Annotated in this window: 56 protein-coding genes, 1 pseudogene and 1 CRISPR repeat array; of the genes and pseudogenes, 11 read left to right on the top strand and 46 right to left on the bottom strand. The window is 68.0% G+C overall.

All coding sequences use genetic code 11. From position 1 onward, the window contains the following. Positions 1-3: 3 nt before the first annotated feature. The 7 genes from F4X11_07970 to F4X11_07940 all read right to left on the bottom strand — a co-directional run bounded on the left by F4X11_07970 (position 4) and on the right by F4X11_07940 (position 6,069). Positions 4-762: a hypothetical protein gene (locus tag F4X11_07970; protein ID MYN64949.1), complete on the bottom strand. Its 759-nt coding sequence runs from the start codon at positions 760-762 to the stop codon at positions 4-6. A 250-nt stretch (positions 763-1,012) separates the two neighbouring features. Then, entirely contained in the window at positions 1,013-1,870 is an 858-nt protein-coding gene (locus tag F4X11_07965; protein MYN64948.1) for a hypothetical protein, read from the bottom strand. Between the two features lie 154 nt (positions 1,871-2,024). Next, positions 2,025-2,990 (bottom strand): FRG domain-containing protein, encoded by a 966-nt coding sequence (locus tag F4X11_07960; GenBank protein MYN64947.1) that lies wholly within the window; start codon positions 2,988-2,990, stop codon positions 2,025-2,027. Between the two features lie 133 nt (positions 2,991-3,123). After that, complete coding sequence (locus F4X11_07955) at positions 3,124-4,170, bottom strand: hypothetical protein (GenBank protein MYN64946.1); 1,047 nt, start codon at positions 4,168-4,170, stop codon at positions 3,124-3,126. Then, positions 4,167-5,456: a DNA cytosine methyltransferase gene (locus tag F4X11_07950; GenBank protein MYN64945.1), complete on the bottom strand. Its 1,290-nt coding sequence runs from the start codon at positions 5,454-5,456 to the stop codon at positions 4,167-4,169. Before F4X11_07950 ends, F4X11_07955 begins: the two co-directional genes overlap by 4 nt. Continuing rightward, positions 5,450-5,881, bottom strand: coding sequence for a DNA mismatch endonuclease Vsr (gene vsr / locus F4X11_07945; protein ID MYN64944.1), 432 nt, complete (start codon positions 5,879-5,881; stop codon positions 5,450-5,452). The genes F4X11_07950 and vsr overlap by 7 nt, the downstream gene beginning before the upstream one ends. Beyond that, positions 5,878-6,069: a CopG family transcriptional regulator gene (locus F4X11_07940; GenBank protein MYN64943.1), complete on the bottom strand. Its 192-nt coding sequence runs from the start codon at positions 6,067-6,069 to the stop codon at positions 5,878-5,880. The genes vsr and F4X11_07940 overlap by 4 nt, the downstream gene beginning before the upstream one ends. 135 nt (positions 6,070-6,204) lie before the next feature. On the opposite strand from F4X11_07940, the gene F4X11_07935 reads away from it, so the two are divergent. Both F4X11_07935 and F4X11_07930 read left to right on the top strand, forming a co-directional pair. After that, positions 6,205-7,068 (top strand): HlyD family efflux transporter periplasmic adaptor subunit, encoded by an 864-nt coding sequence (locus F4X11_07935; protein ID MYN64942.1) that lies wholly within the window; start codon positions 6,205-6,207, stop codon positions 7,066-7,068. Next, a pseudogene (locus tag F4X11_07930) lies at positions 7,065-7,750 on the top strand (ABC transporter ATP-binding protein). Before F4X11_07935 ends, F4X11_07930 begins: the two are co-directional and overlap by 4 nt. A gap of 710 nt (positions 7,751-8,460) precedes the next feature. Here F4X11_07930 and F4X11_07925 read toward each other — a convergent pair. The 9 genes from F4X11_07925 to cas3 all read right to left on the bottom strand — a co-directional run bounded on the left by F4X11_07925 (position 8,461) and on the right by cas3 (position 22,478). Further along, positions 8,461-9,654: a sigma-54-dependent Fis family transcriptional regulator gene (locus tag F4X11_07925; protein ID MYN64941.1), complete on the bottom strand. Its 1,194-nt coding sequence runs from the start codon at positions 9,652-9,654 to the stop codon at positions 8,461-8,463. Positions 9,655-9,762: 108 nt separating this feature from the next. Continuing rightward, positions 9,763-11,469 (bottom strand): DUF1738 domain-containing protein, encoded by a 1,707-nt coding sequence (locus F4X11_07920; GenBank protein MYN64940.1) that lies wholly within the window; start codon positions 11,467-11,469, stop codon positions 9,763-9,765. A 330-nt stretch (positions 11,470-11,799) separates the two neighbouring features. Beyond that, positions 11,800-14,507: a CRISPR direct-repeat array (repeat unit 33 nt; unit sequence GTTTCAACCCACGCCCCCCGCGCGGGGAGCGAC). A gap of 183 nt (positions 14,508-14,690) precedes the next feature. Continuing rightward, positions 14,691-14,981 (bottom strand): CRISPR-associated endonuclease Cas2, encoded by a 291-nt coding sequence (gene cas2, locus F4X11_07915; GenBank protein MYN64939.1) that lies wholly within the window; start codon positions 14,979-14,981, stop codon positions 14,691-14,693. An 18-nt stretch (positions 14,982-14,999) separates the two neighbouring features. Next, on the bottom strand, positions 15,000-16,040 hold the full coding sequence (gene cas1c, locus F4X11_07910; GenBank protein ID MYN64938.1) for a type I-C CRISPR-associated endonuclease Cas1: 1,041 nt from the start codon (positions 16,038-16,040) through the stop codon (positions 15,000-15,002). Between the two features lie 9 nt (positions 16,041-16,049). Further along, positions 16,050-16,652: a CRISPR-associated protein Cas4 gene (gene cas4 / locus F4X11_07905; protein ID MYN64937.1), complete on the bottom strand. Its 603-nt coding sequence runs from the start codon at positions 16,650-16,652 to the stop codon at positions 16,050-16,052. A gap of 43 nt (positions 16,653-16,695) precedes the next feature. After that, positions 16,696-17,610, bottom strand: coding sequence for a type I-C CRISPR-associated protein Cas7/Csd2 (gene cas7c / locus F4X11_07900; protein ID MYN64936.1), 915 nt, complete (start codon positions 17,608-17,610; stop codon positions 16,696-16,698). 2 nt (positions 17,611-17,612) lie between these two features. Then, a complete protein-coding gene (gene cas8c, locus F4X11_07895) occupies positions 17,613-19,415 on the bottom strand; it encodes a type I-C CRISPR-associated protein Cas8c/Csd1 (protein MYN64935.1) in 1,803 nt (600 codons plus the stop codon). Continuing rightward, complete coding sequence (gene cas5c, locus F4X11_07890; protein MYN64934.1) at positions 19,412-20,083, bottom strand: type I-C CRISPR-associated protein Cas5; 672 nt, start codon at positions 20,081-20,083, stop codon at positions 19,412-19,414. The genes cas8c and cas5c overlap by 4 nt, the downstream gene beginning before the upstream one ends. A gap of 85 nt (positions 20,084-20,168) precedes the next feature. Beyond that, the gene (gene cas3 / locus F4X11_07885; protein ID MYN64933.1) at positions 20,169-22,478 is read right to left on the bottom strand and encodes a CRISPR-associated helicase Cas3'; all 2,310 of its coding nucleotides are present in this window, start codon (positions 22,476-22,478) and stop codon (positions 20,169-20,171) included. Between the two features lie 284 nt (positions 22,479-22,762). On the opposite strand from cas3, the gene F4X11_07880 reads away from it, so the two are divergent. Beyond that, positions 22,763-23,215 (top strand): hypothetical protein, encoded by a 453-nt coding sequence (locus F4X11_07880; GenBank protein MYN64932.1) that lies wholly within the window; start codon positions 22,763-22,765, stop codon positions 23,213-23,215. A 4-nt stretch (positions 23,216-23,219) separates the two neighbouring features. After that, positions 23,220-23,765: a nucleotidyl transferase gene (locus F4X11_07875; protein MYN64931.1), complete on the top strand. Its 546-nt coding sequence runs from the start codon at positions 23,220-23,222 to the stop codon at positions 23,763-23,765. 357 nt (positions 23,766-24,122) lie between these two features. Here the strand turns inward: F4X11_07875 and F4X11_07870 are convergent, their stop codons facing one another. Together F4X11_07870 and F4X11_07865 are read right to left on the bottom strand one after the other, a co-directional pair. Beyond that, complete coding sequence (locus F4X11_07870) at positions 24,123-24,377, bottom strand: hypothetical protein (protein MYN64930.1); 255 nt, start codon at positions 24,375-24,377, stop codon at positions 24,123-24,125. Positions 24,378-24,524: 147 nt separating this feature from the next. Beyond that, entirely contained in the window at positions 24,525-24,779 is a 255-nt protein-coding gene (locus tag F4X11_07865; GenBank protein ID MYN64929.1) for an integration host factor subunit beta, read from the bottom strand. A 515-nt stretch (positions 24,780-25,294) separates the two neighbouring features. Between F4X11_07865 and F4X11_07860 the strand changes: the two genes are divergently transcribed. Next, entirely contained in the window at positions 25,295-25,474 is a 180-nt protein-coding gene (locus F4X11_07860; GenBank protein ID MYN64928.1) for a hypothetical protein, read from the top strand. Here F4X11_07860 and F4X11_07855 read toward each other — a convergent pair. The 13 genes from F4X11_07855 to F4X11_07795 form a co-directional block, all read right to left on the bottom strand. Further along, a complete protein-coding gene (locus F4X11_07855; protein ID MYN64927.1) occupies positions 25,465-26,457 on the bottom strand; it encodes a hypothetical protein in 993 nt (330 codons plus the stop codon). The genes F4X11_07860 and F4X11_07855 overlap by 10 nt on opposite strands. After that, positions 26,441-27,664: a DUF4102 domain-containing protein gene (locus F4X11_07850; protein ID MYN64926.1), complete on the bottom strand. Its 1,224-nt coding sequence runs from the start codon at positions 27,662-27,664 to the stop codon at positions 26,441-26,443. Before F4X11_07850 ends, F4X11_07855 begins: the two co-directional genes overlap by 17 nt. Before the next feature lie 263 nt (positions 27,665-27,927). After that, positions 27,928-28,116 carry a hypothetical protein gene (locus tag F4X11_07845; protein MYN64925.1) on the bottom strand — a complete coding sequence of 63 codons (189 nt, stop codon included), beginning with the start codon at positions 28,114-28,116 and terminating at the stop codon, positions 27,928-27,930. Continuing rightward, positions 28,103-29,113 (bottom strand): CpaF family protein, encoded by a 1,011-nt coding sequence (locus F4X11_07840; GenBank protein MYN64924.1) that lies wholly within the window; start codon positions 29,111-29,113, stop codon positions 28,103-28,105. The genes F4X11_07845 and F4X11_07840 overlap by 14 nt, the downstream gene beginning before the upstream one ends. After that, positions 29,114-31,147: a type IV secretory system conjugative DNA transfer family protein gene (locus tag F4X11_07835; GenBank protein ID MYN64923.1), complete on the bottom strand. Its 2,034-nt coding sequence runs from the start codon at positions 31,145-31,147 to the stop codon at positions 29,114-29,116. Next, complete coding sequence (locus tag F4X11_07830; GenBank protein ID MYN64922.1) at positions 31,120-32,076, bottom strand: hypothetical protein; 957 nt, start codon at positions 32,074-32,076, stop codon at positions 31,120-31,122. Before F4X11_07830 ends, F4X11_07835 begins: the two co-directional genes overlap by 28 nt. Further along, entirely contained in the window at positions 32,073-32,726 is a 654-nt protein-coding gene (locus F4X11_07825) for a hypothetical protein (GenBank protein ID MYN64921.1), read from the bottom strand. The genes F4X11_07830 and F4X11_07825 overlap by 4 nt, the downstream gene beginning before the upstream one ends. A gap of 2 nt (positions 32,727-32,728) precedes the next feature. After that, the gene (locus tag F4X11_07820) at positions 32,729-33,613 is read right to left on the bottom strand and encodes a type IV secretion system protein (protein ID MYN64920.1); all 885 of its coding nucleotides are present in this window, start codon (positions 33,611-33,613) and stop codon (positions 32,729-32,731) included. Positions 33,614-33,749: 136 nt separating this feature from the next. Then, entirely contained in the window at positions 33,750-34,868 is a 1,119-nt protein-coding gene (locus F4X11_07815; protein MYN64919.1) for a hypothetical protein, read from the bottom strand. Continuing rightward, positions 34,868-36,172 carry a TrbI/VirB10 family protein gene (locus F4X11_07810; GenBank protein MYN64918.1) on the bottom strand — a complete coding sequence of 435 codons (1,305 nt, stop codon included), beginning with the start codon at positions 36,170-36,172 and terminating at the stop codon, positions 34,868-34,870. Before F4X11_07810 ends, F4X11_07815 begins: the two co-directional genes overlap by 1 nt. Continuing rightward, positions 36,172-36,984 (bottom strand): hypothetical protein, encoded by an 813-nt coding sequence (locus F4X11_07805; protein ID MYN64917.1) that lies wholly within the window; start codon positions 36,982-36,984, stop codon positions 36,172-36,174. Before F4X11_07805 ends, F4X11_07810 begins: the two co-directional genes overlap by 1 nt. Beyond that, positions 36,981-37,928: a hypothetical protein gene (locus tag F4X11_07800; protein ID MYN64916.1), complete on the bottom strand. Its 948-nt coding sequence runs from the start codon at positions 37,926-37,928 to the stop codon at positions 36,981-36,983. Before F4X11_07800 ends, F4X11_07805 begins: the two co-directional genes overlap by 4 nt. 14 nt (positions 37,929-37,942) lie before the next feature. Further along, on the bottom strand, positions 37,943-38,533 hold the full coding sequence (locus F4X11_07795) for a hypothetical protein (GenBank protein MYN64915.1): 591 nt from the start codon (positions 38,531-38,533) through the stop codon (positions 37,943-37,945). A gap of 599 nt (positions 38,534-39,132) precedes the next feature. On the opposite strand from F4X11_07795, the gene F4X11_07790 reads away from it, so the two are divergent. Further along, complete coding sequence (locus F4X11_07790; GenBank protein ID MYN64914.1) at positions 39,133-39,393, top strand: hypothetical protein; 261 nt, start codon at positions 39,133-39,135, stop codon at positions 39,391-39,393. 277 nt (positions 39,394-39,670) lie between these two features. On the opposite strand, the gene F4X11_07785 is transcribed toward F4X11_07790, so the two are convergent. Further along, on the bottom strand, positions 39,671-40,105 hold the full coding sequence (locus F4X11_07785) for a hypothetical protein (GenBank protein MYN64913.1): 435 nt from the start codon (positions 40,103-40,105) through the stop codon (positions 39,671-39,673). A 978-nt stretch (positions 40,106-41,083) separates the two neighbouring features. Between F4X11_07785 and F4X11_07780 the strand changes: the two genes are divergently transcribed. The 3 genes from F4X11_07780 to F4X11_07770 all read left to right on the top strand — a co-directional run bounded on the left by F4X11_07780 (position 41,084) and on the right by F4X11_07770 (position 43,098). After that, the gene (locus tag F4X11_07780) at positions 41,084-41,893 is read left to right on the top strand and encodes a site-specific DNA-methyltransferase (protein ID MYN64912.1); all 810 of its coding nucleotides are present in this window, start codon (positions 41,084-41,086) and stop codon (positions 41,891-41,893) included. Continuing rightward, on the top strand, positions 41,890-42,687 hold the full coding sequence (locus tag F4X11_07775) for a hypothetical protein (GenBank protein MYN64911.1): 798 nt from the start codon (positions 41,890-41,892) through the stop codon (positions 42,685-42,687). Before F4X11_07780 ends, F4X11_07775 begins: the two co-directional genes overlap by 4 nt. A 132-nt stretch (positions 42,688-42,819) precedes the next feature. Further along, on the top strand, positions 42,820-43,098 hold the full coding sequence (locus F4X11_07770) for a hypothetical protein (protein ID MYN64910.1): 279 nt from the start codon (positions 42,820-42,822) through the stop codon (positions 43,096-43,098). A gap of 180 nt (positions 43,099-43,278) precedes the next feature. Here the strand turns inward: F4X11_07770 and F4X11_07765 are convergent, their stop codons facing one another. The 14 genes from F4X11_07765 to F4X11_07700 form a co-directional block, all read right to left on the bottom strand. Continuing rightward, positions 43,279-45,645: an NACHT domain-containing protein gene (locus tag F4X11_07765; GenBank protein ID MYN64909.1), complete on the bottom strand. Its 2,367-nt coding sequence runs from the start codon at positions 45,643-45,645 to the stop codon at positions 43,279-43,281. Between the two features lie 71 nt (positions 45,646-45,716). Next, the gene (locus F4X11_07760) at positions 45,717-46,319 is read right to left on the bottom strand and encodes a hypothetical protein (protein ID MYN64908.1); all 603 of its coding nucleotides are present in this window, start codon (positions 46,317-46,319) and stop codon (positions 45,717-45,719) included. 519 nt (positions 46,320-46,838) lie between these two features. Beyond that, positions 46,839-47,828 (bottom strand): hypothetical protein, encoded by a 990-nt coding sequence (locus F4X11_07755; GenBank protein ID MYN64907.1) that lies wholly within the window; start codon positions 47,826-47,828, stop codon positions 46,839-46,841. Continuing rightward, entirely contained in the window at positions 47,812-49,047 is a 1,236-nt protein-coding gene (locus F4X11_07750; protein MYN64906.1) for a DUF4102 domain-containing protein, read from the bottom strand. The genes F4X11_07755 and F4X11_07750 overlap by 17 nt, the downstream gene beginning before the upstream one ends. Before the next feature lie 35 nt (positions 49,048-49,082). Further along, complete coding sequence (locus F4X11_07745) at positions 49,083-50,978, bottom strand: DUF87 domain-containing protein (GenBank protein ID MYN64905.1); 1,896 nt, start codon at positions 50,976-50,978, stop codon at positions 49,083-49,085. Further along, complete coding sequence (locus tag F4X11_07740; protein ID MYN64904.1) at positions 50,975-51,280, bottom strand: hypothetical protein; 306 nt, start codon at positions 51,278-51,280, stop codon at positions 50,975-50,977. The genes F4X11_07745 and F4X11_07740 overlap by 4 nt, the downstream gene beginning before the upstream one ends. After that, positions 51,280-51,564, bottom strand: a complete 285-nt coding sequence (locus F4X11_07735) for a TrbC/VirB2 family protein (protein ID MYN64903.1) — start codon at positions 51,562-51,564, stop codon at positions 51,280-51,282. Before F4X11_07735 ends, F4X11_07740 begins: the two co-directional genes overlap by 1 nt. 14 nt (positions 51,565-51,578) lie before the next feature. Further along, complete coding sequence (locus tag F4X11_07730) at positions 51,579-51,782, bottom strand: hypothetical protein (GenBank protein MYN64902.1); 204 nt, start codon at positions 51,780-51,782, stop codon at positions 51,579-51,581. Then, positions 51,779-52,969, bottom strand: coding sequence for a hypothetical protein (locus F4X11_07725; GenBank protein MYN64901.1), 1,191 nt, complete (start codon positions 52,967-52,969; stop codon positions 51,779-51,781). Before F4X11_07725 ends, F4X11_07730 begins: the two co-directional genes overlap by 4 nt. Next, complete coding sequence (locus F4X11_07720) at positions 52,966-53,697, bottom strand: hypothetical protein (GenBank protein MYN64900.1); 732 nt, start codon at positions 53,695-53,697, stop codon at positions 52,966-52,968. The genes F4X11_07725 and F4X11_07720 overlap by 4 nt, the downstream gene beginning before the upstream one ends. After that, positions 53,694-54,539, bottom strand: a complete 846-nt coding sequence (locus tag F4X11_07715) for a hypothetical protein (protein ID MYN64899.1) — start codon at positions 54,537-54,539, stop codon at positions 53,694-53,696. The genes F4X11_07720 and F4X11_07715 overlap by 4 nt, the downstream gene beginning before the upstream one ends. Positions 54,540-54,606: 67 nt before the next feature. Further along, positions 54,607-54,831 (bottom strand): hypothetical protein, encoded by a 225-nt coding sequence (locus tag F4X11_07710; GenBank protein MYN64898.1) that lies wholly within the window; start codon positions 54,829-54,831, stop codon positions 54,607-54,609. After that, positions 54,828-55,088 (bottom strand): helix-turn-helix domain-containing protein, encoded by a 261-nt coding sequence (locus F4X11_07705; GenBank protein ID MYN64897.1) that lies wholly within the window; start codon positions 55,086-55,088, stop codon positions 54,828-54,830. The genes F4X11_07710 and F4X11_07705 overlap by 4 nt, the downstream gene beginning before the upstream one ends. Continuing rightward, positions 55,085-55,324, bottom strand: a complete 240-nt coding sequence (locus F4X11_07700) for a hypothetical protein (GenBank protein MYN64896.1) — start codon at positions 55,322-55,324, stop codon at positions 55,085-55,087. The genes F4X11_07705 and F4X11_07700 overlap by 4 nt, the downstream gene beginning before the upstream one ends. 85 nt (positions 55,325-55,409) lie before the next feature. Between F4X11_07700 and F4X11_07695 the strand changes: the two genes are divergently transcribed. Then, complete coding sequence (locus F4X11_07695; protein ID MYN64895.1) at positions 55,410-56,123, top strand: LexA family transcriptional regulator; 714 nt, start codon at positions 55,410-55,412, stop codon at positions 56,121-56,123. Positions 56,124-56,308: 185 nt separating this feature from the next. Beyond that, positions 56,309-56,713 carry a hypothetical protein gene (locus F4X11_07690; GenBank protein MYN64894.1) on the top strand — a complete coding sequence of 135 codons (405 nt, stop codon included), beginning with the start codon at positions 56,309-56,311 and terminating at the stop codon, positions 56,711-56,713.

Below are 56,713 nucleotides of genomic sequence, written 5' to 3'. Positions count from 1 at the left end.
CCTTCACCGAATCTTGATTACCGGAAACTCGCCGGCGTAGAGATACCGCTCAAACGCCCAGACCACCGTCCTCACACCGTCGACAATTTGTTTCAAGGCCATCATTGCATTGTACTTTTCCAGCAATGCAACCTGGTGGTGGGTGCGCACTACGTACACCGTCACTCCATCTGATTGCGGGAACTGCCACCAGCCTTCGTACTTGCTCGCATTGGCTGTGCTGTCTACGACAACCTTGCTGCTGACGGAGTTCCGAAGCCTCAACAGGCCGCGATGCTTGGACTTGTTCGATGCTTCGCGTACAACTTGCAGGAACTCAAATCCGTGGTACGGCTGTAGCCCCTCGATGATACGCTTCTCGTCTTCCTTCAGATACTCCAAGCTCCTACGGCTGTCCCGTTTGAAGGACATCGGATCGTCGGCTATTATGAACGCCGGGGTCCTGCGGGTCAGTCTCTTGTGGTTCCGCTCGGACAAGTGAAAAACAACGTAGTCTAGAGCGCTTCTCAGATTCTCCGCCACCTGCCCGGCAAGAACGCGAGGTCGGCCCGACAGCTCTACTAGTTCCTTCGGGGTCAGGAGGCGCACTTCAGTCGTATCGGGCTCGTCCGGCGACTGCCGGATCATGCGCTGCCATTGCGAATGTACCGCCATGTCTATCTCGTCTAGGAATTCTCTGTACTCCTTGTCGGCGGCTGCGATCCTGTCCCACGAGTCGTGGAACTCCACAGGAGTCTTCGCGTCTCCGTCGTTATCCACCACCAGCCATCCTACACTACGACTCGCGACCACGTCGGCCATCTATTTCCCTGTCCATTCGTCCAACCACCCACTCTAGCCCCCACGCCTGGTCGGTCACGTCGCAACGGCGGCCTCTTGCCGACATTGACCCGTATGGCGTCGCGCAGGGCTCGACAAGAAGGGACTGACCGAACCGGAAAATTCTCAGCGACCCGCCGCGCCAACCATCGGCCGAAAAAACTATTCTTCCGAAAGAGGAGCACATCGACTCTCACCGGACCCGGTGCTCAGCTCGCGCCTTTCTTCTTGCAAAGACGTGCTTGTGCCTGAGTGTCGCAGCCCAATACTGAATCCCGCTATCCTTCGATCCTCTTGCACACCTCCGCAGCGCCGCACGTAGCACTCTATTGTCCTTTAGGTTCTCCCTGACTTCTAGTCGCGGGCGAACGGGTCCCCGATTCAACCACTCCGCTGCGTCCCAAGCCGGATCCCGTTTGCTCTCGGCCAGTATCGCCTTCCTTGCTTCTTCCTCGATGCGGTGGTTTATGTCCTTCGGGCGCCATCCAAATAAGAGCGACAATAGTGCACGTATAATCTCCATATAGACATGGCCGATCATTCCTCCGTCCGTGTTGTTAGCACCCTCGATACTTGCGTACCTAGTGGCCACAAATACTTCGGATTTGCCATGTTTCCGAAAATACTCCAAGATGTTCGTATTGTGTTTGATGGTTGTGACGCTTTCCAGATATTGGATAGTGCTGTCGAAACAACGCTCTAGTTCATTGAATGCCGCTGGGTTGTGTTGTTGAACATCCTCCAACAGTCGGTGTAGCTCGTGACTGCGAGAACGAACCCGTTTCTGTGTCAGGCCGCCGTCTAACAGAATCGCTTTTAGGCCCTTCTCGATTGCCTCGTGAGCATTCCTCGTATCCGCCCTTGTCTTAGCTCTTGAATATGCTAGGGAGAGTAGTCCAATCTGAAAGAGTCTATTAAAGAACTCCTCTTCAGTTTGTGCATCTAAGTGTGCTGCATCAGTCAAGCTGCTGTGTATATCGCGGGGAGGGCTGTCCAGTTCATCGAGGGCATACCTTAGGTCTGCCCATACGTCTTCCTTGTTTAGCGACACTACAATGCCTGCCTTTCAACGCACACCGAAGAGGCTATATGCCAATTGTAGCCTACTGTACGGGCCGCATGTTTCGCGGACCTGCTGGGCCTCTGCGTCCGTGTCGCCAACGACCGCCGAATCTCGCGTCCGTTGAAAACACTCAACCTCTGGACTACTCGTCCGCTGGCTCACGCAGAATCCTCATCACCTGTGGAGGGGGCGGCGGATGTCCTAATCGCGTCGCCTTCCCGATCGCTCTTGCAGCGCGCCGCCGGTCGTTACAGTGCAGGTACGCTAGCGCCAGTCGGTCCCACACGCCCCCAATCCAGTGCAGGTGTTCCGCAGCCTTGCGAAGCGACTCTATCGCTCGTTCCAGCATCTCTTGCCGGTCCGAGCCGGAATCCAATTGATTCTCGTACTCGACTAGCCACGACACTCCCGCGTGATAGTAATCCATGCCTTCCACATACCTCTTGCTCAGTCGTATGTATCCTTGAAGGTCGTTATACAACGTGGGTGTGGTAATAGGATTCGCCAAACCGCTGAGCTCTTCCAGGATTGCCTCCTTTTTGCGCCCTTCCACCTGGAATTGGCGCCATGGCGTGACGAGACCATCCGGCGGTCGGATAAACACGCTCTGCTGTGCCTCCACTCTATGAGACGGGGATTTCGCATCAAGGCGCCATGCCGCCCAATCGTGTTCCTGGACGACGATGATCCTGCCGTTCCGGTGCCACGTCTCCTCGCACGCAAAGTAGATCGCAACGTCGAGGCTCCTGGTAAAGTCAATAAGGTTGGTGTCAGCTCCCCAATGCTGGAGTTCGCACATCAATTCCACTTGACTCTCACTCATCTGTGTTGGGTCGTATCCACCTGACCACACATGGATGAATTGTTCACTGCGTCGCGGTTTTCTGGTTTTCCTTGCGTCCGGGTTGTCGTGTCTCTTGGCGATGTCTGTCAGTACGTCCTGGAGCTTGTTCAGGTCTTGTCCTTGGCGGCGCCACTGGCCACACTTGCGCCGCAGGGTTGACGACACTTCCGGGTAGTTCTGGCTCTCACCTCGGTAGAGCACGGGGCCTTTCGCAACCGTGACTGCGTCGTGGACTGTGCTCCGGAGTTTTTCCAACTCTCCCATCTTTGGGGATCCTAAGCGGGCGCGCCTGCGACCCTCGGCCTAGGCGGTCGGGACCGCTGACGGTGCCGTCACTGGCGTCTGGCGACGGCTAACGCGATTGTCCATGGATGGTGTGGGGGAGACGTGCGGCCCTCTACCGATGAAGCCGCGAGAGCCAGTCGCCAAGGCTCTCAACGCGCCCGCCACGTACGTGAGCAAGGGCCCGAGCGAACGAACGGCTTGGACGGTCCCCATAGACGGCCTTCAACGCGTCGGTGCTGACGTGTACTACATTGGTGAACAGTGGATTGCCTTCCCGCTGCCGCTCGGCTGCCGCAACCAACCGAGCCGGATCGAACTCGTTCGTGATGAGAACGTAATCGAACGACTGACCCGCCCGTTCGAGGTGAACGTAACTCGCGCAGTCGCTGACGAATTGCTCCTCGCGGTCGGCCCTGATTGACCACTTCGCCGTGATCAAGGAACGACGATCCTCGGGACCGCGCACGAGAGCCAGATCAACGATGCGAGGTTTCTCGCGGTCGCGCGGTTCGTAGAATCCGGGAATGTCGTGGAGCGGGCAGCGGGCTCGCACGAAGCGGAACGCCGACGCGGGCAGGAGACGGATGAGGACTGCCAGCACGTCCTCAAAGCCCTCACCAACGAGGTTCTTGCGCTTGTTCTCCAGACGCGTGTGCCGATGGATCCGCTCGGTTAGCGTCCGCACCGCATCTGGCGGAGGAGGCTCCTGCAACCAAGGTGCAAGAGCGTTCAGAATCAAGTTCTCGAGCTCTGGATCTCGTCCCGGCTCCGGCATGCCTGGCGTCCGCGCCCGCTGGCGCTTGGCCCGCTCTTGCTGCCTGGCTGACGCGCCGGAAGCGAGATCCCGCGACGCATGCCTAAAGAGCCAGTCAATCTCAGATCGCAGAGCCTCCGGTGCCGACCCGAGGGATGCCGACACCCAAGCGTGGAACCGCAAGGACCGCTCGTACCAGGCCCGGCCCGGCTGGGACTTGTCGCTTTCGTAGCAATGCGCCAACCCGGTTGTGCTGTCGATCCAAAGCAAGAGGCGGTAGACGTGCTTCCACGCAGTATCGGGGGCAATCGGTGCGATGCCAGCCAGGTACTCGCGAAGCAAACGGTCGCGATTGTCCGCACCGAACGCCCGCTTGACTGCCGCTCCGATGGTGTCGGCCGTCATACCGAGGCCCCGCGGTTCCGTGTCACAGGATCGGATGAGAGCAGGGTATGGAGCTGACGGGCGACTGCTAGGGCTAGCAGTGGGGGCACCGCGTTGCCGACCTGGCGGTACCGAGAATGGGCGGCGCCACCGGGGATTCGGCCTGGAATTGGACCGCGGCGCGGGTCTGTCAGGAACTTGAAATGGTCGGGAAACGACTGAATTCTCGCGAACTCGCGCACGGAGAGTGCACGCTCGGCATGCCAATGGTACGTGGAGTCCGCCTTCGTGTTGAGAGTCCAGGCCCAAAAGTCCGGATGCAGGCGGCGATACGCGTAGTAGTGGCGGCGGCCCAGCCGTCCGCTCCCGTTGTGGGGTCCCCACCTCTGTCCAGTCAGGTAGCGATCTCGAAGGCCATGAGGCAGGTCGAGATAGTTGCCACCCTCGGGGATGGCGGACAGCCGGAGAATCGTGTCCTCGTTGATTCGCGGAACGCTGACGTTGGACACGGCGCACGCGTTGCGCATGACTCGCTGGTAAGCGGACTCGGGGGGCGGGAGATCTTCGGCCGACAAATCGTCGGCACGGCGCCCGGATCGGAGGACGGCTAGGTCCGAAATAGCCTGGCGGGTCGTGACGATCGAGGCATCCCGGGTGTCCAGCAACCTTCGGAGAAACCGCCGTCCGTCGAGGCCGCTTGGCGTCGGCTGATAACCGACCGAGCCATTCTCGGTACGTGCCAGCAGCAGGTGTTGGGAAGCGCGGCTGCCGCTGAGGACTTCCGGGCATGCACCGAGCGAACTGCGAAGCCCTATGAACAGCAGCCGCTTGCGCGTCTGCGGCACGCCGAAATCACAGGCATCGACCTCCTGCACGGACACGCGGTACTTGCCGTCAAGAACGAGATCCTCCGCAATCCGTTCCTGTACGCGAAGCTGCGCGAGTCCCGGGACGTTCTCCATGGCGAACGCGCGTGGCTGGACGCGTTCGAGCAGCCAAAGGAACTCGCGGTAGAGCCGGTTTCGCGGGTCGTTGAGCGCGCGGTCGTGGTTGCGAACCTGCGAAAAGGCCTGGCAGGGAGGCCCGCCGACTACGACGTCGACAGCTCCGGCGGCGTCAACCACGCGCGACCGGATGGCCTCCTCGGTCAGATCACCGCAGACAGCCACCGCGTCCGGGAAGTTGTGCGCGTAGGTGGCGCAGGCATCGGGGTCAACATCCGTGCCGGCGGCGATGCGAAAGCCGGCTTGGCGAAAGCCCTCGGAAAAACCGCCGGCTCCGCAGAAAACGTCGAGTACGTTCAACACTGCGGATCGCTCCCGGCGCCTGGAGAGAGGATCTGCCGGGCAAGAACCCCGAGACGATCAGGACCGACCTCACATTCCCAGACGACGATGACACGCCAGCCGGCCTCTCGCAGTTGGCGCTGATGCGCCCTGTCTCTCTCCTGCGTCCGCTTCAGCTTGGGTTTCCAGTAGTCCGCGTTGCTCCCAGGGATGCGGCCGTCGCGGCATCCCGCGTGCTGGTGCCAGAAACACCCGTGGACGAAGACCGCCGTCGAGTGGCGCTTGAGCACAACGTCGGGCCGGCCCGGCAGGCCAGCAACGTTCTTTCTGAACCGAAGCCCGTGGCGATGGAGATACGATCGGACCTGCCGCTCCGGTGACGTCTCGGTGCTCCGGATCTGGCTCATCATGCGGCTGCGCGTTTGGGGCGAAACCGTATCGGTCATGGCTTCGGGCCAGTGGGTTCGGGGCGGTCGGGCATCACGAGCTGTTCGGGAACGGCGTGCTCATCCAGGAACGCCCTCAAGGCCCGGCCGACAAGCCAGCTCAGCGACCGGTCTTCTGTTCGCGCGAGGACACAGAGGCGCCTGTAGTCGTCGGCTTCGAGACTGATGGTCAGGCGATGCTGCTTCATCGGGCTTCACCAGTGTTGTGCAGCTTTCACCACGGCCAAGCATACACCACCATCGGCCGATCTTGAGTCGCTGAATCCCGGCGCTTCGGGAACGGAGTCTCGGCCCTATCGGGATCGCGTTGGACGACGCGGCGGGTGGAAGTGGAACGGGCGCTGCTGGAGCAACGTTCGGCGCTGGCTTCGACCGAGGCGCAGTTGACGTCGGCGCGGCTGCAGGCGGAGGCGGACCGCGAGCTGGCGAGCCAGGGGCTGGTGTCGACGATTCAGCTCCTGCAGTCGGAGGCGACGGAGCGGGAATACGACACGCGGCTGAAGCTGGAGCAGGAACGGCTGCAGATGGCGACCGAGACGGTGGACGAGCAGTTGGCGGTGGAGCAGGCGGAGGTAGACCGGCTGCGGACGCTGCACGAGCTGCGGTTGCAGCAAGTCGACGCGCTGCGTGTGCGCGCGGGGATCCACGGCGTCCTGCAGCAGGTTCCGCTCGACGAGGGGCAGCGGGTGACGACGGGGACGAACCTGGCGCGGGTGGGCGACCCGACGATGCTGAAGGCGGAGCTTCGGATTGCGGAGACGCAGGCCAAGGACGTTCAGATTGGGCAGCGGGCGCTGGTGGACACGCGGAACGGCGTGATACCGGGGCACGTGGCGCGCATCGACCCGGCGGTGGAGAACGGGGCGGTGACGGTGGACGTGGCGCTGGACGGGGAGCTGCCGCGGGGGGCGCGTCCCGACCTGACGGTGGACGGGACGATCGAGCTCGAGCGGCTGGAGGACGTGATCTTCGTCGGGCGTCCGGTGTTCGGCCAGGAGGACAGCGTGGTGAGCCTGTTCCGGATGCTGGCCGACGGGGCCCACGCGGCCCGGACCCCGGTCAGCCTGGGCCGCGCGTCGGTGAGCGCGATCGAGGTGCGCGATGGCCTGCAGCCGGGCGACCGCGTCGTGCTGTCGGACATGTCGGCCTGGGATCAGTTCGACCGCGTAAGGATTGAACGACGATGACCGGGAACGACCGGCAACCGTTGATTCGCCTCGAAGGGGTCTCGAAGGTCTTCTACACGGACGAGGTGGAGACGCACGCCCTCGACGGGGTGACGCTCGACATCCACCCGGGGGAGTATGTGGCGGTCTCCGGCCCGTCGGGGTGCGGCAAGTCGACGCTGCTGTCGCTCCTGGGTCTTCTGGACACGCCGACGGCGGGCGACTACACGCTGAACGGCCGCGGGGTGTCGCAACTGAGCCAGGCGGAGCGTGCGCGGACGCGGAACCGGAAGATCGGCTTCATCTTCCAGAGCTTCAACCTGATCGGCGACCTGACGGTGTATGAGAACGTGGAGCTTCCGCTGACGTATCGCGGGATGGCGCCGACGGAGCGGCGGGCTCCGGTGACGGCGGCGCTGGAGAAGGTGGAGATGGGCACCGGGCGAAGCACCTGCCGAGCCAGTTGTCGGGCGGCCAGCAGCAGCGGCTGGCGGTGGCGCGGGCGGTTGCTGGCCAGCCGTCGATCCTGCTGGCGGACGAGCCGACGGGCAATCTCGACTCGAAGAGCGGTGAGGCGGTAATGGAACTGCTGAAGACGCTGTACGACGAGGGCTCGACCATCTGCATGGTGACGCACGATCCGCGCTACGCTGGCCACGCCCGGCGCGAGATCCAGCTCTTCGACGGCAGGCTGGCCCGTTAGCAACCCGCGCGCCCGCCCGGGCGCGATCTCAATCAGCCCATGGAAGTGAGTCCACCTGCAGTTCGCTCGGAGCGCGGTCCTGCGGGTTCCTGCCGGGCGTTCGGCCACCACTGCGGGACAGACGGTTTCTAGCTCTAGCGATGGCCCCGACTGCCAGCCGTTCCTGATGGACGGAGTGCGTTTCTTGGCAACTCCTTCCCGGCCGCCACGACCCTTCGTCCGGTGCCGCTTGCGCCAACTGTGCGGCAGCGACCCGCCCCCTACGCCGGCAGTGTGCGGACCATGCCGGTCAACGCGGCGACCACCACGATCCGGCCCTCGTGGTACAAATGGCTGGGAACGAAACTCCGGAAACCCATCGCGCATGAAGAACCAGATCCCACCAAGCAGCCTCAATTTGCCAACGCCAGCGTGTGATTCAGTCAACGCTCCTCTGTCACTGCCCGAATCACATCCTGCCGGGCCGGTCGGCGCCCCGTTAGGGCCCGTGTTTGCGGGACGGATGCGCGTCTCGGCAGGAAGCGGGCGGACCCTATTGCGCCGCCCGTAATGCCGGGAGCGACCCCCCGAAAACCCGCGGTTTGGCGGCGTAATGGGTGTTCCCGAATCACACCCATCGCGGGGGGTCGCTCCCGGCAAATTGTTCCTTCCTGGAAGGGTCTCGGCGCCGCAGTTCGTGCGACGCACCGGCCGCGCCGGACGGGCGCCTGCTACCGCGAGGGTATCTGGGCCGAGTGGTCCCGGCCCGGATTGAAGCGGTCGACCTGCAGCCGCGCCATCACCTTCGAGAGGCCCTGCCGGGTGACGCCCAGCTCGCCCGCGGCGCGGGCGACCGTGCCGTGCCGGCCCAGCGCGTCGCGCACCATCGCGCGTTCGAGATCCTCGCGGGCCTCGGCCAGCGTCGGCCGCCGTTCGGCGGCGACCGCTCGCCGGAAGGCGGACGGGAGGGCGTCGGGGCCGACGGGGCCGTAGCGCGGCCCCGTGACGGTGAGGTTGGCGAGGACGTTCTGCAGCTCGCGGACGTTGCCGGGCCACGGGTGCGCCGCCAGGGCCGCCACCGTCTCCCGCGCCAGCGTCGCGCGGCTGCCGGCCGCCGACGCGATGTCCTTCCAGTAGTGGTCGGTGAGCCGGGCCACGTCCGGCCCGCGCTCGCGCAGCGGAGGCGCGGTCAGCCCGACGACGCCGAGGCGGTAGAGCAGGTCCTTTCGGAAGCGGCCCGCCGCCGCCTCGGCGTCGAGCGGGCGGTTCGTCGCGGCGACGACGCGCAGGTCGAGCCGCCGGGTGCGGTTCTCGCCGAGCCTCCGGATCTCGCCGTCCTGGAGCACGCGCAGCAGCTTGGCCTGGGCGCGCGCCGTCAGCTCGGCCACCTCGTCGAGGAAGACGGTGCCCCCGGAGGCCAGCTCCAGCAGCCCCTTGCGCTCGTGCGCCGCACCCGTGAACGCCCCCCTGGCGTGGCCGAACAGCTCCGACTCGAACAGCTCGTCGCCGAGCACCGCGCAGTTGACCGGCACGAACACCGCCCCGCGGCGGGACCCCTCCTCGTGGATCGCCCGGGCGATCAGCTCCTTGCCCGTGCCCGACTCGCCGTCGATCACGACGGGGAACGGCGCGGCGGCGACCCGCGGGATCTGCGTCTTCAGCTCCCGCATCGGCCCGCTCTCGCCGATGAGCCGCGCCACGCCGCGCGGCGCGGCGGCGCGCAGTCCGTCGCGCCACATCATTCGGCGTCCGGATAGAGCTCGTCGAGCTCGGCGGCGTTTAGGTACCGGCCCTCGGCCGGCGGCCAGGGGGCGTCGGCGGCGACGGCGACCACCATGCGGTCGGAGTACCCCCGCCGCCGGTAGTCCTCCAGGCACCGTCCGGCTTCCCGGACCGTCGCGTGCCGGTGCCCGCAGCATCCGCATGCCGGGCCGAGGGTCGTGTAGACGTCCGGCCGTTTCGTCATCGCGCTACCTCCCGTGTCGTTCGCTGGTTCGTTCAGGGGTGGAGCAAACTGCGTGCCAACGGCTCCGTCAGCGGCTCGGCCCCGCGTCGCGATCGCGGTCTCCGGCCGCCGCCGCCCGCGGCGAGCGTTCCGGGGCGCCGGCGCTGCCGGGTGGCGGGCAGTAACGGAGGGCGGCCTGCTGGTCCTCGCCGATGGCCGTCACCTCCCTGACGTAGTCCACGCCCAGCCGGCGGCCGGCGGCGTCGGCCCGGCTGGCCCCGCGGAGGCGGTCGTCGAATCCCCGCACGTACGCCCTCGCCGCCGCGTCCGACCGCAGGTACTCCGCTCCGTCTCCCGGCCCGTGCTCGGCCGGGCCGCAGCGGGGCCAGCCGGGCGTCTTGTCGCGGCCTTCGGCGGCGTCGCCGTACCCGCGGTCGTAGCCCGCGGCGCCGATCTCCCGGAGCGCCGTCTTCAGCTCCGCCTCGACGCGCAGGATCGCGTCCCGCGAGACCCGGCTCTCGCCCTTCCAGACGGCCTCGTCGTCGATGCCGCGCTGATGGTCGTGCATGCCCCGCAGGTACGCGTCCACGTGCACCCGCTCCAGCACGAACCGGATCTCCTTCCCGGCCGCGGCCGGGAAGTGCACGCGCGCGCTCTGGTGGGGATCGGTGTCCAGGCGGTCCATCGACGCCTCGTACCCCGCCCGGTATCCCGCCAAGCCCATGTCCCGGAGAACGCCCTTCAACTCCTCGGACATGGCCGCCGCGCCGGGCGTCGCGGCGCCGGCGTTCATCGCCGCCGCCGGGCGGTCGGGGACCTGCAGCGCGGAGACGTGCTCCTCCCGCGCCGCGCCACCCACCTCCGGAGCCGGCGGCGGCCGTTCCGGCTCGCGCTCCTGCGTCCGGCCTTCGTCGCCGGCCGGCCGCTCGTGCTCGGCCTTCTCGTCGCCCAGGCTCCGCTCGCGCTCGCGGGAGAGCAGCCAGTCCGACATCCGCTGCGCGTCGACCGCGGCGGCCCGGATCTCCTTCGGGTCGTTCTCCAGCGCCTTGATCCAGGAGCTGACGTACGCCGTGCCGTGCCGCGGCTCGTGCCCCACGCCGAGCTGCTCGCCGGTCATCATCGCGGCGATCTCCGCCCGCAGCTCCTCGCGGGCGTAGGCCTCGGTGCCGAAGCCCCCGTGCTCGACCAGCGTCGGCCGGTTCAGCCGGCCCGGATGCCCCGTGGCGTGCCCCAGCTCGTGCAGCGCCGTGTGCGTGTAGGCGTCCTGCGACGGGAACTGGGTGCGCTCGGGCAGCACCACGCGGTCGTCCTTCAGGCTGTAGTAGGCCCTATCGCCGGCCACGTGGTCGAGCCGGACGCCGCTCGCCTTGATCAGCGCCTCCGCCCGCTCGTGGCCCTCCCACTCCGCCGGCGCCGTCTGGAACGATCGCAGCCGCAGCCCCTCGGTCTGCTCGACGTTGAAGACGTAGTGGAGCTTGACGAGCGGCCGGTCCCGCTGGACCCACTCCAGCTTCGGCCGCCCCTCCTCGTCCCGGACGGGGTTGCCCTGCTCGTCGCGGACCGTCTGCCGCTGCCGGAAGTCGACGTACATGATGGGCGTGCCCTTCTCCCCCTTGCGGACGTGCCCGCCGGCCGCCTGGATCTGGCGGTAGCCTCCCCAGCGCGGGTCGGCGTAGCCGCGCTCCAGCGCGTGCATGGCGAGGTACACGGCGTTGCCGCCGCGGTAGTCGCGCCCGCTGGCGAAGTTGTGCGGCAGGATCCGCTCGCCCGGCTTCCACGGTTTCCGACCGCCTATTCTCTTAAGATGTTGATAGTAATAACTTTATATAGGGTTATGGTGGCCGTTCCCCCCGCCTCATCCCTCGTTCTGAGATGGACTCATACGCTCCCTGGGCAACATCTACGGCCGGCTCTAGACCTGCGTCGTTGTAGTGCTCGTCGCGCGATGGCAGTCGCCGCCGCGTGTGAGGGGGCACCTCTAGACGTAAGTCTCATGGTGCTCCCCTGGATCCTCCGACACACGCCCCGGAGCCGGATCCGGAGGCGCGGCTACGGCTCTCTTGACCCACGCCCCCCACACAGGGAGCGACGATCCAGCAAGCGATGTACTCCGCCGGCAACTCGTTTCAACCCACGCCTCCCCCGCGCCGGCAGCGACGTGGTGCCGTTCTACTGCCCCGACCACCCCATGTGGTTTCAACCCACGCCCCCCGCATAGGGAGCGACCGTGTGCTTCGGGGAAGCCCATGAGCCAGCGGGTGTTTCAACCCACGCCCCCCCGGCGCCGGGAGAGACGACGTGTTCGATCATGCGCTCCTTCTCGGTAACGCTCAACCCACGCCCCCCGCACAGGGAGCGACTGGCGACCGATCCGGACCCGACGTTCTGCGACGTGTTTCAACCCACGCCCCCGCGAGGGGAGCGACGTCGGCCATCACGAACACGCCCTGCTTCTGGTTGTTTCAACCCACGCCTCCCCCGAGGGGAGCGACTCGGCATCGGACGCCCGCTCTTGCACTGGTAGACGTTTCAACCCACGCCCCCCGCGAGGGAAGCGACATCCTCGGTCAGCACGTCGACGAACGGGAACTCGATGTTTCAACCCACGCCCCCCGCGCGGGGAGCGACGATGGCAGAGTCGCGGGTGGTACCCGACAGGTCGTTTCAACCCACGCCCCCCGCGCGGGGAGCGACGTCGCTGTGGACGCCGGACGCTGACGGCAACGCGTTTCAACCCACGCCCCCCGCGCGGGGAGCGACACCAAGACGAGCAGCGCGCTCCTGAGCTCGAGCAGTTTCAACCCACGCCCCCCGCGCGGGGAGCGACCTGACTACGACCCACTCGCTCAGCGGGCCGCTGTCGTTTCAACCCACGCCCCCCGCGCGGGGAGCGACGCGGGCAAAGGAACCGGCGATAAAGGGGTTCCAGTTTCAACCCACGCCCCCCGCGCGGGGAGCGACGCCTGCCGCCAGGAGGCAGGAAGATGGTGTGACGGTGTTTCAACCCACGCCCCCCGCGCGGGGAGCGACTCCGGGACGGACCCGAAAAGGCCCTCGAACGGGTTGTTTCAACCCACGCCCCCCGCGCGGGGAGCGACTCGACAAGTGTGAGCAAGCCTCAGCGGAACTCCAGTTTCAACCCACGCCCCCCGCGCGGGGAGCGACATCCTTTACGGAACCCACTACTGGATCCCTTGGGGTTTCAACCCACGCCCCCCGCGCGGGGAGCGACTCGCGTGGCGGTTCCTGTGCGCGACGGCGTCCGCCCGTTTCAACCCACGCCCCCCGCGCGGGGAGCGACACACGCCGACCGCTCCCCATGCGCGGGCGGACTCAGTTTCAACCCACGCCCCCCGCGCGGGGAGCGACTCCGCCGACTCTACGTCCTACGGGGGACCCTGGCCGTTTCAACCCACGCCCCCCGCGCGGGGAGCGACTCCAGCGGGCGGCCGAATCCGCCGAGCCGGTCCTGTTTCAACCCACGCCCCCCGCGCGGGGAGCGACTCGAGCGCGCGAAGAAGTACGCTGCCACGATCCCGTTTCAACCCACGCCCCCCGCGCGGGGAGCGACGTGGTTCACGATGGGGTCGGGCACGATCTGACGTTTCAACCCACGCCCCCCGCGCGGGGAGCGACTTGCGGCGTAGCACCTGGATCGAGGCGAGCAGGCCGTCGTTTCAACCCACGCCCCCCGCGCGGGGAGCGACATCCCCAGTACGAGCAGATGTGGGAGGTCGAGTGGTTTCAACCCACGCCCCCCGCGCGGGGAGCGACTCCGGACGAGGGCGACTCGACGCGGCGCAACAAGGTTTCAACCCACGCCCCCCGCGCGGGGAGCGACGGCGGCGTAACGGTGACGGCGGCCGATCACGGGTTTCAACCCACGCCCCCCGCGCGGGGAGCGACGGCAAATACGGGGCACCTTCGCCGGAAAAGGCGTTTCAACCCACGCCCCCCGCGCGGGGAGCGACTCGGATCTGGCGCGTCGTCTCGGTTCGAGGGCGTTTCAACCCACGCCCCGCGCGCGGGGAGCGACTTCGGCAGAAGACGTCTCGGACGGTTCCTCGTGTGTTTCAACCCACGCCCCGCGCGCGGGGAGCGACTCAGGCGGTTTCCGCCGTTACTGGTGCGATTCGGTTTCAACCCACGCCCCGCGCGCGGGGAGCGACGCGTGCGCCGGACCGTCTACGCTGATCCTGTTGTGTTTCAACCCACGCCCCGCGCGCGGGGAGCGACCTCACGTACTTCGCGAGATACCGACATGTAGCCTGTTTCAACCCACGCCCCGCGCGCGGGGAGCGACATCCACGAACACGATCCGGTCCGCCGGCGTCTGTTTCAACCCACGCCCCGCGCGCGGGGAGCGACACACGTCAGCGTTGCCGCCGACGTGGGCGCTACGTTTCAACCCACGCCCCGCGCGCGGGGAGCGACTTCTGCATTGTGCCAGGCGCATCCGGTTTTGAGGTTTCAACCCACGCCCCGCGCGCGGGGAGCGACAGACCATCGGTTCGCTGCTGCAGTCGTTTGTGTCGTTTCAACCCACGCCCCGCGCGCGGGGAGCGACTCGCTGATGACCTTGTCCAGCTTCGCCTTGTCCAAGTTTCAACCCACGCCCCGCGCGCGGGGAGCGACGATGATCAACGCGACATACACCTGGTTGTGCTGGTTTCAACCCACGCCCCGCGCGCGGGGAGCGACCTCGCGGATGACGCCTCGGGTCAGTAGTTCGGTTTCAACCCACGCCCCGCGCGCGGGGAGCGACTGCCTGAGGTGGTTGATGCGAAATAGGTATTCGTTGTTTCAACCCACGCCCCGCGCGCGGGGAGCGACTCCATCACCGTAACTCTTTCCCGTACAACGCTTAGGCGTGAGGTTCTCGCGAACCGTCGAGGCTGATCAATCTCGCGTCGTGTGTTCCCCGCATCGCGGCGACATTTATGCCTCTCAGGACTGGGTTTTTCGCAGTGCGCGAACTTCCCTGCGACACCATGTTCACTTCAGGTTCGCACGCCTTCAAAACACGAGCGGGCCCCTAGGATCGTACGAGTCCTTTGCGCCTACATGCTCCACTCGCGATCGCCAGTTGACACCGAGCCGGTAGAAGCGAAGGCTGTCCGCTTTCGTATCGATCTCGGCGATGAGTTGAGAGCGCAACGCTACCCATTGCGCCGCATCGACGTCACATTCGAATACCGAGTACTGCACGCGCTGGCCGAAGTTCTGGCACAGTCGCGCGACACGTCGCAGACGGCGACGCCCGGCTGCGTCATCGGTTGCGACATCGTAGGTCACGAGCATCAGCACGAATGCACCCCATTGCCCCTATCGCCAAAGGAACGGGGCGTACCCGTCCAAGTCCCCGCGCAGATGTCTGGCCAGCAGCGTCGCTTGTATGAACGGCACGAGACCGAGGGTCGTCTTCTCCTTTAGAAACGGATGGCCGAGTTCGTCCTTCTTGCGTTCCTGATAGGCGACGAGTACGGTCTTCCGCGCGTCGTCACGCATCGTGACTGCCCCGCTCACACCGGTCTCGAAGTCGCGCCCCTGCAGTTGCCGTCGGTTGATGAGTGACAGGGCGATTCGATCCGCGAGAACGGGACGCAATTCCTCCATAAGGTCCAGTGCGAGGCTCGGCCGCCCTGGGCGCTCACGGTGGAGGTATCCTACCGCTGGGTCGAGGCCCACCGTCTCGAGAGCTGATCGGCAATCGTGCACCAGGAGCGTGTAGAGGAAGGACAACAGAGCGTTCGCCGGGTCGAGCGGCGGCCGGCGCGAGCGCCCGCCGAAGGCGAATTGCGGCCCGTCCGCTCGCATCAGATCGCCGAACACCGCGTAGTAGTGCCGGGCGGCTTCACCCTCGATGCCGCGTATCGTGTCTGTGCTGGCCGCGCGACCGACGCGTCGCGCCGCATCGGACAGGCGGCGTTCACAGGCGCCGAGTCGATCTCGAGCCTTCGCTGTCGTGCTCTGACCGTGGTCGCGTAGCGCTCGACGTACCACTGTGCGTTGGTTCAGCAGTTTCCCGGTCACCAGCTGGCCCGCGAGTCGGGCTGTCCTGTCGGCGTCGTCCGTCGTGCGGTACTGCGCCCTGCGCAGCAGCACGTTTCCGGATACCGGACCCTCAACACGGGCGAGAAACCGACCGTTACGGCCGAGGATTGACATGCAGACGCCGCGCGCTGCGCAGTGACCCATCAGCGCCGGTGTCACGCCTACGGCTCCAAAGCAGACGATCCCTCCGAGCAGATGGACGGGTAGCCGCCCCCGTTCCTTACCGTCCACCTCGATGACGACGTTCTCCCCGTCCTTTCGCAACCACGCGTTTTCCGTGGTCACGTACAGGGTGTTTAGGTGGCGGCGCATGCGCGGCGGTCAGGCGTCGATCGCGCTCGCGAGCCACTGGGCGACGGTACCCGCGCCACGCGGCTGTCGCGGTTGGCACAGGTCCTGCAACGAACATGCATCGCATTTCCTTGCCTCGTACTCGGGAATTGGCGTCCGGCCGCCGCCGAGGAGCCTTCGTGTATCGGCCGCTATTCGCTCTGTTAGAGCCCGTAGGTCGATGTCGAGCTTGACGACGTGTCGTCGTCGGTTGCGCCCATAGAACAGTGCCCCCTCCGGTACTCGCACACCCAGCATTTCCTCTAGGCACATGGCCTGAGCGCAGAGTTGCACTTCGTCCGCGCGGTGGGCCTTCGGGCGTCCACGCTTGTACTCGACCGGGTACAGCGAGCCGTCAGCCCGGATCTCGACGACATCGGCGACGCCGGCAACGCCGAGGCGCAGTGACCGCAGTGTGACACTCCGTGCGATTCGCACGCCGCTGCGCGCTTCGTGGCCTCCGCCGTGCGCGCGGCCATGCATTACGCGCCCTTCGGCCGTCAAGCGGTTCTCCGCCCACTGTTGTTCGACATGGATGAGCGCGCACTGCCGCGGACAGTAGAGCATGTGCTGAAGCGCCGAGAGCGGCACCAACTCGTCCTCGGGAACCTCGCTCGCCGCGTCTTCAGTCGCCAGTTCAGCACCTATCAATGATCTCGATCCCTGCCGGCAAGCCCGTTGCGTCCACGTGAACGGCATAGTCGGCGTAGGCTCGGGCGGGAGGCAGTTCTGGATCTCCAAGTTCGCGCTCCTCGCGCTGGGAACGGCGCTTGATCGAGACTCGCTCGAAAAGCCGGTGCGCGGGCGCACTGCCAAGTGCGTTCGCGTGCTTGAATACGATCAGCCGGCGCGCGGTCATCTCGCCTCGCGCTGCCGACCGGTCGTGGTCGAACATCTGCACGAGCGCCGTCCACAGCAGCTCCAAGTCTTCCTCGGAGAATCCCGTGCCCTTCCCGGCTGCCCCGGCAAGATATGCCGACACGTAACCGTGGCCACGGTAGAGGCCGTAGGGCACAACGTGCTTCCGGCCCATTTCCCCCTCTTCCTTGTCAACATCCGTAACCCGGGTGATCGCTTGCTCAAGAGGGAGGATGGGCTCCACAGACCGTGCGAAAGTCAGCTGCGCAGGGCCTCGGATCTGGCCGGCGTTGGGACCCGTTGATAGCACCGCGCCGAACGTTCGAATGTCAAAGTACTTGGCGCAGAGCCAACCTTGCAGCACACCGATGTCGCTCTGCGACCGCGCCTTTGCCGCACGTGTGTCCCAACCACCGCTCGCCTTACGATGATCGGGTTGATCATTCTCCTCGCACGCTTCAGCGATTAGGGGGTTGAGTGGTCGTCTCTCCTGGACAAATATCTCACAGTTCTCCTTGCCGAGGAGCTGAACGTAGTTGCGTACCTTCCTCTTCAAACACACGTCCGAGACCAGTCCTTCGTTGGTTTCTGGATCGAGACGCGGAAGATTCCCCGCGTCCGGGTCGCCATTGGGATTACCGTTGGCCACATCGAACAGATAGACGAAGTCGTAACGGTTGGTGATCACGCTCATTGTCATTCCTCGTCCTGAATCGCCGAACGTGATTCAGTGTTGCCGACCTGCGGATCGGCTGAGCCCTTATGGTCCGTGCTTCCCTTGGTCGCTCGCTGATGATGGTACCCGATGGCGAATCGACCTTGATCCGCAAGCCGCAGGCTACGCGGGAACTCCGTCTGGATGCCGGCCAGAATCTCATCGATCTCGCGCTCATACCAATGCGCGAGCCCCCCTTTATCTCCCTTGCGAAGTGATGCCAAATGACTCGTGGAGCCACGTTCAAGCAGAGGGAAGACGGATGCCGGCGCTGCCGACGCGGCACCGAAGTACCGATCCTTAATGGTCGCGTTGACCTTGCCGAGAGCGGCACGCTGGACGCTCTCGTAGACAGCGAACAGCCGGCCGAGTCGGTAAGCGGTGTTGGTTTCACTGCGGTTCAGGCTCACGGGTACGTCCTCCTGTTCGAAGCCCAGCCGATGGTCACGCGCAAGACATGCCTTGCAGATTGCGGCTCGGCTTCCGGTTACATCTTTGTCCGCGCGCATCCGTGCGACGATGGCTGCGAACAATGACTGCGGGTACCGCCCGCCGTGGAGGATTGCTCGCATCAACGCCCCGGTGAGTGTTGGCGGGATGTTCTGACCCTTGTGTTGTACCGCCGTCTCGGAGAGCAGGCGCCAAGCGGCCGGCGCTGTCCGCCACGGCGTGGGCTCCAGACGCAGATCGCTCCAGTGTTCCGAGATTCTGCGCGCGATTGCACCGATCGTGTCTTCGCACCAGAACCGTACGGATATTCGCCCAGCGTTGGGCGCCAGCCCGAGTACGTAGAAACGCGTGTTTGGGTCCAGATTGGGGTCGACTTCCTCCAGCTCTAGTGGTTGCCCCTTTGCGACCGCTGCCAGCCTAATGGCGACCTGACTAGTCTCTTCCGCATCTGTGGGCGGCTCCAGCAGCTTCGCGATCAGGTCTTCCGCTCTCGCGGCTTCCGTCCGCGCCGCCTCTGCCCAGAATACGGCCGTCGTATCGGCAATCCGGATGTGCTGGCGGCTGTTGCGTTCCAACAACGTGTTGAGCGCGGTCGTGTACGCGGAGGCTGCCCGTTCTGACACTGGTGCGTTTGCGCCCTGTTTCTTTCCGTAGGACTCGAACGCTTGCTCGTTGAACGAGACGATATCCCCGCCTCCCGGTTGGCCACCGGCGACTCCCTTAATGCGCGGGTGCAGGCGGGCTATGGCTGCATGCGCTCCCGTCACGAGGCACAGCCCGCGCGAACCGGTCGCCCCGCCGACGTGCTCCAACCAGATCTGCCTGATTGCGTCTCGTTCATGGAGGTACTTCCCCTCTCCGTCGAGACGAAACACGATGTTCGTGCCCAGCATGTCAGCCTTGTGGCGAAGGCTCTCGTAGTCCGCCACCCGCCATGTGTCGAGAAAATGCAGCAGCGCCTGGGCGCCCGCATCGTTGCACTCCTCGAGCATCTCTCGGTGATGGTCTTTGAATGCGGCGTGCCGTCTCTCCGTAGGGATCGCTCTGTTCGTCTCTCTATCGCGTGTCACGCCCAACGTGTACGCCGTGTTGTCCCAGAGGAAGTTGGGGGGCGGCTGGGTTCCGGACCGCTTCTCGGGCCGGGGTACATCGAGGCGCTGCGGTCGCGGCTTCTTTCCGGACGGGTCGCGGAGATCCACGACGTCCCATTCGGCGCCGCCGTTGACCAAAACAACTGCGAAGAAGATGTTCTCCCTTGAAAACCCGAAGGTCGGGGCTGTTCCATCCGATCCGAGCCGGTCGCCAAGGCGTACCAAGGCCCGCAGAATGCTCATGCTCGCACGTCTTCGGCGTCTGGCGCCGGCACCTCGATGACGCCCTCCCGCATCGCCGCCCGGAAGAACCGTGGTGTCATACCCTCGTCGTGGTCAATGTCATGCAGCATCCAACCGAGATCGCGGTCGCGTTCGGATGGCGATAGGTTCGACGGTGGCATGGCTTCGTTCACGAGCGCGAAGTCAGCGGCGAACTCGCGGGTGCCGAGATAGGGTCGGTGGAAGCATTGCCCCTTGGCGGCACGGCGCCTGAAGATGCTCAAGTGCTTCGCCTCGTTGTCGTCGGCGCCCGCGCTGTCGGTCAATACGAAATGCGCTTCGATCACGTAGGCCACGTCGCGCAGCAAGGTGGTAGCCCGTTGTTGCCGCTCGGTCTCGATCAGCGTGTGGAGGCCCTCGGTTGTACCGGCGTTCATTGCTCGCGTGACGTTGCGGGCCGGGATCTTACCGGCCAGTTCGTTCCGGCGTACGTTCTCGAAGCGGATCGGGTTGAGGACGTGGAGACGGTCGATAACCCACCGGATCGCCGGCTTCCAGTGGATCGCTTCCAGGATCCCACGCGCGGCGGAGGGTGTGATCGTGTCGTAGGACACGCGTTCGACCTTCATCTCCGGGCGCGTGAAGCAGGCGTACTCGCCCCACACGTGCAGCTTTACTCCGTACGCCATTTCACTGTCCCGTCTTGCCGATCCGCGCTCGACACCTGCAAGTCTCCCGCGCCTGTCCAGGCTGTTCCTAGTAGCCCTCTCCTGGTCAAAACACTAGTCCCTCAAGCCGCCGGTACGCGGGATCCTCCAGCCATAACCCAGTGTCTTCGTGGTACAGGTCTGCGTTCACCAACTGCACGAACTGGCAGCCGAAATCAGATTCGCGGAGGACCGTGGCCGCTCCGGCCGAGAGCAGCGTCTCCCGGGCCACCCGTCCAATCTGAACGACATAGGGCTGGAGGCGCCGTGCGATCCAGCCCGGACGTTCCACATAATGCAACTTATCCAGTAGGCGTTCGACCGTTGCCTCCTTGCCGGTCGGGCCGCGCCAAGTAGTCACTACTGGCACCTGGAACTCGTCGATTAGGTGGAACTGCGTAGCGATAGTCTCGAACGGAAAGTCGAGGCTACGGCGCGCGTCGCTGATCATCCGCATGATGTCCTTCGAGTCTAGTGCCTCCTCTCCCTTGGTCCAGTAGATCTGTCGGAAGTAGGCCCGGATCGCGTCGAGCGACGCTGGATCGTCTGGAAACTGCCGGAGGATGCTCCTTGCCGCGTCGGCGCACTGCGCCACCTCTGGTGGGGGCTTGCGTCCCTCTTCCTCCGTTGGCTCGAACACGAACACGTTGCCGGTGTCCCTTCGCCCCTCACGGTTGCAGCGCCCAGCGGCTTGGACGAGTGATTCCAAACCCGCCGCAGCTCGCCAGACGACGGGGAAGTCGACGTCGACGCCAGCCTCGACCAGCGATGTGGCAACCAGGCGGACCGGGTCTCCGTCCTTCAGCCGCCTACGCACCGCTCTTAGCACTTCCCGGCGGTGAGCGGCGCACATGAGCGTGGACAGGTGGTAACTCCCCTCGGCGTCGCCGAGTTGCTCGTACAACTCCCGTGCATGACGCCGCGTGTTCACGATACATAACACTTGGGACGACTCGCACAACCCCGATGCCAGCGCGGCATCGTCGAGCGTTCCGGCATCCTGTATCCGCGTCCGTTTAAGTGCGGTGTACAGCCGCCGCGGTTGGGGCGCTAGTTCACGGACGTGCTCGAAACCACCAGTGAAACCGTCCGTTTCGGTGAGCGCCGGCTGGGTCGCCGTGCAGAGCACAACGCTCGTGCGCCAGTTGCGGGCGAGTTCGTCCAGCGCTGCGACACAGGGACGCAGTACCTGGTGCGGCAGTGTTTGCGCCTCGTCCAGAATCACGACGCTGTTGGCGATGTTGTGCAGCTTTCGGCACCGGGACGGGCGGTTCGCGAACAGGCTCTCGAAGAACTGGACAGCAGTGGTGACGATGAGCGGCGCGTCCCAGTTCTCCATTGCCAGACGGAGCTTGTTCACGGCTTCACGCTTACTGATCCGATCCTCGTCGAACGTGCTGTGGTGTTCGACGACGAAATCGTCGGCATCTTCGTCTCCTTCCCGTAGCGCTGCGCGGAATACTGACGCGGTTTGCTCGATGATGCTCATGTAAGGAATGACGTAGATGACGCGTTCCAATCCGTGGTGTAGCGCGTGGTCGAGGGCGAAGGCGAGCGACGTTAGTGTCTTCCCGCCTCCGGTCGGCACGGTCAGGGTGAACAGGCCCGGCGGTTGCGCAGCCTGCTCGCGTGCGTGCCGGAGCACTCTCGAACGCAGCTGGTCGATGGGTCGGCTTTCGTCTCCCGTGCGGCGTCCGCCGAAGCCGTCGAGATGCGTATCGAGCCGTTGCTGCAGGTCGGCGAGCGCAGGATGCCGCCCGCGAGGGATCGATTCCCCGGCCACGGCGGTGTAGTAGGCTTCCGTATCGAGGTAGTCAGCGTCTACCAGCGCAGAAAACACCATACGGATGAGGAACGCGGCGCAAAATCCGACCGTATCGCTGCTGCGTGGTGCAAGGCGTGGCGGCTCCAGAGTGTCCTGCAAGTCGATCTCTTGCTTCCAGACAGGATCTGGCTCTGCCGCTGCGTTGCGGAGCCGATCCGCTAGGGCTGTGATCCGTTCCGTGTTCACGCCGTTGGCGAGCCCGGCGTGGTGTCCGGCGATACCGAACGCGAGCAACTTCCCAAGCGTCGGGCCGTAGGTGTCGATCGCAACCTTCGCGCCTGGTCCGGCATGGTCTACGCGCCGGCCTTCGCCCGTCAGTCGCGCTTGGAAGTCCTCGGTGTACTTGCCCAAGTCGTGAAGCAACCCAGCCGCGCGGCCGAGTTCGGTGTGGCCGGTCGCCTCAAGAAACGCGCCGGCGCGCTCCGCGGTGCCCTTCAGATGGTCAGAAAGTCGCTGCCATCCGTGCCGGTCCTTTGCCGAGTTGCTGTGAGCGTAGTAGATCGGTGGCGTCAAGTTACCTGCAGCATAGCGCCATCCATGGCCCTGCCTCATGGCCTTGCCGTCCGCTCGCAGGGAAACGATGTGGGGTGGTCTTCGGGTTAATTTGAGTTTCTCGCCTTTCTGATGCGCTAAGCGAGGGACGGGCACTGTCAACAAACGGTCTAGTACAGGATTGCGCCTCGCGTACACTGCGGGCGCGTCATGATGGCTGCCGACCCTGGAATGGCGTCGGTCGTGGTATTCTCAAACTCAGAGAGCCATCAAAGCGGCGGCTGGTCACGGAGGCTCTCGGTGACACGGCACGTGAATTGCGCCAGCTCCCCTGGCCGCCGGAAATGACTGATCTGCAGCAGCGTGATACCCCCCCCTCCCCCTTGTGGTTGGACGGCTACCTCGTCGGAATCGAGGAGGACTGGCCGGAAGCGGATATCTATCGGCTGATTGTGTGCGGCCTTCCGCGCAACTTCCACGTTCTGCCCGCGGCGGAGCAACGCGCGGCGCTCGCGGGCCGGCCCCGGCTGACGGGAACGAAGTGGGACGCGCTCCTTGCGGCGACGGTGGAACACGTGGCCCGGCAGCATGGGCATGATGCGCCGGCCTGGGTGGACGAGCCGGAACGGTTCCTCGACAGCACGTGGGTTGTGTTCTCGTCGCCGTTGATACGGGCGAATGCGTTGATGTACTCTCCGGCCGCGTTCCTGCGGCACGGCGCGATACCGGATCCCCGGGATCTCGACGGCCGCGGGGGGGAACGCCATCAGTGGACCCCCTGGCCGAGCCTGTTCTGACGGCATGGCTGACGAGCTGCTTGACCGCAAGCGCATCGTTGAGCTGTTCGATGAGCTGTCGAGGGAGCTGAGGTTCCAGGGCGCCCGGGCGCAGATCTACATCATCGGCGGCGCGGCGATGAGCTTGGCGTTCGACCGTGAGCGGGCGACGCGGGACGTGGACGCACGGATCGACGCGGGGCACTACCGGCTGACGCAGGCGGTACAGACGGTCGGCCGAAGGCACGGGCTAGCGGATTCGTGGCTCAACGACCAGGCGACGACGGCGATCCCGCGCACGCCGGACGGCCGTGCGCAGACGGTGTACGAGTCGGCGTACCTGACGGTCACCGGCGCGTCGGCCCGGCATCTGCTGGCGATGAAGCTGGCGGCGGGCCGTGGCAAGGACCAGGGGGATATCGCGTTGCTGTGCAAGTATCTCGGGCTCAAGGGTCCAGACGAGGCGATCCGGGTGTATCGAGAGTTGTTCCCCGGCGAGCTGGTGAAGGCGTCGGTGCGGCGAGCGGCGGAGGCCGCGTTCCCGGAGCGGAGCGTCGAACGCGGGCGATAGGTCCGCCGCGGCCCCGATCATGGCGATTGGCTGTCCGTAACTCCCTCTCTCGCTCCCAAAGTTGTGGTTGATCCGGCCAGGACCTGTTTCGAGCAAATCTCGCGGCCGTACGGCGGGGCTGGTATAGCGACACTGCTCGGCGCTGGGGGGGATCGCGCGATCCTCGAGGCGGTGTAGTGACACCGCACCTAGCGCGGTGCGGCCGAGACGGAGCTGATGGAATACGGATGCCACCGCATCGACAACCACGGCGGCCAAGCGGATCCGACCCGCCAGTTCGGTGGTCGGCGGCGCGTCGGCACGGTCAGCATGCGGGGCCTGCCGGGTGCACTGTAGGCGCTAGATCCGAGCGCACTTCTACTCCTTTTGGTCCTTCTCGATCCAGTGCAGGATCGCGTTACCGGCGTTGTAGGCTGCCACCCCTATACCGAAGCACCCGGCGCCGACACCAGCCCACACGATCGACAACACCTGGCGCTCCGTGATCGGCGGCGTGGTCACGAAAACGAAGCACCCTAGCAAGAGAGCGCCACCGCCGATGACCAAGGCGGCGATGCCAATGCGCTGCATGTCCGCAGCCTCTTTCCAAAGTCGCTTCTCAAGGTCATGCATACCGGCCCTCCAGTCAGGTCAGGTGCGGTCCCGGCAGCCGTTCTTTCTTGGTCATGGACCGACTTTCGGATTGCGGCGAAGGAGCCGCCGGCTACTCGGACAACGGCGCTGAGACGGGCTGCGCCGGGTCCCGGTTGATCAGCTCCTTCAGTCCTTGCCGGGCTTGAAGCAAGCGACGTGTTTCGGCGGCACGTCCACGCCGTCGCCGGTCCTGGGGTTGCGGCGTCGGCGCGGCGGCCGGAGTCGGAGACGGAAACTCCCGAAGCCGCGGAGTTCGACCTTCTCACCTTGGTGAAGCGCCTCACCGATGCTGCCGAACAGGGTGTCGACGACTATCTCGGCGCGCCTCTTCGAGACCCCGACAGTGTGGGCCACCTCCTCGATGAGCGCCGCCTTCGTCAGGCTGCCGTTGGTCATTAGTTGGCCGTTCACCAGAAGCTGCTCCGCGGGCGTTGCCGCGTAGCGACAGTCTTTGACAAAAGAGCATAGCAGCCGGCCCGGACAGGCACTGCGAGCGCCGTGCTCCCCCTTCCGGGAGGGACACTTTCCAGGGGAGCGACCCGGCGCGGCAGGTGTGACAGAGGAACACCTGCCGGGTCCGCAAAACGCCAGTCTTGCGGTGGGTCGCTCCCCTACCCACCCCATGTCACATTGAGCGGCACTATTGGGGTGGGCGGGATATTGGATCGCGTTGAGAGCGAGGGACTTGCGGCCGGCGGGAACGCGACAGGCGGTGTGATTCCGGGCGTAAATTGGGCGCTCCGTCCTACTTACACCTCTGGTGCGGCACTTCGGGTGTAATCTCGGGCGGCGACCGCGAGCCGTCAGCTGCACTAGTGCCTGACCGAGAAGCTCGACGCGCTGAGCGACGTTCTCGATGACCCGGACGGCAAGTACTATCGCGGAAGGAGCCGAACATGGACAGAGAGAAGAAGCGAAAGGTCGCAAGGATCGTGCAGCGTATCGCGATCGCCGCGATGGTGGTGGGAGCGCTCGGCATCAGGGACTTCGGTGTCGTGCCGGCCGGGTTTCTGATGGTCGGCGGGGCCGTGACGTCGTTTGTGGCCTTCGCCACTGAGGTACGGAGCTACCGATGACGAAGTAACGGGCCCCGCATCCGAGACCGGGCGTAACTGGCCGACGCCACGGCCGGCAAGAGGTCAGACGGCACGCGCATCGAGCGCCACGTCCGACCCGTCGTGATCGCGGCCGTGGATCGGCGGCTTCCAGCACAGGCTGCGTCGAGGATGCGCGTGCGCTGCAGCGCGGGGTTCAGGCCACCGTACTCTTCCAGCGCGGCCCAGTCGCTCGTCGCGATCGCGTTCTTGATCGCGGCCACCTCGGCCGCCGCGTCCTCGTGGGCCATCGTGACGGACTCCGGAGGCGTCGAGGCCCACTTGTCGAGTACCCGCTGGGTCGCCGCCAGACGTTCCGGATCACGGCCGACGACGATTACTTCGACGGCGCGGCCGACCGCAGCGATCCCCGCCCACAGCGCCGCATGCTGCGAGCCCCACGTGCGGACCGCGCTCTCCGTCTCCTTCTCGTCCTGGGCAAACACAAACGTCGCCCGCCAAGTGTCGAGCGCGACCGGCAGCTTGTGGGGGAAGAACCGGCACTGCGCCCCGACCGCGCCCTGGTAGAGCTTGCGCGGGAACACATCCTTGGCGATCCCCGCCGCAGTCAGCGCGCCGACCTTCTCGGCCTCGGTCGGGAGCCACGACGTGCGTGGACGTTCGAGCAGGTAGTCGAGCGCGAGCAGCCGCCGCAGTACGGCCTCCGGCGCAGCGGGCCGGTGATGCCGGATGTGCTCGATCCCAAGCACCTGGTAGATCCGCCGCGACGCGATGCGGCAGACCCTAAGCCGGGAGCCGTTCCACGGCTGTTCGACCACGTACTTACGGCACCGGCGGATGAAGCGGTACGCGAGCGCCGGATTGGTCCGGCCAATGAAGGCGAGGTACTGCGAACGGAGGAACACGCCGCTGTACAGGCAGACCAGCGCCAGCCACTCCGCTTCGCGGCGCGTCCAGCCGCGCGCCATCAGGGCCGTCGCGCGGTCCTCAAGATGGGCGATCATCGGCCGGCGCCCCCGCGCCGCCGCCGACATAGGCGGACCAGTCGTCCATCAAGCGCCGCCGCCGCTCGAACAGGTCGGACCGCGCGTATGCCGCCTCGACCTTGTTCTGGACCACGTGGGCCAGCGCCGCCTCCACGACCTCGCGCGGGTGGTTCGTCTCCTCCGCGGCCCAGTCCCGGAACGACGACCGGAAGCCGTGCGGAACGGCTCCGATCTCCAGGTCCTTGAGCAGTCCGGACACCGCCATGTCGGCCAGCTGCTTGCCGCGCCCGCTTGGGAACACGAGCGGGTTGCCGCCGCCAAGCGTCCGAGCCGCGTCGAGGATCTGTTCGGCGCGCCGGCACAGCGGCACGCGGTGCTCGCGCTTGGCCTTCGTCCGCGTCGCCGGCACAGTCCAGACGTGCTCCTCGGTGTCGATCTCGGCCCACAGCGCTCCTCGGACCTCACCAGACCGCGCGGCCGTCAGCACGAGAAACTCGAACGCCAGCTTGACGACCGAAACCGCGCCCGAAGCCCGCACCGTCTCGATCGCCGACGCTACCTCCCGATGGGGCAGCGCCCGCATGTGCTGGACGAGATCCTGTTGCGGACCGAGGATCGGCCCGATACGGTCGCAGGGGTTGTCGTTGCGGTAGTCCATCGCCATGGCCCACTCCATGACGGTGCTGATGCGCTGGCGTACGCGCCGCGCCGTCGCCGGCCGTTCGTGCCAGACCTTGCGAAGCGCCTTGACCACATCGGCGGTCGTCACCTCGGAGACGGGCAGCCTGCCGAGGCGGGGGAAGGCGAAGCGGGCCATGCTCGACAGCCAGTCCTTGCCGTGCTTGGGATTGCGCCAGCCGGGACGCATCTGGGCGCAGACCGCCTCGGCGGCGGCGGCGAAGGTGGGCATGCTCTTGATGCGGCGCTTCTCGGCCAAGGGATCGCCTCCGGCGCGGGCGAGCCTGCGGTTGGCGAGCGCCTGGGCGCGGGCGTCCTTGAGCGGAACGAGCGGGAAACCGCCGAGTCCGAGTTCGCGGCGCCGGCCGCGGATGACGAGCCGCTGCACCCAGCTACGAGTGCCGGACGGTTGCACGTCGAGGTACAAGCCGTTGCCGTCGCAGTAGCGGCCAGCCTGCGCTACGTTGCGGACGAAGGCGGCCGAGAGCGCGTGGTAGGGTTGCCGACCGGTGGGCTTGCGGTTCCGGGATCGTATCGGGAGTTCCATGGCCTACCAGTATTCCCCTCACATAATGGCGGATACATATGGATCGTACAGGACGCCTCGTTCCACGTCAATGCCCGGATGTGAGTAATAATTGATTACTATTCAGTAACTTAACATGCACCATGGATGGAATATGACTTGACGGTTTTTCAAATATGGTGGACACGGTTTCTGCCACGGAGCCGTCCCCTCCTCCAGCGCCTTGATGATGCGGGCGGCGAACTGCTCGTGGTACTCGTCGGCCTTCTCTTTCATCTTGCCCATCACAGTCCCTCGATTCCGCCTTCTTCGTCCTCGAGGTCCACGTCCCAGGCCTCGAGCGTCTCCAGCGACGGGGCCTCGATCGGCTGCCCCGTCCGGAACAGCTCCCCGACCGCCTCGTCGAACTGCTCGCGGGTCTCCGCCCGAACGGGCGCCCGCTCCTCCGTGCGACTCTCGTCACGTTCGTTCATCCCTGCACCTCCATTCCTCCGTTCCGTTCGTCACCGCCTCCGCGCCGGCGGCCGGCCAGACCGGCTCGACCACCCACCGGTTGTCCCGCGCGTCGTAGTCCCGCACGCGCACCATCTGGTCGACGCGGCGCACGCCCTCGGGCGTCCGCGTCTGGTGTATGACCGCCTCGATGCCGTCGACCACGCCGCGGCAGACCACCGCCCACGGCAGCGCGTCGCCCGCCTGCATGGCGCAGGTCGCCAGGCGCGAGAGCGCCGCCGCGGCGTTGTTCGCGTGCACGGTGGCCAGGCTGCCGCCGTGCCCCGTGTTCAGCGCCTGGAGCAGGTCGGCCGCCTCGGCGCCGCGGACCTCGCCGACGACGATGTGATCCGGCCGGTGCCGCAGCGCATGGCGCACCAAGTCCCGGATCGTCACGTTCCGGCCCGCGAGCCCCCTCGCCTCGAAGCGCAGGCAGTTCGTCCGGCGGAGCCGCAGCTCCAGGGTGTCCTCGATCGAGATCACCCGACCCTCGGCCGGGAGCAGCGCCACCAGCGCGTTGAGCAACGTCGTCTTGCCCGACCCGGTGCCGCCCGAGATCAGCACGTTGCGTTCCGTTCGGAGCACGTCCGCGGTCGCGTCGACCACGGCAGCGGGCAGCGAGCCGCTCGCGGTCAGCTCGGCGATCGTGAACTCCCGGCCGCCGAAGCGGCGGATCGTGATCGCCGTCGCCGGCGCCGCGGGCGGGCTGCACACGGCCACGCGGGAGCCGTGCGCGAGCCTCGCGTCGATGATCGGATCGGTCGCCGGGTCCTCGCCCAGCGGGCGGGCGATCTGGATCGCGGCCCGCGCCACGGCCTCGGCGGTGAGCGCCGGGGCGTCGAGGGCGATCACCCGGCCGGCCCGCTCGACGAAGACCGCCGCGGGGCCGTTGACCATCACCTCGGAGACCGCCTCGTCGTCGAGTACGGCCTCGAGCCCCGGCAGGAACGGCTTCAGGTCCGCGACGTTCAGCTCCATCTACAGCTCTCCGGCCTCGCGGGCGCGCCAGTAGGGGCGGTCCCGCGGCAGGAAGTCCGGCTTGAGGTAGCAGCGCCGGGCGTCGAGCGAGCGGCGGCCGTCGTAGGGCATGACGATGGCCTGGCAGTTGCCCAGCAGGGCGAAGTCGCGCGGATGGAACAGCGGCTCGCGGCGCTCGGAGAACGCCTTGCTCGCCCCGACGCTGCCGGTCCCGCCCCCGGCGGAGCCCGACAGCAGCGACGCGCCGGCACGCTGGGTCTGCTCCGAGACCGTGTAGGAGGCCTTCATGCGGGCCACCTGGCCGCAGAGCGTGCTCGCGATCTGCGCCGACGAGTCGTCGGCGAGCGACAGGAAGATGCGGGTGCGCAGCGTCTGGAGCAGCGCCCGCCACGCCTCGGACTGGCCGAGCACGGCGCGCAGCGACGAGATCGACTGCGTCGCCACGATCGGGATCAGGCGCGACTGGCGCGTCAGCGCGAACATCTTCTCGTCGCCGGCCGGGTCGTCCTCGCCCACCGTGGCGAAGGTCTGGTACTCGTCGCAGAGGAACATCGCCGGCCGGAAGACGCGCCCCGGACGCCGCTGCATCTCCGCGGGGCGGCGGAGCAGCGTCTGGAGCCACGCCTGCTTGAGGAGCACGCCCACCGCGCGGGCGAGGGCCGGGTTCGTGCCGGCGGCCATGTTCAGGCACAGCACCCGGCCATCGTCGATCACCTGGTCGAGCGGCGGCAGCGGCCTGGCGACGGCCACCGCGTCGGCGGACGGCGCGTCAGGCGCATCGGCGCCCGACGGGCCCTGCGCGCCGGCCGGCTCGGCCGCCGGCTTCGGCGGGCAGAAGGTCGCGGCGACGTCGGGCAGGTCGAAGACCGAGAGGAACACGCTCAGGCCCTCGATGATGCTGGACCGCAGCTTCGGATCGATAGTCAGCCAGTCCTGCGCGTACCAGCGCTTCACCGCGTCGAGACGCTGCGGGCGCGTCGGGTCCGCCGGCGCCCGCCGGTCCATCTCGAACGGAATCCCGAGCTTCGCCAGCTGCTCACACAGCTCCCGGTCGTCCGACATCCGGAGGATCCCGCCGGCCTCCGGCAGCCACGACCACGCCGCCAGCTCGTCGCCGTGCGGGGCCACGTCCGCCATCCGCACCCGGACCGTCGCCTGCGGCTCGACCAACGCCTCGACCTCGGCGATCTTCGCGTCGATCCTCTCCGCGTCGAGCGTGCAGCGGTAGACGTCCTGCAGCGTCACCCAGCGCTCGGGCGCCATGCGGTGCAGCTCGATGATCCAGCGCACGAGATTGACGTACGCCTGCTGCCAGAACGGCTCCTTCGAGCGCCCGAAGAGCTGGTTGATGAGGCTCGCGATGGTGTAAGCGAGCGAGTAGGAGTCCAGGAGATCGTCGCCCAGCGGGTTCCAGCGCCAGCGCCCGCCGATCCCCAGCTCGACGTAGTCCCCGGCGCGCCCGGCGTCGTTCAGGATCCCGCGCACCTGATGGCAGAAGTCGCCCTTGACCTCCAGCACCAGGCCGGCGATACGGCGGCGCGAGTCCTTCGCCTGCCAGCTCAGGAGCTGGCGCGCGAACGGGCGCATGCAGGCCGACGTCTTCCCGGAGCCGATCGCGCCGCAGATGAGCATGCCCGTGTAGAGGCCCGTCTCGGGGATCACGAGCCACCGCGGCGATGCCGCCTCCCGTCCGGTGACCGGATGGTGCACCTCGCCGACCACCAGGGCGGGAGACGGGTTCGCCGCGTCGACCGGCCACGGCGGCAGCGTGCCGGCGGGGGGCCGGCTGCGCCCGCCCGCGAGCCACACCAGCCCTACCGAGGTGGCCACCGACCAGGCCCCGACGACCGCCAGGGCGGGCGCCAGGTAGTGCCAGGCGCGGATCGTGGCGTGCAGCCGCGGCGAGTGCATCGCGATCAGGTCGGCGACCGGATCGGCGCCGGGCGCCGGGAACGGCCACCACACCCACACGGCAGCGGCGGCCGACGCGCCGGCCAGCAGGCGCATCATGACGGCACCCGCTTCGAGCGCCACGTCCGCCCGCTCGTGATCGCCACCGCCCCGCCGGCGCCCGCGGCGGCGGCTGACAGCTCGCGCATCCTGCCCAGCGCGCCGTTGATGCCGCCGTGGGCCTCCAGCGCGGCGAGGTCGCCGCGCGCCACCGCCGCTTGGATCTCCGCGAACTCCGCCCTTGCGAGCCGCGCCGCCTCGGCCCCGCCCTCGGCCGCGGCGCCTGCCGCCGCCGCCTTCGTCCAGCCGGCGAGGACCGGCTCGGCCGCCGCCAGGCGCTCCGGGTCCCGGCCCACGACGACGACCTCGACGGCGCGGCCGGCCGCGCGCAGCGCCGCCCACAGCGCGGCGTGCGACTCGCCCCACGTCCGGACCCCGCTCGGGGTCACGTCCTCCGCCTGGACGAACACGAACGTCGCCCGCCCGGAATCGAGGGCGAGCGGCAGCTTGTGCGCGAAGTAGCGGCGGCGCGAGCCGCGCCGGCCCCGGTACACGCGGCGCGGCAGGGACCGCTCCGGAGCGCCCGCCGCCTCGAGCGCCGAGACCTTCTCCGCCTCGGTCGCAAGCCACGGCTCCCCCGGATGGTCGACCACGTAGTCGAGCGACAGCAGCCGCCGCAGCACGACGGCCGGCGACGCCTCGCGCCGATGGCGCACGTGCTCTGCCCCCAGGGCTCGGTACAACGCCCGCGGCGCCACCATGCACAGCCGGGTCGACCCGCGCCACGTCCGCTCCACGGACGCCGGACGCCCGGCCCTTCCCGCGCACCACGCGCCGTACTCCTCGACGAATCGAGCCGCCGCCTCGGGGTGGCCGCCGCCGAGGAACGCCAGATACTGCGCGCGCAGGAAGACCCCGCTGTGCAGGCAGACCAGGGCCAGCCACTCGGCCGCGCGGCCGGTCCAGCCGAGCGGTTCGAGCGCCGCCGCGCGGCCGTTCAGGTGCGGGATCACCGGTTCTCCCCGCTCGTCACTATCCGGTCGCCCTGGAGGAACGAGATCACGATCCCCATCGGGTTGCGGACGACCAGCTCGGCCGGGATCTGCGGCAGGAACGAGAAGCGCATCGAGACCGACCAGGACTCGCGGGCCAGCTCCTCGCCGCCGCGCATGCGCACCAGGTCGAAGGTCGCCGCCGCGCCGTGCGGCTCCGCCGGCTGCGGCAGGATGCGCACGGCCACATCCTCGACGTGCAGCTCCTCGTCGCGCAGCCCGACCGCGGTGGCCGCCACGTCCTCCGCCTGCTCCGCGTAGGCCGCGTTGGCCACCTCCGGCGTCAGGAACCAGAGCGACCGCTCCCAGTACTCGCGCACCGTGCCCTGCCGCCGCGAGTAGTGGTCGACGACGAAGCGGTGCAGGAAGAACCCGGTGGTCGCGTCCAGCGGGTCGGCCTGCGCCTCCATCGCCTCGTAGGCCACCGCCTCTGCCCGTCCCACCTCGTCGACCCGCACGACGAGCGGCTTCGGCTGCGGCGCCCAGGCCAGGCGCACGAGCGCAATCCCGAGAATCAGGATCACGAGCGACAGCGCGCCGGTCACCAGGCGCAGATGCCGCGCCGCGTGCATCTGCTCCCCCCATATCTCCGCGAACTCCCGCGCCGCCATCTCTACGCCCCTCCCGTCACCGCGACCCGCGCCACGGCCGCCGTCTGCATCGCCCGCCCCGAGGCGCCGGAGCCGACGTTGCCGCCGCCCGAGATCAGCATCTGCGTCAGCTCGCCGACCTTGCCCGTCGCCAGACCCGCCGCCACGATGTAGGGGATGGTCACGAGCGACCGCAGCCACGCCGTCATGATTCCGTCCGGCCCCGCCCACTCGACGCCGGCCGCCATGTCGCCCGTCCAGCCCTGGACAACGAACACGCCCAGCTCGGTGATGACCCGGAAGACGGCGGCGGCCACCGCGCCGTACAGCGAGTAGACGAGCACGGTCCGCAGCCACCCCCAGAAGAGGAAGGAGAGCTGCGGCACCAGCAGCCAGGGGATGAAGATCGGGCCGAGCACGAGCGCGAGCGACAGCGCGAGCTGCGCCCACATGACCTGCGCCTGCCCGATGGCGAAGACCGTGACCAGGCCCACCGCCAGCAGCATCATCAGCGCCACGGTGACGGCCAGGTCGAACGCCGCGTCGAGCACGGCCGGCAGATCCGTCACGACGCTCCAGCCGAGGGACGCCATCCCCCCGAAGACCCCGTCGCCGGCGAGCAGCTCCCGGAAGGCGGTGCCCGCAAGCGCGAGCTGCTCCATCATCGCCGTGCCGGCGTCGGCGACGATCATCATCTGCAGCCACTCGCCCATGCCGGTGATCAGCTCGGGCACGCTGCGGCCCGCGCCCGGCAGGGGCGCCGTGTAGAACTGGAGCATGCCGAGCGGGATCGAAAGCCCGATGACCATCCGGACGACGGCGGCCATGTTGATCCCGCCGCCCGAGAGCGCCATCTGCGCCCCGGTCCAGACCACGACGATGAGCGCCAGCCCCTGCCAGAGCTGCATCCCCGCGGTCGCCCCGGCCGGGCGCCACCGCGGCCATGATCTGGCCCGTCAGGATCCCGGCCTGCTGCAGCATCAGCAGCAGCTCGTTGAGCGTCATGACTCGCCTTCTCCTTCCGTGGGAAACTGCCGGCCGCCGCTACCAATCGGACGGCGACGGCACGAAACGGTGGCTGTCGATGGCGTCCGCGGCGGCGGCCGCCACCTCGGCGAGGAAGGCGTCCTGCCCGGCCTCCGCCCGCCGCGCCCCCGCCTGCCAGCGAGCGGTCGCCTCGCGCCGCGCCCGCTCGGCCTGGTAGCGCTCGCGCGCCTCGCGCGCCGCCTCGTAGGCCAGGAGCTGCGCCTGCGCGGCCAGCAGCTCGGTCTGCGTGACGCCGTTGGCGAGCGCCGCCTGGTCGACCCGCTGCGTGCGCATCAGGTCGTCGCCCCGCAGCTCGGTGAGATGCGCGGCGGACTCGCCCACCTGCACGGCCAGCGTCGAGGCCGCCTCGGCCACCGCGTGCGTGTGCGTCAGCTCCGCCGCCGCGCGCGCCTCGGCGCGCTCCCACTCCCGCACGATCCGGTCGGCCACCTGGCGCGCGAGCCGCAGGCCCTGCAGGTCCGCCGCCGTGACGCTCGGCGGCAGCGCCGCCTCGAGGTCGTCCCAGACGGTGCGCCACGTCGCGGTCCCTTCGGCGACGTCTCCCAGGATGTCGAGCGCCTCGCGGGCGGCGTCGCGGCCGGGGCCGGACCACGCCGGGCCGGCCGGCGCGGCCCACGTGCGGAAGGCGCTCGGCTCGGCCGCCGAAGTCTCGGTCGCGGGACGGCCGGCGAGCAGGACCGTCGCCGCCGACGGGTCGCCCAGGCCCGGCGCGGCGAGCACGTCCAGCCAGCCCGTCTCGTCGGTCACGCCCGGGATGCGCTGCAGGAACGCCCCCACGCCGCCCGAGCTCGTGCTCGTCGACAGCCCGATCCCGTGGCGGCCGATCTGCCAGCCGGCGTCGGTCACCTCGCGGAGGCGGCCGATGTTGCCCATCCCGATGTCGTTCGACGAGACCAGCTCGGTCGTCACGTCCAGCACCCCGTCGAGCGACTGAAGCTGCTCCACCATCCTTCCGATCTGCGTCACCATGTGCGCGATCTGGGTGACCTGGTTCGCGATGATGATCGCGTCGCAGGAGCCGAACAGGCACGCCTGCGCGCGCCGCGGCGTCGCCGCCGCCAGGGCCGCGGCCACCAGCAGGCCGGCAATCGCCCAGCGCCATCTCTTCTTCGTCATCAGCGGTACATCCTTTCCGGGTGCGGCAGAGGCCGCGGCACGAGGAAATCCGAAGTCACCCACGCGCGCAGCCGGTGGCCGGCGCGGACGGTGACCGTGGGGAAGCGGTTGAGGAACCGCCCGAGAATCTGCGTCGCCGACTGGCCGAGGCCCTGACCGGCCGCGGCGCGGAAGCCGGCGGACCCGCCGGCGTACGGGTCCGAGCCCTGGAGCGTGAGGCCCGCGAGGAGTCCCACGGCGCCGGCCGCCGCGAACATCGAGGCGTAGTGCCGGTCCACCTGGTCGGAAAGCGCGCTCTCGCCGACGGCGTCTAGGCCGTGGAAGGCGAGATCCACCCAGCGGCCGTCGGGCCAGACGAGCCGGTGGAAGCCGACCGCGAGCCGGCTCTGGTCCTGGTGGCGGACGGCCTCCGCCGTGCCCAGCAGCCGCGCGCCGCGCGGCACGAGGACCCTCTGGCGGTCGGCCGAGTAGAACGGGATCGCCACCTGCGCGAGCACCGGCCCGGCGAAGTCGCCGTCGAGCTGCGTCACCAGCACGGCGCTCAGCACCGAGCCCTCGTAGACCCGCTCCCAGCCGGCCGGGTCCGCAGGCGCCGCCACCGCGGCCGGGTCCGGCGTCTCCCCGACGGGCGGTCCGGTCACGCCGGGCACCGTCCGCTCCGCGGTCGGCGGACCGGCCGCATCGCCGCCCGCCAGTCCCGACAGCAGCGCCGCCGTCGCGTCCTCCATCCGGCCGGCGACGGCCGCGGGATCGGGCGGCGGCGGCACGCCGCGCGCGCTCGCCGGGACCGCCGCTGGCGGCGGGCCTCCGTCCCGGCCGTCCGGATCCGGCAACTCGGCGACCATGTCGCGCGGCTCGCCCCGGAAGGTCTGCACGACGCCCGGCGCTCGCAACGACCGCGACCGCCGCTCTATCGCCTCCAGCCGCAGCCGCTCGCGCAGCTCGACCTCCCCCGCCGTCGGCAACGGCGCGAGCTCGCCCGATCCCTCCGGATCCCCCGTGGGTGGAAGCGTCGGCGCCGAGAGTCCCTGGGAATCCGCCCCCGGCGGGTCGCCGCGGTTCTCCTCCTCGGTGAGCTGCTGCTCCCCGAGCTGCGTCAGCCGCGAGCGCAGCTGCCCGACCACCCCCGGTCCCGTGACCTGCGGTTCCACGCCGGCCTCTTCCCCGGTCTCCGGACCGCCGCCCGACTGGCTCAGCACGAGGCCCACGAGCAGCACCGCGATGACACCGATGCCCGCCTTGGTGACCAGGTTTCCCGGCAGCGCGCCGGCCGGGGGCTGGAGAAGCTGCTTCCACTTCGCCATCACGGACCCGCCTCTCTCGGCGCCGCCGTCCACGGGATCAGCCGCCCCCCGGCCTCCAGCGCGCCGGCCCCGAGCACCCGCCCGGCAACGTGCAGCACCCCGTCGACCGGAGCGGAGACCGCCACCTCGACCAGCTCGCCGTCCACCCGCTCGTAGAGCACGGGCGCGACCGCGCGCGTGCGCAGGTAGGTCCGCCGGCCGTCGTGCCACATCCCCTCGACCAGCCACGGGTAGCCGGCCGCTCCGGCGGACCAGCGGTAGTCGAACCGCGCCTGCCGGGCGTACGCCTCGCGGTCCGCGTCGAGCCTGTCCCGTGCGGCGGCCCGCGCCGCCTCGACCCGCTCGGCCGCCTGCGCCTCCGCTGCCGCGACCGCCTTCCACGCCTCCGCCGCGCGCCGAGCCGCCGCCGCGACCGCCTCGGAAGCCGCCAGCACCGGGCCGGCGCCCGCCGTCCCGGCCTCCGCGGGCTGCACGTGGACGACGGCGTCCACCGGGGCGTCCGCGCTCTCGACCAGCGCCAGCGGCACGATCCGGCCGGCCGCCGTCAGCAGAACCGCGTTCGAGCGGGCGCCCTCGGCGAGCGGCCGGACGAAGGCCAGGTGCGCCGCCGCCGACACGTCCCACTGCTCGGCGTCGCCGACGACGACCTCGACGATCTCCGCCGTCTCGGGAAGCACGACCGCGGTCACGTGCCGCACCCGCGCCGCTACCCTGATCGGCTCGTCGCCGCCCGCCGGGGCCGCGCGCACCCCCTGCGCCGCGGCGGGCGCCGCCAGCAGGGCGCACCCGAGCGCCAGGATCCAGGCCCTCATCGGGCCATCCCCTGGATCAGCACCGTCGCCACCGCCGCGAACATCCCGCCCACCACCGTGCGCGTCTTCCACGTCCACTTCCGGTCCTCCCGGCCCACCGTCCACCCGGTCTCGGAGTCGCCGATCCGGAGGCGCCCCGGCCCGAGCACGTGGTCCGCCACGTACAGCCCGTCGTCGAACACCTCGTACGACACGAGGCTCGGCTCCAGCCCCGTGCGGCCGAAGCGCCGGTCCGCCTCCCGCAGCTCGTAGAGCGCCGGCGTCTCCTCGGCCCGCGAGCGCAGGTACGTGAAGCGCCCGTCGTGCCACAGCGCCTCGACCTCGAAGGGCGGCCCGAGAGCCGCCGGGTCGAGCCGGTAGGGGAAGCGCAGCCGCCGGGGGTACTCGTCGCGCCAACGCGTCCACGCCGCGTCGTGCTCCGCCCGGATGGCCGCGACCTCTTCGGCCGCCGCCTCCTCGATCGCCAGCAGCGCGGCCCGCGCCGCCGCCTCCTCGGCCTCGTGCGCGGCCAGCTCGCCGCCCGCCACGAACGCGGGCGCATGACGCACTACCTCCGCCTGCGCTGCGCGTCCCGGCTCTTCGACGTAGACCACCAGGTCCGGCTCCCCGGCGGACGACTCGGCCACCAGCAGCGCCCACACCCGGCCGCTCTCGGCGACCAGGGTCACGTTCGACGCGACGCCCGCCTCCAGCGGCTTGAGGTACGCCACGTTCTCCGCGGCCGACACGTCCCAGTAGTCCGCGTCCCCGGCCACCACGTCGGCGATGCGCTCCCCGCGCGGCAGCACGATCGTCGTCGTGTGCCGCACCCGCGCCATGACCTCGATCGCGGACTCCGCCGCTCCCGGCGGCACCGCCCGGATGCCCTGCCCGGACGCGGCCGGCGCCGCCGCCAGCAGGCCGCAACACATGACCGCGGCCAGTACTCGTCCCACGCCCCTCATCGCTCCCCCTTCCGTCACCCGAGCACCGCCGCCCGCTTGTGATCCAGTCCCGCCGCCAGGCGGACAATTGCGCCCTCCACCCCGTAGCGCGCCACCATCTCCGCGCGCCGCTGCGCCTCGCCCGCCGACGACGTATAGAGCCAGTAGCTCTCCGGATCGACCGCCAGGCGCAGCACGGCCGCCGTCGTGGGCCGCCGCAGGTACAGCTCCCGCTTGGGTTCCAGCTCGCGCACCGTCCGCAGCTCGTCGTCGCCGAGCTGGAAGGTGGCCTGCCCCGCCTCCGGGAAGTCCGGATTCGCCAGGAAGAGCCGCGTCGGCATCGACTCGAGGAGCGCCGCCGCGCCCGGCGTCTGCGTGATGTCCGTCACCGACTGGGTCGCCAGGATCAGCGCCGCGTTGCGCTTGCGCCACGTGCGCGCGGCCTCCGTGAGCCGGCCCAGCACCACCGGATCGCGCAGGTACCGCCACGCCTCGTCGACCACCATCAGCTTGAGGCGCGTCGCCTCGGCCGGCGATTCGATCTCGGTCCGCAGCCTCTCGAGCAGGTACAGAAGCGCCGCCTCGCACCAGTCCTCGTGCTCGACCGCGCCGGCCAGGTCGATCACCTGCCAGTCGGAGAGCGTCAGGTCCGCCTGCGGGGCCGGCGGGTTGTCGAACTGCCCTCTAGGCCCCGTAAAGTGCTGTAAAGTAAGGGTGTAACACGCTCTGCCGACGGCCCATCCCCTCGTTCCACCCCCCGTTCTCGAACCGCTCCCGGTCTCGCCTGCGGTCCACAGAACGCCACCTGTGGTCACATCGGCGCTCCGTGGTACGATGGGAGGTATTCGGCTTCGACGAACGGGAGGCCGGCCCGTGGCCGATTCGCGAATGTAGCCGTTCACCCTGGCAATCCGGATGCATTCTGTGATTGTGCGCGGGGGCGCCGGTCAGGAGTACCAATTTCCAACGCGCAGCGAGGTTGTGGATGTCATCAACCAGATGCGCGAAACGCGGTTTGAGGTTCGGCAGCTCGGATCAGCAGTGGCGCCGCCTTTTCAGGCGGGTGATTGAGGGTAGGCGGGCGATCCTCCACCACTGTGGATCGCCACCGTTGGGGTCGTTGCGCGTCCCCTGTCGTCGCGTATATGCCCCGGCGCTACGAGTGTATTTTGGGGATCGCGTCGCGCTGGACACGCTCCGTCAAGTCGTATAGGGTCGAAGCATTGTGCCCCTGTACGTCGTCGTCGTTCCGACTGAATATACAGAGCGGGTCGAGCGCCAGATCGATGCCTCGAATCGTGCTGAGATCGCGCCCGGTGCGTGGTTTACCTACAGCGATCACACCTCCGCTAAGGATTTCTCGGACTGGCTTGGCATGGATAAAGAAAACTCCGTTCGAGGCGCCGTGGTGACCGCCAACTACTACTCTGGATTCGGCGATAACGCGCTGGTAGAGAAGCTGGAAGCTCTGAAAGCTAAGCTGTAATGGGAGAGCGTCTTGATCCAGGTGGCCGGCGTTTCGCGACGCCACAGGAACCGATCCACCCGGACGGAAGCCTGTACTTTTCGGTCACGTGGCGCCAAATCCTAACAGTTCTGGCCACCATCGGAACGGTGGCTCTGACGGGCTATTGCGGGCTGGCCTCCGATATAGGACACCTTGATGGCAGGCTCGATGATGTTGTCGAGCGGCTGGCCGAAGTGGAGGGAATCGTCCGAGGCATGTTGAACGCGCCAACGGATTGACCTACGGCGGGCGTAAACTAGGTTTCATCGAACCGAACGCCCTCTGAAAACTCCGGGTGGTTCCACCCTTCCTGAAACTCGTCGTCCAGCGCCCGTTCCAGCCATCGCCCTTCGCGTGGCATGTGTTCTTCTCTAATGAACGTGCGGGTGAAGGAAGCTACCTTCAGTTCGAACTGAAACAGGATTTCGTTGTCTCTATGCCGGCACGGAGAGTCGTTAACTCCCGTTGCGAGCATCCCGGACCACTTGTTCTGGTAGTAGGTTCCTGTGTTGTAGACGTCCTCCACCACTGAAACCACCTGCGATTGTCCGCTCTCTCGCGCCGCTTCCGACGCCTCAATGAGCTTGCGGAACCACCAGTCGAAGTCGCTCCCGGTGGAGTCGTCATGCCCTTGTTTTTCGATCTTGAATCTGAACCGAAAGGTGCTTGTCGGCACCTGATCGACGGACATGAAGTCGGGATCACGCGATCCCTTGATTGTTGAAAGAAGGTCGTCTCCGATGACGACGTGAACGATTCTCTTGTAGCTTGATGAACCCATTATTCGACCCCGAGCGAGCCGCGCTCGATCCAGATCCACTGCGTGAGGGATGCGATGCAGCCGCGCTCGCGGTGGGTCGACTTGAGCATCAACCCAATCCAACCCACTCATCGTCATTGAGCACAGGTCCGCCTCGATCACTCGTCATGTCTGTTCCACGAATCTCGGCTCTCAGCCCATCGTGTTCTACGCGGACGAACGCGACGCCATCCCGTTCGCCTGCGGCCTCGACAATCCAGACCTCAATGAACCCCCTCTCGTCTCGACGTTCTACTGTCTGGCCTTCCTCCGGGTTGATTTCTAGCAGCCGCATCACCGTACCTCCCCGAGCGAGACGTGCTCGAACAGGATCAGTCGCTTGATGGATTCGACGTAGGCGACGGTGTGGAATCTTGACGGCGCGGGCAGTCTCGGCGCACACGTAGCCTTTGGGGGCATGACGCCCTCCTTGATAGGCCGTCGCCGATTAGCTTGGTGGGCAGTCCCGGCGCGGCGGTTCATCACAGCCCGGTTCATCCGGGCCGTTATGCTGTACAGCCTAGCTCGCGTCGGGGTTCAGGTCCAGTCCGGCTCAAGTCGAGCACCGAGCACTCATCACGTGTTCCGCATGCGGGCGCGTGCCGGCCCCGCTGGTAGGCCCAGCCGCGCGTGATGCTGCTCCCCGGTACGGCTGCTCGCGTGGTCCGTGGTAGCATGGGTTTGCATTCTGCGCCCGCCGTGACCGCGGCCGGCTGATGGTGCTGACCATGGACGATCGAGGCACTGAGTGCCGTGAGCACGCTCTTTTCGATCCAGCCCACTGAGGCGGCTACCCCGCAGGATCCAGAGGGCGACCACACCCCACCGTACGTCCGTCTCGATACGGAAACAGACGGTGAACTCCCTGCCCTGCCGGCCGCGACGCTCATTCGCGGAAGAGCCTCGGAAGCACTTGACTTGTTGCCCACCGAGAGCGTGCGGACCGTGATTACGTCGCCACCGTACTGGTCGCTACGTGACTACGACATCGGAGACCCGTTCGGCCGGGACGACACGCTGCGCGACTACGTAGCAAGCATCGTTGCCGACTTCCGCAAGCTCCGGCGCGTGCTAAGGGGCGACGGAACCGTATGGCTGAATATCGGCGATGCCTACACCTCGGGGAATCGCCGCTACCGGGCGCCGGACAGGAAGAATCGTGCGCGCGCGATGTCGGTCCGCCCGCAGACACCACACGGGCTCAAACCCAAGGATCTGATCGGACTGCCGTGGCGCGTGGCCTTCGCGCTGCAGGACGATGGCTGGTGGGTGCGGTCCGAGGTGATCTGGCACAAGCCGAATGCGCACCCCGAGTCGGTCGGCGACCGGCCAACCAAGGCGCACGAGACGGTCTTCTTGCTGTCGAGAGACCAGGACTATTACTACGATGTCACCGCGGTGCGCGGGGCTAACGACCGGCGGCTGAGAAGTGTATGGGACATTCCGACCCGCCCGCGCCGGCGCGGCCAGATTCCGGACGACGATCACCCCGCGCCAATGCCAATCAACCTAGCCCAGCGCTGCGTCACGCTTACGAGTGAACCGGGCGACGTCGTGCTCGATCCGTACGCCGGCTCGGGCACAACCCTGCTTGCGGCGGCGCAACTGCGACGACGGTGGGTCGGTATCGAGCTTAAGGCCGAGTTCGTTCGCCTGATCGAGCGGCGCATGAGCAGATGAACGATCGCGACACTCTCAAGGCGCGCATCGACACATTGTCGCCGATGGCCGTCCGGTTTGTGGCGCGGCTCGTTGACTCGCTGTCCGAAGCGCCGACGCCGCACACGGTAACGCCGACCTGGTTGACCAAGCATCCCGACTGGATCGAGTACTTCGGACTCGCGGTTTCGGCGCACCACGGCGCTACAACGGAGCCTCTCGTGCAAACGAGCTTCGAGACCGTGTTCCGCAACGCTTGTCAAGCCGTGGCCTGGCCCACTGACCCGCCCGGATCGGCGACGCGAAGATTCGTGGACATGACCGTCACACCTCCCGACGGAAAAACGCGACGGTTGTCGTTGAAGTCGACGGCCGCCAAGAACCTCCGCGAGCGCACCGCGCACATCTCGAAGCTAACAGAAGCCGCCTGGATTCAGGACGTAAGAAGCGCCAAGGCACGCCGCCAGCGCACGTTGGAGCTGTTCCGCGACTATCGTGGGGCGGTGGACGCGATCATCCTGCTTAGAGCATTCCGCGAACCGGCCCAGATGCCGAACCGCTACCAACTCGTCGAGATTCCATCCGACCTGTTCAAGTCTCTGGAGGACACTCCGGAGTCAGCATTCGCGGCCGACGGTCCGGTGATCAACTGCTCCTACCGGGGGCTTCCATCAGCGGGCCAAGTGGCGATCGACAGGTCAGACGCCAAGATCACCATCCGGCGCATCGAGCTCGCCGCCTGCACAATCCACGCGGAGTGGCGTTTGGTCCAATCCACCGCGGCATCGTCTGGTTCGCCGGCTCGGCCGGACTAGGGGGGGCAAGTGGATACTCGCTCCGGCGGCCCAGGGACCTGGATCGATGCGGGATCTACGCGGACGATGACGGCGGAACATGGACTAGACGCGGTGGATCGCAAGTAGCCCAAGAAGGGAGGAGGCTAGACGGTGGAGAGTATCGAGAAAGCGTTAGAGCAGTTGGAGGATGAGATCAGGGTTTATTTTGCCGATATGAATCCTGACGACGCGAGAAAGCTTACTACGATCACGGATATTTTCCTGCGGGGAGTTCGTGATTGCCTAGCAACTCCATGGAAAGATCCTGTGTACGGTGCTGCCGTGTCAGGCGAGTTCTTGAAGATGGCACGCGACCAGTTTGAAGGACTAAAGAGGCAGGTCGAGCAGTGCGGCGGGCCTAGTAACGTCGTGGTAGTGACACCTCGTTGAGAGGTGGAGGGGAGAAAGCGGATGGCGGTGGCGATCGCTCGTGTGGCGTAAGTTGCTTCATCTAAAAGAGTTACGTGCACTAGTGGCTAGTCTTACCCCACGTTGAGGCCCACGTCTATAGGCCGATGAAGGCCTTGGGCGACGCTGGCAGCACCTCAAGGTTGACAACCTGGAGCCGCCTCATGGGATGGGACTGCGACCGTCTCGTCGCGACACGGGGCGGCTACCGCTCCCCGCCAGCTCTTCCACCGCACGCCAGAACCCCTGGAGGCGTCTGTCCGCGTGCTCGCGATCCGCGAGTCCCGTCATGAGTTGTTCGGGCAGAAACCGGCGCCGCAGGAACTCTTTCAGCTTGCCGCTCGTGCTGCGGCGCTCCAATGCCACGAGCTCATGCTCGATCAGCAGTCGTTCGATGCCGGACCACTCCGGACGACCGAATATCGGCTTGAGCTTCGGATCCTGCTTGCAGATCGGATTCGCCCTATGGTACGCGTGCATCAGGCGTTCCAGCGTCTTGACGTGCTCTGGCGCCACCTGAGGGCGCGAGAGCGTAGGCTCGTTCCGCACCGGTGCGCCACACTGAACGAGCTTCTCAACGATTGCCTGCGGTGCGTACTCCGTCTCCAGCCGACCGCCTCGCCGTACGCGAATACCCATCACCTGTGCCGGATCCAGACCCTTGAGCTCCAGGCGCGTCGTCTCCGGCGCGACTTGTGGTTCAAGGAGCACTACGTCCTTGGCTTCGCACTCCACAAACCGCGTCGTCGAAAGGTCCGTCCGCCGCACTGCGAGATCGACAAACGCGCAGCGTCTCAGTGTCGTGTTCTTCAGGTGGCTGCCGGGAAAGACCATGGATCGGACCGTACACCCCTCGACCTCCCCGTCGGCATTGCCAGTATCGCCGTATGAGCGTAGCAGTGCCATCGCAAGCAAACCCGCGTTCTCGCGAACCTGCGTGGTTCGATGCCACTCGGTCACACCAGCCTGGGCGAGCCGATCCAGGAGCACCCGAAAATCTTCTAGAGCCCCCACAGATGATCCAGCGTTCAGTTGCATCGCGACCCGGTCGGCCACATCTTCCGGCAACGCGGATCGACTGAGAACGATTCGGATATCGCCCGCCGACACGAGTTGCTCCGCGATCGAGCCAGCAAGAAAGTAGAAGAAAAACAGGTCGTGCTCGAAGGCGATGCTGGTGCGCGACGACGCGCGGTTGTCGCCGTGGGCGAGAAAAGCGAGCGTGGGCATTCTGTCGGCAACTGCTTGTCGAGCTTTTCCCCCCCACCCCTCGGTCTCGCCGACGTACTTGGCAACGTCGCGAACCGAACCGGCGTCGAGCTCCCGCGTCTCTTGGTTCCACATCTCCAGGGCAAGCTCGGACATCAGGTACTCGAACTGCTTTGTCGAGAGCAAACTCCGCGACTGTTGGTCCAGCAATTTGTCGTTTAGTTCACGAGCCAGATACTCCTGCACCAAGGCTCGCAGTAGGTCCGTGCCTCCGGAGAAGTCTGGGTTCGCCCAAAGCAGATCCACCGTGCGGGTGAAGAACAACGGCTTCGATGCCAGCTCTTCGTTGCGGCCACCGAACGCGGCCTTCACGCGCTTTCGGAGTCCGACCGACTGATCCTCTGACAACCCTGTTGTTCCTGACCACCGCTGCAAGTAGTCTTCGCGATCCGCCTCCGACCATGCGAGCACGCGCACAGCTTCGTGCGACCAGCGCTGATCGCCAGTGACCGATCGACTACCAGCCCGCGACAGAAACTCTTCTTCGTAGTACACGGACCGTGCCGAGGTCAGCACTTGACCTTCGCCTTCCAGCTGTTCGAGGAAGCTCGCCAGTGAACTGAAGGCGTCGTCGTATCCGCTTACACCGAGAAGCTCGTCGAACCCGTCAATTGCCGGTACCAGCATGCCCAACCTGGTCAGTACGGCGACCGAATGGTAGGTGAGTCCGACCTTGAGATCCTGAAGCTCCGTCGCGAGGGCTTCGTTCAGACGAGACAGCGCGCGTCCCTGCGCATTGACGTACAGCAGTAGGCTCGACGCTCGCCCATGTAGGTAGTCGTCGGCACGACGCCGGACAAGCTCCTGTAGGACACGGGTCTTGCCTGCTCCGGCATCGCCAGTGATCATGATCACACGCGTCGCGTCCGGATTCCCGTCGTCTAGCAGTGTCGAGAGCCGTTCCAGAGCCGGCCCTGGTTCGGCATTCTCGACCTCGGAGTATTCGGCTCGAATCGGAACGAATATCTGTGGCTTCGCCGCCTGCCGCACCATCCGGGCAACATGCCGAAGGTCGGCCATGTCCGTACCCGCGATGAAGCCGTGGTAGGACAGGCGGTGTCCATCGGCGTCCACTCGGACGCCCTTGTCTCGAGAAACGGAGAAGACAGCGTCGCGGGCCACGCCGCGCATCGTCCACGTGGCGCGCAACGTCCGTCCAGAGCCGGTGACATCCACGGTTGCACCCGGATCTCCGAACGATGCGAGATCCCGCTCGATCCTGTCCTTCCAGTAGGCTGCGAAATGCGACATGTCAAACATCGTTCACCCTAAAGAGAAACTACGGTACCGCTGTTTCACGAATACAGGGTCCGGCGACGCCGGATGGAGAACTAGATTGGCCGAATGCGCAGCCCCCGTTCGATCAGGCCCCGCTCGTTCGGCCCCGCGCCGGCTCTCCGTGGCCTCATCCATACCGTCAGTCCAGGATTCGCGGTGTGGGCCGTTAAAGTGGCGGGAACCAGATCGTCATCGCCGGTGATGACACCAATGCGAGCGAACCCTGCGGCGGCAGCGAACATCGCATCGCATCCCAGCATTCCGTCGACCATTTTCTGGCGCAGTCGTCGCTTGTGGCTTGGTTGTGAAGCTTCGACTCGTACCGTGCCGCGCAGAATCACTTCAGGGAACTGGAGCATCGCCGTGGCGAGCGCGGGGCGGACGATCAAGCCGTGTCGCCTGCCCCGCAGTCGAGGCAGCGTCTGAAGGAACCAGAGGTGGTCGCGACTTGGGAGTCCGAACTCGTCTGTCCACCCGCCGTAGAAACGCACGTCCAGTTCACGGATGCCGGGGAATCCAGAACGGAAGGCGCGTGTCAGTGTGTCAATTAAATCGGTGGCATGCAACTCGAAGTCGGCAAGCGACTTGCGGCGGAATCCGCGCAAGTTGTCGTAGTCGATGAGGGCCAGACCCGGCGTCGTCTTGTCGAAGGTCATGACCCAACTGGATGCTTGAGGCATCGTCCTCGATGTCTCCTCTGGGAGCCCGCGCAGAGCGGCGCTTCGCCGCTAGCTGGTTTGCGGACAGCAGGCGATGGTCGGTGAATCGCATGGCTGGCTCCCGGCGCACATCCTCCATGGCTCCGGCGACCAGTTGGCAGTCCCACGTGAACACCGTAAGCACGGCCGCTCACCAGTTTGTCGCAACCTCGGACAGTATACCGTGCGGTGATCCGGTGCCGACCGCTATCGGCCGACGCCGCAGACAGTTACCCTTCCGGGACGGATGATTCAAGAGGGGAGCGACCCGGCCCGGCGAGTGTGACGGAGGAACACCTGCCGGGGCCGAAAACCTTGGAGTTTTCGGCGGGTCGCTCCCCTACCCGCCCCCTGCCATATTGAGTGGCACTATTGGGGGGGCGGGCTGGTGGATCGCGTTGAGAGCAAGGGACTTGCGGGTGGAAGGGGTGTGACAGGCGGTGTGATTCCGGGCGTAAATTGGGCGCTCCGTCCTACTTACACCTCCGGCGCGGCACTTCGGGTGTAATCTCGGGCGGCTTGGCCGGCGTACCGGGCGGGCAACAGGTCAGACGGCACCCGCGTCGAGCGCCACGTCCGGCCTGTCGTGATCGCGGCTGTGGATCGGCGGCTTCCGGCGCAGGCGGCGTCGAGGATGCGCGTGCGCTGCAGCGCGGGGTTCAGGCCGCCGTACTCCTCAAGGGCGGCCGAGTCGCCCGTCGCGATCGCATTCTTGATCGCGGCCATCTCCACCGCCGCGTCCTCGCGGGCCATCGTCACGGACTCCGGAGGCGTCGAGGCCCACTTGTCGAGCACCCGTCCGGCCGCCGCCAGACGTTCCGGGTCACGGCCGACGACGATCACCTCGACGGCGCGGCCGGCCGCGGCGAGCCCTGCCCATAGCGCGGCGTGCTGCGAGCCCCATGTCCGGACCGCGCTCGGCGTTTCGTCCTCGGCCTGGGCATAGACGAACGTCGCCCTCCAGCCGTCGAGCCCGACCGGCATCTTGTGGGGGAAGTACCGATACTGCATGCCGACCGCTCCCTGGTAGAGCCTGCGGGGCAGCACATCCCCCGCGATCCCCGCGCCGGTCAGTGCCTTGACCTTCTCGGCCTCCGTCGGAAGCCACGACGTGCGCGGACGTTCGAGTAGGTAGTCGAGCGACAGCAGCCGCCGCAGCAACACCTCTGGAGCGGCGGGCCGGCGGTGTCGGATGTGCTCGACCCCGAGCACCCGGTACAGCCGCCTCGAGGCGATGCGACAGAGCCGGAGCCGGGAGCCGTTCCACGGCTGCTCGACCGCGTACTTGCGACAGCGCCGAATGAAGCGGTGCGCGAGCGCGGGATTGGTCCGGCCGATGAAGGCGAGGTACTGGGAGCGGAGGAACACGCCGCCGTGAAGGCAGACGAGGGCCAGCCACTCGGCTTCGCGCCGGGTCCACCCGTGCGCCACCAGCGCCGCCGCGCGATCCTCAAGATGGGCGATCATCGGCGGGCGCTCCCGCGCCGCCGCCGACGTAGGCGGACCAGTCATCCATCAACCGCCGGCGGCGCTCGAACAGGTCGGAGCGGGCGTAGGCCGCCTCGGTCCGGTTGCCCACGGCGTGAGCCAGCGCCGCCTCGACGACCTCGCGCGGGTGGTCCGTCTCCTCGGCGGCCCAATCCCGAAAGGACGACCGAAAGCCGTGTGGTACGGCCGCGATTCCGTGGTTCTGTAGGAGTTTGGGCAACCTCATCTGAGAAATCGGCTTCCCGCCCTGGCCCGGAAACACAAGGGGGTCGCCAGCGTTGAGCGTCCGCGCCGCGTCGAGAATCTCCATTGCCCGCCCGGACAACGGAACGCGGTGCTCGCGTGTCGCCTTCATCCGCGTCGGGGGAATCGTCCACAGGCGATCCGTCAGGTCGATCTCGGTCCACAGCGCTCCGCGCACCTCGCCCGACCGGGCCGCGGTCAGCACGAGAAACTCGAACGCCAGCTTGACCGGGGCCGTCGCAGCGGTCGCGCGCACCATGGTGATGGCTGCGGCGACTTCGGCATGCGGCAGCGCCCGCATGTGCTGCACGAGGTCACGCTGCGGACCGAGGGCCGGCCCGATGCGATCGCACGGGTTGTCGTTCCGGTACTCCATCGCGACGGCCCACTCCATCACGGTGCCGATGCGCTGGCGTACGCGGCGCGCCGTCGCCGGCCGGACGTGCCAGACTGGCCGCAACGCCTCGACCAGGTCGGCGCTGGACACCTCGGAAACCGGAATCTTGCCGAGGCGCGGGAATGCGAACCGCCGCAGACCCGAGATCCAGTTCTGGATGTGCTTCTGGTTGCGCCAGCCCGGCTGCATCTGGTTCCAGACGCGTTCGGCGGCGTCGGCGAACGTGGGCATCGACCGCGCGCGGCGCTTCTCCGCCAACGGATCGCCCCCGGCGCGGGCGAGCCGGCGGTTGGCGAGGGCTTGGGCGCGAGCCTCCTTGAGTGGGACGAGCGGGAAGCCGCCGAGCCCAAGCTCGCGTCGGCGTCCGCGGATGGCGAGCCGTTGGACCCAGCTCCGCGTGCCGGTGGGCTTCACCTCGAGGTACAACCCGTTCCCGTCGCAGTACCGGCCGACCTGGGCGACGTTGCGGACGAAGGCAGTCGAGAGGGCCTGCTTGGGGTGCCGGCCCCGGGGTTTACGTCCGCGCGGTGTGGCCTGGAGTGTCACTCGCCTACCCATCTCTCCCCTCATTTAGTGGCGGATCAAAGAGCATGCTACAGGGCTTCGTCGACCCCGTCAAGGGTCCGTATCGAGTAATAAATTATTACTACACATATACTTACGTAACTCGACTTGGACCGATCCAGGATAGGGATTAGCGGATTGTCGAACCACTTGCCCCAGGCGCCCGAGCCGTGCCAGCGCGACAGCGCCGGCCACATCGGGGCCGGCAGCGACCGCACCAGGTTGCCCAGCGACCGCCGGACCGGAGCCAGCGCGTACAGGTCCTCGATGCGCGCCCGCACCTCGGAGAGGTCGCCGCTCGACTCCTCCCACCCGCCGATCCGCAGCAGCCGCAGCACCCACGCCGAGAGGAACTGCACCGTCCGTTCCATCGGCTCCAGCCCGAACGGGCGCAGCGGTATCGCGTCCTTCTCGGGAGACACCTCCAGGTAGCCGCCCCCGAGGAACTGCGTCAGGGCGCGGTAGCTGCCGCCCAGGTCTAGGATCAGGACCCGCGGGTCGTACTGGAGGGCCTGGACGAGGAGGAAGTTGAGGGTGAAGCTCTTCCCCGCGCCGGTCGCCCCGAGCATCAGCGTGTGCCCGACGTCGCGGCCCCCGAACAGGTCGTAGTGATAGGGCGTGCCGGCCGGCGTCTCGAAGACGGTCAGCGCGGGCGCATCGAGGTGGGTGCAGCGCCGCTCGCCCCGCGGCGGGCCGAAGAGCGGCGCCACGCACGCCGCCACCCCCGCCGAGACGAACACGCGCCGCGGCTGCTTCGAGGCCGGCTGCCCCGGCAGCCGCCCGAACCAGACGGCGAGCTGCCCGTAGGACTCTCGCGCCGCCTTCGCGTCCAGGCCGCCGAACACGCGCTGGATGTCCGCGCCCCACTGCTCCAGCTGCCCGGCGGAGCCGCGCAACGCCACCGACAGCGCCACGTCGCCGTACGAGACCCCCTCGGTCTCCAGCTCGACCAGGGCCGCGCCGGCCCGGTTCGCCTCGATGCTCGCCGCGGCGTCCTCGAGCGCCGCCGCCGTCCCCTCCTTCTCCTGCATGTGCGCGGCCATCGAGTAGCGCTTCGAGAAGTAGTGCCGCTGGGCGGAGCGCAGCTTCCTCCGCGCCGCCTCCCGGGACCACGGCCGCCACTCGACGACCGCCGTCATCGGGGCCGGCAGGGCATACAGCTCGGCCAGCGCGTTCGCCGTCACCGCCGCCGGCGGGGCCACGCACGACCAGATCCCGAACTGCCTGCCGCCGACGTGCAGCGCCTGCCGGTCCGCGGCCACGTCCTCGCCGGCGAGCCGCCAGTTGACGCCCGCGTCCGTCCGCATGCCGGCCGTCCAGCTCCCCAGGCCGCCGTTGACCAGCCGGTAGAGCACGGCCGCCGCCTTCTCAGCGGTCAGGATCTCGATGGGAGTCGCGTCGACGACCCGCGCCGCCGAGGCCGCGACCACCGCCGCCTCCGTCTTGACCGCCCGCGCGATGTCCGCGGCCAGGAAGGCCGACTCGTGCGGCGCGCGGCGGCGCCGCAGCCACTCGGCGGCCAGGCTTCGCCACCACGCGCTCCCGCGAGAGGCGGCCGACTGGCGCAGCCGCGGGTCGAAGCTCCACACGACGTGCGTCTCGACGTCCTGCACGCGGCCCTCGAGGAACGCCTGCCGCTTGCGCTGGGCGAGCGCGGCGATGTCCGAGGACGGCGGGCGCTCGTCGAACGCCGCCGGCCGCCGCTCCACGATCCACGACACCCGCATCTCGGGCGGCAGCCCGGAGAGCATCCGCTGCCAGCGCCCCGCCACCTCGTCGAGGTCCTCCGCCCTCCGGCCGTCGACGACGACGGGCGTCAGCGCGCCCACCGTCAGCAGCTCGCCGGCGCGCGTCAGCAGCGTGCGCTCGTCGACCCAGCCCCAGTACGGCAGCTCGTGGGCCAGCGGCCCGGCGTCGCCCGTCACCCCTCGCTCCTCTCGATCACGACGTACGGCGAGCGGTCCTCCAGCAGCCCCGAGTCGTAGCGGCTGCGGTACCGGATCGCGGCCCGGACCACGCCGACCAGGTCCTGGTCGCGCCGCCACGCGAGCCAGCCGGCCGCGTACAGCACCCCGAACACCAGCCCGCCCGCCGACAGGCTGTTGACCGCGTTCCAGATGGCGGCGGCCAGCGTCGCCGCCAGCAGGAAGAACCGCCGCTCGACCCCCAGGACCGTGAGCGGCTGGCTCAGGATCGTGTAGCCCTTCCACTGCCTTCGCCCGCGCATCAGAACAGCCAGGCGATGAAGTTGGCCGCGCCCAGCGCCATGCCGAGGCCGAAGATGATCCCGGCCAGCGCCTGCTTGCTGCCGCCTTCCTGGAACGCGAACATCAGTCCCCCGACCACGATCGCCACCAGGGCCAGACCCCGCGCGATCGGCCCCGTGAACGCCTGCTGCAGGTTGTTGACCGCCTGAACCCAGGGCGACGTGCCCTGCGCGAACAGCGCCCGTTCACCTGCGGCGGCCAGCGCCGCCACCAGCCCGCTCCACACCCACCATCGCTTCCGCATCGAACTCCTCCTCCTCACCACGCGCGGCACACCGCCGCGACGTACCAGACCGCCGCCGCAATCGCCCCGAACGCGATTCCGGCCGCCAGCCCGGCGTCGGCCCCCTCCGGGTCGCGAGGCAGCAGCACCAGCACGGCGCCGCCGAGCCCCGCCGCGCACAGGCCGGCCACCCACACCGCCGCCCGGCCGCACTCCGCCGCGTCCATCTCCCCGCTCACGAGTACTCCCCCGCCTCGTCGCGGGCGAGCGCCTCGGCCAGTTCCCGCTCCTGCCCGTCGCCCCGCCGGATCGCCCGCTCGACGACGTCCACCTTCCGCCCCACCGCGCCGAGGCCGGCCACGCGCGCCGCCGCGTAGACCCCGGTACCGAACGCCGCGAGCGCCATGGCGCCGTACGCGGCGGCATACAGGCCGTAGTCGACGGCGACCACCCGCCAGAACGGGTGCAGATACACCGTCTCGACCCACAGCCCCCAGACGCCCAGCGCCCCGGCCGACGCCGTCAGTCCCACGCCCACCTTCCACGGCCTCACAGCTCGATCACCTCGGGCTCTTGCCGCAGGGGGAAGCCGCCCCGGCGGCCGTCGCTCCCGCCGCCCAGCGCGCGGCGGATCGCCCTCGAGGCCCGCGCCGTCAGCGCGCAGAGCACGAACCCCGCCCGCGCCTTCGCGCGGATCGAGCGGCCGCGGTAGTGCTCCGAGGCCACCTCGACGTTGCAGCGCCCGGTCCGGCCCGCGGCGTCGACGTACTCGACCTGCGCGTCGGGCACGAGCACCTGGCCCTCCTCGACCGGCAGCCCCAGCGCCGCCGCGGCGCGGCAGCGCTCCAGCTCGGCCGCCCGGCGTCCCGCCTTTCGGGCGCGCCCGCTCGGCCCGCGCCGCCAGCATCCCCTTCAGCTCCGCGTCGATGCGGACGCGAACGACGCGCCCGCCCGCCGACTCGATCCGCGCCTGCACGGCGCCCGCCGCCCGGTACACGGCCACGTCGTGCCCGAGCTCCGACGGCTTGACCGCACCCGAGAACGTGCGCTGGTCCGGCCGCCCGGCCTCGCGCCACAGCGCCGCCGCCCGGGCCGCCCCGGCCGGCGTCGCCACGACGACCGTGAACTCCCCGCCCAGCGGGCCGCGGGCCTTCCGCCGCCGCACCCAGCGGCGCCGCTCGGCCACGCCGATGCCGCGGCGCGCCGAGAACGGGTGCCCGTCGAACTGCCGCTCGACCAGGTCCCGGTAGGCCACCGCCCGGAAGGCGCCCACGTCCCGCACCACGCCGTCGACCCGCGCCTCCTGCGTCCGCCGCTCCCGACGGCCGTCGTACTCGCGGCGGTGCCCGCTGCGCTCGCGCCGCCCCGGCCGCGCCTCGCGCCACACGTCCCGTCCGGGCGTCCTCTCCGGCCTCCGGCCCGTCACCTCGCCCGCTCCATCACCGGCGCAGCGCGTTCTCCGGAAACCGGGTCGCGCTGGGCCTGCCGCCACGCGGCGCGGCCCGCCAGCCGCCAGTCGCGGCCCTCCAGCTCGATCACGCGGCAACGGCCGGCGATGCGGCTCGACAGCCGGTCGTCCCCCATGAACGCGCCCACCTCGCTCGGCGTCTTGTTCGACGTCCAGATCGTCCGGCGGCCCCCATCGTGCCGCGCCTCGTAGAGCATCAGGAGCGTCCGCCGGGTGTAGTCCGTCGCCGCGTCCCGCTCCGCCCCCAAGTCGTCGAGCACCAGCAGCCGCGCCGCCGTCAACCGGTTGAACTCCCCGGCCGTCTCCGCGGCCGTACCGTGCGGCTGTAGCCGGTAGAGCAGCATCGGCACCCGCTCGAACGCGACCGACCGCTCGCCGGCTTTCCACGCCTCGTTGACCACCGTGCAGGCCAGCCGCGTCTTGCCCGTACCGACCGAACCGCACAGGAACAGGTCCGGCCCCTCGGCGCCGGCCCGCGCGAAGGCTTGCGCCTCGTCCAGCGCGTGCCGGTTCTCCGCCGTCTTGCGCCACGTCGACCACCGCGCGTCCCGGAACTCCCGCGGCACCGAGGGCGGCGCGGCGTGCGCCGCCGTCCAGCAGCCGCAGCGCTGCAGACGGGTCACGCCTTCGACCTCGACCGACTCCCAACCCGGAGTCCGCTCGCACCGCCCGCACCCCACGCTCATCCCTGCTTCGCCCGCTTGATGCCCGCGTCGTACGCCTCGCGCCGCTCGGTCGACCGCGCACCGCCGCCGCCGCGCAGCGACGCCTTCGCCTGCCGTCGCCGCCCCTCTCCCCCCGCACCCCCCTCTCCTGTTGGCCGTAAGCCGTTAGCCGTTTCGTACGCGCGCGCGCGAGACGGAAGTTCTGCGGAAGTAGTGCGGGAGTGGTTCGGAACAACTTCCGAAGTGGTGCCGAAGTCCTGCGGAAGCGGATCCGGCCCCGTTTCACGGAGCCCTGGCGACGGTGCGGCGTTGCGCCCGCTGTTCTCCGGTACCGCAGCCGCGGCGCTTCCGGAGTTGTCCGGAAGCGCTTCCGCACTTCTGCGGAACAACTTCCGAAGTTGTGCGGAAGCAGTGCCGAAGTTCTGCGGAAGCGCCGGCACGCGGGCGCCGCCCGGATGCACCGACCACAGGTGGTGCGTCCTCGCGCTGATCTCGGCCGACTCGGGCAGCGGGTGCAGCGTCCGCGCCGGGAACCGCACCCGCTGGAAGTCCTGCCAGTTCCACTGGTACAGGCAGCGCGCGCCCTGGTGTTCGAACGCCGCCACGAGGCCGGCCTCGACGAGCCGCTCGACGCACCTCGCGATCTCCTCCGCCGGGCGCGTGCCCAAGGCGTCGTGCGCCGCCTGGAACGCCACCGCGTCGGCGCGCATCACCCCGAAGTCGTCCGCCGCCAGCACGTAGGTCGTCCAAACCCGGTACTCCAGGTCCGTCAGCCTCGCGACCTTCGCCGAGTGACCGAGCCGCGCGTGCAGGAGCCGGTCGGCGGGCATCGCTACCTCGCCTTCGCTTCGCCGTCCCGCCATGCGCCCCCGTTCCGCGGAGCCGTTCCCTTCCGGGCGGTCCCCGCCGGACCCTCCTCGATTCCCCTCATCAGCACACCCGCTCCGGATCGCAGACGCCGCAGCGCGCCCACTCCGGCCTCGGCCCGACCACGCGCACGGTCGCGTCCGGCCGCGCCTGCCAGTACTCGGCCACGGCCTGCCAGCACCACGGACAGACGACCACGGGATCACCCGCTTCCGGATCCGCAACGCGCCATCCGGCGCCGTCCGGCCCGTCGGTCGCCCGTCGGCTGCGTTCTGCGGCCGTGCTCATGCCGTCCGCCTCCCGCGACCCCGCACGGCACCGCCCGATCCGCCGACCGCGATCCACTCCAGCAGCGCTGCCTTGCTCCACCGGGGCCGCTTGTCGATCCCCGGCAGCGGCGCGACCGGGAACACCTGCGCGCGCAGCCGGCGCTTGATGGTCGAGGGCGAGCAGCGCAGCAGCTTCGCCACGTCGTCGAGGAACAGCACCTCCGGCAGGGGCTCGGTCCCACCGGCGTCGTCGGCACGGTCGTCCCGGGCACTCATGCCGCGTCTCCCAGCACCCGGGCCCGCGCCTCGGCAGCCGCCGCCTCCGCCCGCTCCAGCCGGTCGAGAGCCGCCCCGGCCTCCGCCTCGAACCCCGACGGCGCCTTCCGGTGGCCGTTGAGGATGAGGTTCAGCTTCGTCTGGCTGACGCCCAGCATGGCGGCCAGGGTGTGCTGCGGCAGCTTCAGCCCGGCGAGCCGGCTTCGGATCTGTCGCGTCATCGGCTTCGGTGTCATGGGCGTAATCCTCATTGGCGGGTTGCGAGCATAGAGTAAGCATTGTTTACGTGTCAACGGGGTAATTTTCTGTTATTCTGTAAGGGTGACCACGGTCGGAAAGCGCCTCCTGAAGGCCCGGAAACTGCGGGGTTTCTCACAGCTGCAGCTCGCCGCGGGCACCAGCAACACCCGCCCGCTTATCTCGATGGTCGAGCACGGCCGCGCGAACCTGTCGGTGGCCAACCTGACGTCCGCAGCTAAGGCCCTCGGCGTCTCGGTGGACTTCCTCTGCGGATTGACAACCGATCCGACCCCGGCCCGTCAGCTCGCGAAGGAGCTGGCAGACTCCACGACGCGGGTCCGCGACCTCGAGGAGCAGCAGGCGTACGTCGCGTCGGAAGACGACGGCGACTACGTGGGCGTCTCGGAGCTGGCCGGGGCCGCGGGCGGAGGCGCCGTCGTCGACCACGAGCGAATCACAGGCCGTATCAAGTTCCGGCGGGAGTGGCTCGCCCGCCACGGTCTCGCCGCTAGTGAGTGCCGCGTCATCCAGATCCTCGGCGAGTCGATGGAGCCAACTCTCGTCGATGGTTGCTCCATCCTGGTGCATCAGGTGGGTCAGCGCCGGAGGGTGGGCCGCATCTTCGTCGTGCGGACCGACGACGGGCTCGTCGTCAAGCGCGCCGGCAAGGATCGGGCCGGCGCTTGGCAGCTCGTCAGCGACAACCCGAACAAGAAGACCTGGCCGACGGTGCCGTGGCCCGACGACGCGCCGGTGATCGGCGAGGTCAAGTGGGCCGCGCGAACTTTCGTGTGAGGAGTGATTGGATGGGTTTGACTACCAGCAACACCACCGCCGCACAGGAGATGCCCAGCACGAGTCAACGTGCTACAAGGCGCGATGCGGAGGGGCGACGACGATCGCCTAGGGCCGATGGCCACTCCTCGCAGTCGCGTAGCCGTAACCGCGTCGCCCCCGGGATCTACAAGGATCGCTGGGGCTTGGCCGCAACCGTTAAGGTTAATGGTGTCCAACGCGAGCTCCGCTTCGCGCCCGGAACTCCACTCAAGACCATCCGAGCCCGGCGCGACGAACTGCGGGCGAGCCTGCGAACATTGCCTCGCGCCGCGCGCGACACCCTCGCTGCCGATGCCAAGCGCTATCTCGACCAAGTGACCGGCAACCTGATCGGTAGCGCCGAGCGGCGTCGCGACGTCGAGGTGTGGCTGCCCAAGTTCGGTCACCTGCCCACGCTCATGCTCGTGGAGCACCTCGCGGCGCTCAACGCCCAGCTCCACGACTGGCGCCGCGCCCGCCCCGCGGCGACCAGCACACACCCCCCCCAAACCCCACAGCAAATTGTACGCACCCAATACCCGCGCCCCCCGGCCCAACACAGAGAATAA

The organism is Acidobacteriota bacterium (assembly GCA_009861545.1).
Classification (GTDB): Bacteria; Acidobacteriota; Vicinamibacteria; order Vicinamibacterales; family UBA8438; genus WTFV01.
This window is presented reverse-complemented; position numbering and strand designations above follow the sequence as displayed.

Excerpts from the sequence above, each read along its gene's own strand:
- F4X11_07845 (MYN64925.1), bottom strand. The coding sequence starts at position 28,116 with ATGAACGAACGTGACGAGAGTCGCACGGAGGAGCGGGCGCCCGTTCGG.
- F4X11_07880 (MYN64932.1), top strand. The coding sequence starts at position 22,763 with ATGACTGATCTGCAGCAGCGTGATACCCCCCCCTCCCCCTTGTGGTTG.
- cas5c (MYN64934.1), bottom strand. The coding sequence starts at position 20,083 with ATGGCGTACGGAGTAAAGCTGCACGTGTGGGGCGAGTACGCCTGCTTC.
- F4X11_07720 (MYN64900.1), bottom strand. The coding sequence starts at position 53,697 with ATGAGCGTGGGGTGCGGGCGGTGCGAGCGGACTCCGGGTTGGGAGTCG.
- F4X11_07960 (MYN64947.1), bottom strand. The coding sequence starts at position 2,990 with ATGGGAGAGTTGGAAAAACTCCGGAGCACAGTCCACGACGCAGTCACG.
- F4X11_07870 (MYN64930.1), bottom strand. The coding sequence starts at position 24,377 with ATGCATGACCTTGAGAAGCGACTTTGGAAAGAGGCTGCGGACATGCAG.
- F4X11_07755 (MYN64907.1), bottom strand. The coding sequence starts at position 47,828 with ATGATCGCCCATCTTGAGGATCGCGCGGCGGCGCTGGTGGCGCACGGG.
- F4X11_07955 (MYN64946.1), bottom strand. The coding sequence starts at position 4,170 with ATGACGGCCGACACCATCGGAGCGGCAGTCAAGCGGGCGTTCGGTGCG.
- F4X11_07925 (MYN64941.1), bottom strand. The coding sequence starts at position 9,654 with ATGCGGATGCTGCGGGCACCGGCACGCGACGGTCCGGGAAGCCGGACG.
- cas3 (MYN64933.1), bottom strand. The coding sequence starts at position 22,478 with ATGAGGCAGGGCCATGGATGGCGCTATGCTGCAGGTAACTTGACGCCA.
- F4X11_07775 (MYN64911.1), top strand. The coding sequence starts at position 41,890 with ATGAACGATCGCGACACTCTCAAGGCGCGCATCGACACATTGTCGCCG.
- F4X11_07710 (MYN64898.1), bottom strand. The coding sequence starts at position 54,831 with ATGAGCACGGCCGCAGAACGCAGCCGACGGGCGACCGACGGGCCGGAC.
- F4X11_07850 (MYN64926.1), bottom strand. The coding sequence starts at position 27,664 with ATGGAACTCCCGATACGATCCCGGAACCGCAAGCCCACCGGTCGGCAA.
- F4X11_07875 (MYN64931.1), top strand. The coding sequence starts at position 23,220 with ATGGCTGACGAGCTGCTTGACCGCAAGCGCATCGTTGAGCTGTTCGAT.
- F4X11_07825 (MYN64921.1), bottom strand. The coding sequence starts at position 32,726 with ATGGCGGCGCGGGAGTTCGCGGAGATATGGGGGGAGCAGATGCACGCG.
- F4X11_07805 (MYN64917.1), bottom strand. The coding sequence starts at position 36,984 with ATGAGGGCCTGGATCCTGGCGCTCGGGTGCGCCCTGCTGGCGGCGCCC.
- cas1c (MYN64938.1), bottom strand. The coding sequence starts at position 16,040 with ATGCGCCGCCACCTAAACACCCTGTACGTGACCACGGAAAACGCGTGG.
- F4X11_07820 (MYN64920.1), bottom strand. The coding sequence starts at position 33,613 with ATGCAGCTCTGGCAGGGGCTGGCGCTCATCGTCGTGGTCTGGACCGGG.
- F4X11_07715 (MYN64899.1), bottom strand. The coding sequence starts at position 54,539 with ATGGCGGGACGGCGAAGCGAAGGCGAGGTAGCGATGCCCGCCGACCGG.
- vsr (MYN64944.1), bottom strand. The coding sequence starts at position 5,881 with ATGACCGATACGGTTTCGCCCCAAACGCGCAGCCGCATGATGAGCCAG.
- F4X11_07740 (MYN64904.1), bottom strand. The coding sequence starts at position 51,280 with ATGCGCGGGCGAAGGCAGTGGAAGGGCTACACGATCCTGAGCCAGCCG.
- F4X11_07800 (MYN64916.1), bottom strand. The coding sequence starts at position 37,928 with ATGAGGGGCGTGGGACGAGTACTGGCCGCGGTCATGTGTTGCGGCCTG.
- F4X11_07840 (MYN64924.1), bottom strand. The coding sequence starts at position 29,113 with ATGGAGCTGAACGTCGCGGACCTGAAGCCGTTCCTGCCGGGGCTCGAG.
- F4X11_07860 (MYN64928.1), top strand. The coding sequence starts at position 25,295 with ATGGACAGAGAGAAGAAGCGAAAGGTCGCAAGGATCGTGCAGCGTATC.
- F4X11_07700 (MYN64896.1), bottom strand. The coding sequence starts at position 55,324 with ATGACACCGAAGCCGATGACGCGACAGATCCGAAGCCGGCTCGCCGGG.
- F4X11_07785 (MYN64913.1), bottom strand. The coding sequence starts at position 40,105 with ATGTCCGTCGATCAGGTGCCGACAAGCACCTTTCGGTTCAGATTCAAG.
- cas8c (MYN64935.1), bottom strand. The coding sequence starts at position 19,415 with ATGAGCATTCTGCGGGCCTTGGTACGCCTTGGCGACCGGCTCGGATCG.
- F4X11_07760 (MYN64908.1), bottom strand. The coding sequence starts at position 46,319 with ATGACCTTCGACAAGACGACGCCGGGTCTGGCCCTCATCGACTACGAC.
- F4X11_07705 (MYN64897.1), bottom strand. The coding sequence starts at position 55,088 with ATGAGTGCCCGGGACGACCGTGCCGACGACGCCGGTGGGACCGAGCCC.
- F4X11_07750 (MYN64906.1), bottom strand. The coding sequence starts at position 49,047 with ATGGGTAGGCGAGTGACACTCCAGGCCACACCGCGCGGACGTAAACCC.
- F4X11_07765 (MYN64909.1), bottom strand. The coding sequence starts at position 45,645 with ATGTTTGACATGTCGCATTTCGCAGCCTACTGGAAGGACAGGATCGAG.
- F4X11_07815 (MYN64919.1), bottom strand. The coding sequence starts at position 34,868 with ATGACGAAGAAGAGATGGCGCTGGGCGATTGCCGGCCTGCTGGTGGCC.
- F4X11_07810 (MYN64918.1), bottom strand. The coding sequence starts at position 36,172 with ATGGCGAAGTGGAAGCAGCTTCTCCAGCCCCCGGCCGGCGCGCTGCCG.
- F4X11_07735 (MYN64903.1), bottom strand. The coding sequence starts at position 51,564 with ATGCGGAAGCGATGGTGGGTGTGGAGCGGGCTGGTGGCGGCGCTGGCC.
- cas7c (MYN64936.1), bottom strand. The coding sequence starts at position 17,610 with ATGAGCGTGATCACCAACCGTTACGACTTCGTCTATCTGTTCGATGTG.
- F4X11_07855 (MYN64927.1), bottom strand. The coding sequence starts at position 26,457 with ATGATCGCCCATCTTGAGGACCGCGCGACGGCCCTGATGGCGCGCGGC.
- F4X11_07940 (MYN64943.1), bottom strand. The coding sequence starts at position 6,069 with ATGAAGCAGCATCGCCTGACCATCAGTCTCGAAGCCGACGACTACAGG.